The 56,761-nt window shown below is 61.7% G+C and carries 52 protein-coding genes, 2 pseudogenes and 1 riboswitch (1 of these 55 cut by a window edge); of the genes and pseudogenes, 24 read left to right on the forward strand and 30 right to left on the reverse strand.

Features of this window, described 5'->3' with window-relative positions; translation table 11 throughout:
• Positions 1-86: 86 nt before the first annotated feature.
• Both FHX10_RS03490 and FHX10_RS03495 read right to left on the reverse strand, forming a co-directional pair.
• Entirely contained in the window at positions 87-776 is a 690-nt protein-coding gene (locus FHX10_RS03490) for a VOC family protein (protein ID WP_063474706.1), read from the reverse strand.
• 282 nt (positions 777-1,058) lie between these two features.
• Entirely contained in the window at positions 1,059-1,493 is a 435-nt protein-coding gene (locus tag FHX10_RS03495; protein ID WP_063474681.1) for a 6,7-dimethyl-8-ribityllumazine synthase, read from the reverse strand.
• 78 nt (positions 1,494-1,571) lie between these two features.
• Positions 1,572-1,714: riboswitch (FMN riboswitch) on the reverse strand.
• A 259-nt stretch (positions 1,715-1,973) separates the two neighbouring features.
• Between FHX10_RS03495 and FHX10_RS03500 the strand changes: the two genes are divergently transcribed.
• Entirely contained in the window at positions 1,974-2,420 is a 447-nt protein-coding gene (locus FHX10_RS03500; RefSeq protein WP_063474682.1) for an SRPBCC domain-containing protein, read from the forward strand.
• A gap of 185 nt (positions 2,421-2,605) precedes the next feature.
• Entirely contained in the window at positions 2,606-2,914 is a 309-nt protein-coding gene (locus FHX10_RS03505; RefSeq protein ID WP_018485640.1) for a GCG_CRPN prefix-to-repeats domain-containing protein, read from the forward strand.
• A 218-nt stretch (positions 2,915-3,132) separates the two neighbouring features.
• On the opposite strand, the gene FHX10_RS03510 is transcribed toward FHX10_RS03505, so the two are convergent.
• Complete coding sequence (locus FHX10_RS03510) at positions 3,133-3,357, reverse strand: hypothetical protein (RefSeq protein WP_047610691.1); 225 nt, start codon at positions 3,355-3,357, stop codon at positions 3,133-3,135.
• Positions 3,358-3,574: 217 nt separating this feature from the next.
• Between FHX10_RS03510 and FHX10_RS03515 the strand changes: the two genes are divergently transcribed.
• From FHX10_RS03515 to FHX10_RS03525, 3 genes are all read left to right on the forward strand, one after another.
• Positions 3,575-4,693: an adenylate/guanylate cyclase domain-containing protein gene (locus FHX10_RS03515; RefSeq protein ID WP_047610688.1), complete on the forward strand. Its 1,119-nt coding sequence runs from the start codon at positions 3,575-3,577 to the stop codon at positions 4,691-4,693.
• Between the two features lie 71 nt (positions 4,694-4,764).
• Positions 4,765-5,409 (forward strand): winged helix-turn-helix domain-containing protein, encoded by a 645-nt coding sequence (locus tag FHX10_RS03520; RefSeq protein ID WP_184389090.1) that lies wholly within the window; start codon positions 4,765-4,767, stop codon positions 5,407-5,409.
• On the forward strand, positions 5,406-6,686 hold the full coding sequence (locus tag FHX10_RS03525) for an MFS transporter (protein WP_097594227.1): 1,281 nt from the start codon (positions 5,406-5,408) through the stop codon (positions 6,684-6,686). Before FHX10_RS03520 ends, FHX10_RS03525 begins: the two co-directional genes overlap by 4 nt.
• Here the strand turns inward: FHX10_RS03525 and FHX10_RS03530 are convergent.
• Both FHX10_RS03530 and FHX10_RS03535 read right to left on the reverse strand, forming a co-directional pair.
• Positions 6,673-7,599: a LysR family transcriptional regulator gene (locus FHX10_RS03530; RefSeq protein ID WP_063473340.1), complete on the reverse strand. Its 927-nt coding sequence runs from the start codon at positions 7,597-7,599 to the stop codon at positions 6,673-6,675. The two genes, FHX10_RS03525 and FHX10_RS03530, sit on opposite strands and share 14 nt — an antisense overlap.
• A gap of 298 nt (positions 7,600-7,897) precedes the next feature.
• The gene (locus FHX10_RS03535) at positions 7,898-8,821 is read right to left on the reverse strand and encodes a phytanoyl-CoA dioxygenase family protein (protein WP_063473339.1); all 924 of its coding nucleotides are present in this window, start codon (positions 8,819-8,821) and stop codon (positions 7,898-7,900) included.
• Between the two features lie 97 nt (positions 8,822-8,918).
• On the opposite strand from FHX10_RS03535, the gene FHX10_RS03540 reads away from it, so the two are divergent.
• Complete coding sequence (locus FHX10_RS03540) at positions 8,919-9,746, forward strand: helix-turn-helix transcriptional regulator (protein WP_047610678.1); 828 nt, start codon at positions 8,919-8,921, stop codon at positions 9,744-9,746.
• Positions 9,747-9,749: 3 nt separating this feature from the next.
• Here FHX10_RS03540 and FHX10_RS03545 read toward each other — a convergent pair whose 3' ends face one another.
• Positions 9,750-10,772, reverse strand: coding sequence for an LLM class flavin-dependent oxidoreductase (locus tag FHX10_RS03545; RefSeq protein WP_063473338.1), 1,023 nt, complete (start codon positions 10,770-10,772; stop codon positions 9,750-9,752).
• A gap of 235 nt (positions 10,773-11,007) precedes the next feature.
• The gene (locus tag FHX10_RS03550) at positions 11,008-11,157 is read right to left on the reverse strand and encodes a hypothetical protein (protein WP_245294514.1); all 150 of its coding nucleotides are present in this window, start codon (positions 11,155-11,157) and stop codon (positions 11,008-11,010) included.
• Positions 11,158-11,291: 134 nt separating this feature from the next.
• Here FHX10_RS03550 and FHX10_RS03555 point away from each other — a divergent pair, with 134 nt between their 5' ends.
• From FHX10_RS03555 to FHX10_RS03565, 3 genes are all read left to right on the forward strand, one after another.
• Entirely contained in the window at positions 11,292-12,161 is an 870-nt protein-coding gene (locus FHX10_RS03555) for a FecR domain-containing protein (protein ID WP_245294513.1), read from the forward strand.
• A gap of 72 nt (positions 12,162-12,233) precedes the next feature.
• Positions 12,234-14,981 carry an EAL domain-containing protein gene (locus tag FHX10_RS03560; RefSeq protein ID WP_246781213.1) on the forward strand — a complete coding sequence of 916 codons (2,748 nt, stop codon included), beginning with the start codon at positions 12,234-12,236 and terminating at the stop codon, positions 14,979-14,981.
• A gap of 133 nt (positions 14,982-15,114) precedes the next feature.
• Complete coding sequence (locus FHX10_RS03565) at positions 15,115-15,756, forward strand: metallophosphoesterase family protein (protein WP_063473335.1); 642 nt, start codon at positions 15,115-15,117, stop codon at positions 15,754-15,756.
• A gap of 168 nt (positions 15,757-15,924) precedes the next feature.
• Here FHX10_RS03565 and FHX10_RS03570 read toward each other — a convergent pair whose 3' ends face one another.
• Positions 15,925-16,266 (reverse strand): hypothetical protein, encoded by a 342-nt coding sequence (locus FHX10_RS03570; RefSeq protein ID WP_063473334.1) that lies wholly within the window; start codon positions 16,264-16,266, stop codon positions 15,925-15,927.
• Positions 16,267-16,271: 5 nt separating this feature from the next.
• Positions 16,272-17,069, reverse strand: coding sequence for a DUF899 domain-containing protein (locus FHX10_RS03575; RefSeq protein ID WP_063473333.1), 798 nt, complete (start codon positions 17,067-17,069; stop codon positions 16,272-16,274).
• Between the two features lie 117 nt (positions 17,070-17,186).
• Between FHX10_RS03575 and FHX10_RS03580 the strand changes: the two genes are divergently transcribed.
• The 3 genes from FHX10_RS03580 to FHX10_RS03590 all read left to right on the forward strand — a co-directional run bounded on the left by FHX10_RS03580 (position 17,187) and on the right by FHX10_RS03590 (position 20,127).
• Entirely contained in the window at positions 17,187-18,407 is a 1,221-nt protein-coding gene (locus tag FHX10_RS03580) for a helix-turn-helix domain-containing protein (protein ID WP_097622366.1), read from the forward strand.
• 45 nt (positions 18,408-18,452) lie between these two features.
• Positions 18,453-19,085, forward strand: coding sequence for a PQQ-binding-like beta-propeller repeat protein (locus FHX10_RS03585; RefSeq protein ID WP_028758212.1), 633 nt, complete (start codon positions 18,453-18,455; stop codon positions 19,083-19,085).
• Positions 19,086-19,212: 127 nt separating this feature from the next.
• On the forward strand, positions 19,213-20,127 hold the full coding sequence (locus FHX10_RS03590) for a phosphotriesterase (protein WP_063475196.1): 915 nt from the start codon (positions 19,213-19,215) through the stop codon (positions 20,125-20,127).
• A gap of 104 nt (positions 20,128-20,231) precedes the next feature.
• On the opposite strand, the gene FHX10_RS03595 is transcribed toward FHX10_RS03590, so the two are convergent.
• Positions 20,232-20,768, reverse strand: coding sequence for a GNAT family N-acetyltransferase (locus tag FHX10_RS03595; protein ID WP_184389187.1), 537 nt, complete (start codon positions 20,766-20,768; stop codon positions 20,232-20,234).
• Between the two features lie 87 nt (positions 20,769-20,855).
• Between FHX10_RS03595 and FHX10_RS03600 the strand changes: the two genes are divergently transcribed.
• Entirely contained in the window at positions 20,856-22,601 is a 1,746-nt protein-coding gene (locus FHX10_RS03600) for a sensor histidine kinase (protein WP_063475194.1), read from the forward strand.
• A gap of 10 nt (positions 22,602-22,611) precedes the next feature.
• Positions 22,612-23,013, forward strand: a complete 402-nt coding sequence (locus FHX10_RS03605) for a PleD family two-component system response regulator (RefSeq protein ID WP_003560657.1) — start codon at positions 22,612-22,614, stop codon at positions 23,011-23,013.
• A 129-nt stretch (positions 23,014-23,142) separates the two neighbouring features.
• Here FHX10_RS03605 and FHX10_RS03610 read toward each other — a convergent pair whose 3' ends face one another.
• Entirely contained in the window at positions 23,143-24,612 is a 1,470-nt protein-coding gene (locus FHX10_RS03610; protein ID WP_245294582.1) for a PLP-dependent aminotransferase family protein, read from the reverse strand.
• A gap of 90 nt (positions 24,613-24,702) precedes the next feature.
• On the opposite strand from FHX10_RS03610, the gene FHX10_RS03615 reads away from it, so the two are divergent.
• Both FHX10_RS03615 and FHX10_RS03620 read left to right on the forward strand, forming a co-directional pair.
• On the forward strand, positions 24,703-25,566 hold the full coding sequence (locus FHX10_RS03615) for a DMT family transporter (protein WP_028758216.1): 864 nt from the start codon (positions 24,703-24,705) through the stop codon (positions 25,564-25,566).
• A gap of 228 nt (positions 25,567-25,794) precedes the next feature.
• Positions 25,795-26,253 carry a DUF4168 domain-containing protein gene (locus FHX10_RS03620; protein ID WP_063475193.1) on the forward strand — a complete coding sequence of 153 codons (459 nt, stop codon included), beginning with the start codon at positions 25,795-25,797 and terminating at the stop codon, positions 26,251-26,253.
• 72 nt (positions 26,254-26,325) lie between these two features.
• Here FHX10_RS03620 and FHX10_RS03625 read toward each other — a convergent pair whose 3' ends face one another.
• A complete protein-coding gene (locus FHX10_RS03625) occupies positions 26,326-26,940 on the reverse strand; it encodes a 3'-5' exonuclease (RefSeq protein ID WP_028756802.1) in 615 nt (204 codons plus the stop codon).
• A gap of 543 nt (positions 26,941-27,483) precedes the next feature.
• On the opposite strand from FHX10_RS03625, the gene FHX10_RS03635 reads away from it, so the two are divergent.
• Positions 27,484-29,160 carry a globin-coupled sensor protein gene (locus FHX10_RS03635; protein ID WP_082849724.1) on the forward strand — a complete coding sequence of 559 codons (1,677 nt, stop codon included), beginning with the start codon at positions 27,484-27,486 and terminating at the stop codon, positions 29,158-29,160.
• An 80-nt stretch (positions 29,161-29,240) separates the two neighbouring features.
• Here the strand turns inward: FHX10_RS03635 and FHX10_RS03640 are convergent, their stop codons facing one another.
• From FHX10_RS03640 to FHX10_RS03650, 3 genes are all read right to left on the reverse strand, one after another.
• Positions 29,241-29,627, reverse strand: coding sequence for a cupin domain-containing protein (locus tag FHX10_RS03640; RefSeq protein WP_063475218.1), 387 nt, complete (start codon positions 29,625-29,627; stop codon positions 29,241-29,243).
• A gap of 148 nt (positions 29,628-29,775) precedes the next feature.
• Positions 29,776-30,042: a DUF2277 domain-containing protein gene (locus FHX10_RS03645; RefSeq protein ID WP_028756799.1), complete on the reverse strand. Its 267-nt coding sequence runs from the start codon at positions 30,040-30,042 to the stop codon at positions 29,776-29,778.
• 172 nt (positions 30,043-30,214) lie between these two features.
• Positions 30,215-31,438: an ROK family transcriptional regulator gene (locus FHX10_RS03650; RefSeq protein WP_028758222.1), complete on the reverse strand. Its 1,224-nt coding sequence runs from the start codon at positions 31,436-31,438 to the stop codon at positions 30,215-30,217.
• 193 nt (positions 31,439-31,631) lie between these two features.
• On the opposite strand from FHX10_RS03650, the gene FHX10_RS03655 reads away from it, so the two are divergent.
• From FHX10_RS03655 to FHX10_RS03675, 5 genes are all read left to right on the forward strand, one after another.
• Complete coding sequence (locus FHX10_RS03655; RefSeq protein ID WP_063475191.1) at positions 31,632-32,906, forward strand: ABC transporter substrate-binding protein; 1,275 nt, start codon at positions 31,632-31,634, stop codon at positions 32,904-32,906.
• Positions 32,907-33,170: 264 nt separating this feature from the next.
• Positions 33,171-34,055 (forward strand): carbohydrate ABC transporter permease, encoded by an 885-nt coding sequence (locus FHX10_RS03660; RefSeq protein ID WP_028756796.1) that lies wholly within the window; start codon positions 33,171-33,173, stop codon positions 34,053-34,055.
• Positions 34,055-34,906 (forward strand): carbohydrate ABC transporter permease, encoded by an 852-nt coding sequence (locus tag FHX10_RS03665; protein WP_063475190.1) that lies wholly within the window; start codon positions 34,055-34,057, stop codon positions 34,904-34,906. The genes FHX10_RS03660 and FHX10_RS03665 overlap by 1 nt, the downstream gene beginning before the upstream one ends.
• Positions 34,907-34,952: 46 nt before the next feature.
• Entirely contained in the window at positions 34,953-36,098 is a 1,146-nt protein-coding gene (locus tag FHX10_RS03670; protein ID WP_097622368.1) for an ABC transporter ATP-binding protein, read from the forward strand.
• 16 nt (positions 36,099-36,114) lie between these two features.
• Positions 36,115-38,247 (forward strand): beta-galactosidase, encoded by a 2,133-nt coding sequence (locus FHX10_RS03675; protein WP_063475188.1) that lies wholly within the window; start codon positions 36,115-36,117, stop codon positions 38,245-38,247.
• Between the two features lie 329 nt (positions 38,248-38,576).
• Here FHX10_RS03675 and FHX10_RS03680 read toward each other — a convergent pair whose 3' ends face one another.
• Positions 38,577-39,179 carry a hypothetical protein gene (locus FHX10_RS03680; protein WP_063475217.1) on the reverse strand — a complete coding sequence of 201 codons (603 nt, stop codon included), beginning with the start codon at positions 39,177-39,179 and terminating at the stop codon, positions 38,577-38,579.
• Between the two features lie 50 nt (positions 39,180-39,229).
• Here FHX10_RS03680 and FHX10_RS03685 point away from each other — a divergent pair.
• Both FHX10_RS03685 and FHX10_RS03690 read left to right on the forward strand, forming a co-directional pair.
• Positions 39,230-39,413 (forward strand): annotated as a pseudogene (locus FHX10_RS03685) (dihydrofolate reductase family protein); the annotation flags it as partial.
• 122 nt (positions 39,414-39,535) lie between these two features.
• A complete protein-coding gene (locus FHX10_RS03690) occupies positions 39,536-42,319 on the forward strand; it encodes an EAL domain-containing protein (RefSeq protein WP_184389094.1) in 2,784 nt (927 codons plus the stop codon).
• Between the two features lie 132 nt (positions 42,320-42,451).
• On the opposite strand, the gene FHX10_RS03695 is transcribed toward FHX10_RS03690, so the two are convergent.
• The 14 genes and pseudogenes from FHX10_RS03695 to FHX10_RS03755 all read right to left on the reverse strand — a co-directional run.
• Positions 42,452-43,099: a hypothetical protein gene (locus FHX10_RS03695; protein WP_028756790.1), complete on the reverse strand. Its 648-nt coding sequence runs from the start codon at positions 43,097-43,099 to the stop codon at positions 42,452-42,454.
• Between the two features lie 326 nt (positions 43,100-43,425).
• A pseudogene (locus FHX10_RS34905) lies at positions 43,426-43,536 on the reverse strand (GFA family protein); the annotation flags it as partial.
• Positions 43,536-43,874, reverse strand: a complete 339-nt coding sequence (locus FHX10_RS03700; RefSeq protein ID WP_028756789.1) for a slr1659 superfamily regulator — start codon at positions 43,872-43,874, stop codon at positions 43,536-43,538. The gene FHX10_RS03700 and the pseudogene FHX10_RS34905, both read right to left, overlap by 1 nt.
• Before the next feature lie 7 nt (positions 43,875-43,881).
• Positions 43,882-44,442, reverse strand: a complete 561-nt coding sequence (locus FHX10_RS03705) for a slr1658 superfamily regulator (RefSeq protein WP_028758184.1) — start codon at positions 44,440-44,442, stop codon at positions 43,882-43,884.
• A gap of 4 nt (positions 44,443-44,446) precedes the next feature.
• Positions 44,447-46,804 carry a SpoIIE family protein phosphatase gene (locus FHX10_RS03710; protein WP_168333974.1) on the reverse strand — a complete coding sequence of 786 codons (2,358 nt, stop codon included), beginning with the start codon at positions 46,802-46,804 and terminating at the stop codon, positions 44,447-44,449.
• Complete coding sequence (locus FHX10_RS03715; RefSeq protein WP_028758186.1) at positions 46,804-47,976, reverse strand: class I SAM-dependent methyltransferase; 1,173 nt, start codon at positions 47,974-47,976, stop codon at positions 46,804-46,806. The genes FHX10_RS03710 and FHX10_RS03715 overlap by 1 nt, the downstream gene beginning before the upstream one ends.
• A complete protein-coding gene (locus FHX10_RS03720) occupies positions 47,973-48,482 on the reverse strand; it encodes a hypothetical protein (protein WP_028758187.1) in 510 nt (169 codons plus the stop codon). The genes FHX10_RS03715 and FHX10_RS03720 overlap by 4 nt, the downstream gene beginning before the upstream one ends.
• A gap of 57 nt (positions 48,483-48,539) precedes the next feature.
• Positions 48,540-50,192: a putative bifunctional diguanylate cyclase/phosphodiesterase gene (locus FHX10_RS03725; protein WP_028758188.1), complete on the reverse strand. Its 1,653-nt coding sequence runs from the start codon at positions 50,190-50,192 to the stop codon at positions 48,540-48,542.
• 213 nt (positions 50,193-50,405) lie between these two features.
• Positions 50,406-51,410, reverse strand: a complete 1,005-nt coding sequence (locus FHX10_RS03730; RefSeq protein WP_183844636.1) for a C-terminal binding protein — start codon at positions 51,408-51,410, stop codon at positions 50,406-50,408.
• Between the two features lie 37 nt (positions 51,411-51,447).
• Positions 51,448-52,425, reverse strand: a complete 978-nt coding sequence (locus tag FHX10_RS03735) for a ketopantoate reductase family protein (protein WP_028758190.1) — start codon at positions 52,423-52,425, stop codon at positions 51,448-51,450.
• Positions 52,426-52,502: 77 nt separating this feature from the next.
• Complete coding sequence (locus FHX10_RS03740; protein WP_028758191.1) at positions 52,503-53,684, reverse strand: acyl-CoA dehydrogenase family protein; 1,182 nt, start codon at positions 53,682-53,684, stop codon at positions 52,503-52,505.
• A 114-nt stretch (positions 53,685-53,798) separates the two neighbouring features.
• The gene (locus FHX10_RS03745; RefSeq protein WP_168333977.1) at positions 53,799-54,902 is read right to left on the reverse strand and encodes an LLM class flavin-dependent oxidoreductase; all 1,104 of its coding nucleotides are present in this window, start codon (positions 54,900-54,902) and stop codon (positions 53,799-53,801) included.
• 211 nt (positions 54,903-55,113) lie between these two features.
• Positions 55,114-56,205 (reverse strand): LLM class flavin-dependent oxidoreductase, encoded by a 1,092-nt coding sequence (locus FHX10_RS03750; protein WP_183844637.1) that lies wholly within the window; start codon positions 56,203-56,205, stop codon positions 55,114-55,116.
• Positions 56,202-56,761, reverse strand: the final stretch of a protein-coding gene (locus tag FHX10_RS03755; RefSeq protein ID WP_184389097.1) for an ABC transporter ATP-binding protein. The gene runs 1,171 nt beyond the window's last position; only the last 560 of its 1,731 coding nucleotides appear in the window; its start codon lies off the right edge, out of view; it ends in the stop codon at positions 56,202-56,204. Before FHX10_RS03755 ends, FHX10_RS03750 begins: the two co-directional genes overlap by 4 nt.

Raw genomic sequence — 56,761 nt, forward strand, 5'->3', positions numbered from 1 at the left:
CAGACACGATAAAACGTCTCGGCGCGATGCGTGCCGAGACGCTTGTCAAACGATGTTGCCGTCTGCGATGACGCTGGAGCCCGTGCCTATAGCGGCAACTGCTTGCCGGCCTGTTCGCTGACCATGTATTCGGCGTACCAGTCCGGCCAGCCTTCGTCGTGCTTGCCGCCGTTTCGCTTCTCGTGTTCGCCGTGGGCGGTTGCCGCGCGGCGCAGTGCTGCCGCAAGCTCGGTGGAAGTCGTGAATTTCGTTTCGTCGGCGTCGATGCGTCCGGGCAGCCGCGTGGTGACTTCCTGGAACAGCCAGCCGTTGCCGTCCGGATCCTTGAACGAGGCGAAGGAGCGGTAGCTGCGATGTTCGGGATCGCGGCCGGCGATGCGCAGCCGCCCGAACAGATAGGGCTCGTCCCTGCCGGCATAGACGCCGGCAGCGTCATGAAACACGTCGCTGACCTCGACGCCGCGGGCGATCAGATCGCGACGGGCAGCCTCGATATCGGAGACGACCAGGTAGAGTCCCTGGGCGGAACCCGGGGCTGCGGCAGTGACATTCTTGCCGAAGATGATCGCGCAGCCGGAGCCGGGCGGGGTAAACTGGATCACACGGAAATCGGCGTCATTTGCAAAGTCGGCGTCGAGCCGCCAACCCAAGCCGTCGTAAAAACGTTTGGCGCGGTCGACATCGGAAACGGGGATGACGACCACCTCGAGCTTGGTGTCGACAGGCTGTGATTTTGGGGTTTGCATGGGGGTTTCGCTGCGCAGTGCATTGCTCATCTTCAGCTCCATGGGGTTTGGGATGCGTTAAGAATGGCGATACATGTCAGCGGTCAGTGGACCACAGCGCGGTCGGGCCGTCGAATCAATTATTCTGTCGGATTTGGCCGGTATTGGCGGATTCCGCTGCGACACAAGGCCTGTTGCTCCGATCCGCGGACGTGTCGTTTCCGACCCGCGGGGTGGCAAGGTCAGTCGATCCGGTGAGGCGGCGGGTTTGTTCCCGCCGTCTTCGCTCTTGTGTTGCGGCTCATCGAGCCGCGTTCGGGAAGATGGATCCCACTACGCGGCGAGAGCTGCGCGGGTTTTGCCGATCGTCAGGGCTGCCTTTGCTGCCTCGCGCCCTTTTTCGATGAAGTGCGCACGGTAGATCTGCTTGTGGTGTTCGGTTTCCTGATACTGATGCGGCGTCAGCGAAACCGACAGCACCGGCACGCCGGTATCCATGCCGGCGCGCATCAGCCCATCGACGACGGCCTGCGCGACGAATTCGTGGCGGTAAATGCCGCCGTCGACGACGAAGGCGGCGGCAATGACGGCGCCATAGCGCCCGGTTGCGGCGAGATCGCGCGACAGCAGCGGCATCTCGAATGCGCCGGGAACATCGAACACATCGACCTGCTCGGCCGGAACGAGCTGATAGAAGCCATCAAGGGCGCGGTCGACGATGTCGGCGTGCCAGCTGGCTTTGACGAAGGCGTAGCGGGTGGGTGTCATGGTAATCTCCTTTGGCGAACAGACACATCACCCAAGGCGATCACGAACGTTCCCGACAGCCGCAAGGGCGGCAGGAACGTACGTTCTCTTTCATCCGGACTATGACCGTCGGCTCAGGCATCTCACCTGATCTGCTGACCCTTCCTAAGAAGGCGCTCGCGGGCTCGCAATCGAAACTGCATACCGCCGGTAGGGACTTTCACCCCGCCCTGAGAACGGCGGCGACAATAGGGGGAAGGCGGCGGGCTGGCAATAGGTCGGAAATGCTTTCGTGATCGATGAATCTGTCGATGCGGATCAAGGCTCGCAAAGTGGCGGTTTCGTTTCTCCGTCGATGGCGAACAGCCGATGCCTCTTGCTGAGGATGGGCTTGCGCCTACATGCTCGGGTGAGGACATCCACGTCGGAACAACATGACGGAACAGGATACGCCGTCTTCGCCCGAGGCGGGGCAGGCGACAGCCACCATGGGAGGGAGTGATGCCAGAATCTTTCGTCGTTCACCGCGAGGCGCATATCGCGGCGCCGCCGGCTGCGGTGTTCGCGCTGATGACCGATCCGGAGAAGATCCTGCGCTGGATGGGAACGGAGGCGCAGGTCGAGCCGCAACCGGGCGGGCTCTATCTCGTCAATGTCACCGGCGCCCGCTTTGCGCGCGGCTCGTTTCGCGAGGTGGTACCGGTTCATCGCCTTGCCTACAGTTTCGGCTGGGACGGCAGCGAAGTGGTGCCGCCGGGATCGAGCCTGGTCGAGATCGACCTCATCGAGCAGGGCGGCGGAACGCTGCTGCGGCTCACCCATAGCGGCCTGCCCAGCGCCGACCAATGCGCCGGCCATGAGGAAGGCTGGGCCCACTATCTCGGACGGCTGACCGATGTTGCCGCCGGGCGTGATCCGGGTCCCGATCCTTTTTACGGCAGGACATGAACGGTTTTGCGCCGGCAGCAGGGTGCCCGGAAGCGTTTGCCGCATCGGGGAATACTGCCGGCCGGCGCTGCGATCGGCTGTCCGAAAGCGCTTCTTTTGCTCCCGCAAACATGAACGCGCAGTTCATCTCCAGTTCAATTTGGCGCTCCTAAAGTGATTGCGGCTGGATTGAAATGGAGTTCTCGATGAAGGCACTTTCTATCGCGGCTGCCTTGCTTGCCGGCAGCCTCTCTATCGGTACAGCTGAGGCGATGCCGATTGGAACAATCAATGTGCAGAGCAATGTGACGAAGGTCGACTATGCCTGCGGTCGCGGCTGGCACCTGACCCGCTGGGGCGAATGCCGGCGAAACTGGCGCCGCCCGCCGCCGGTCGCTTTCTACGGTGGTCCGCCCCGCTGGGGCTGGGAGCGGCGTCACCGGGATTGGGATGGCCCGCGCTGGCGCCATGAGAGGCGCTGGGATCGCGACCGTCGTTGGCGGGATGATGACTAAACGTCTCGCTTAAAGCGCGTCGCGTCAAACCGGAATCATGCGACGCGCTTTAAGTCTTTGATTTATGCATGTCGTTGTCCCAAAACCGCTGCGCACTTTTGGGCGACATGCATGAGATCGAGATGGACGAAGGCCGGAGCGATTTTCGCCCGGCCTTTTCTGATGAAACGGCTTCGCCGACGCTGACAGGCAGCGTTCTCTGCATTTGTCCGATATGGTCAAATACTGCTGACGAGCCAGTACTTGCCGTCGATCAGTTCTTCAAGCTCGACAGGATCCTTGACGCCGAATTCGAACCATTCGACGAGTTCCTTCGCCTTACGGCTGCTCTCCTCCGCCGTCAGCTCGACCTGATATCTTTCGCACCATCGCCGGAGGATCGACGTCAGCAGCGTCATGTCATCCCCATCCAGCGGATCTTTCGGCCAGAATATCGTGCCCATCGTACCCCTCAATCACACGATGACGAACGATCCTATAATGGAATCAAAGTCGCGCAAGTTTAAAGTGTTTATTTTTTGTTTTCCACCGCGCTGGACGGTTTTCGACAGGCGATGCCGACGCCTTTTACAGGCGTCGGACTGGGTCGCTGAAAAACGTCTCCACGATCACCCCGGCGATATCCTTGCGGACGTCCACGTCGGCATGCGATGTTGAGCGATGGATCTGCCGTCTCCCCTTGCCTGGCTGGTTGACGAGGCCGGGGCCTCGCCTGGTCCCGAACGGTTTCTGGCCGAGCTCGGGCGACGGTTGCTGGCCGATGGCCTGCCGCTTTCCGGCGGGGCGCTGACGCTTTCGGTGCCGCATCCGATCATCGCGCGGCGCACCTGGCTGTGGCGGGCCGAGACCGGCGCCGTCATCGAGGCATTGGCCTTCGCCGCGGCCCCGCAAAGTGAGGCCGGGCGCGAGTGGCTCGCCGGGTTGGGGCCGGTATGGGAGGCAAGGATCGGGCCGCCGCGGGACAAACAGGCATCGGACAGCCCGCTACTCGGCTGGGCAGGGATTGCCGACGGGGCAGGGGGCGGTGCATTCGCTCCGGCCGAAGCCAGCCTGCTCTGCGAGGTCGCGCGTTTTGCCGCAGCGCCGCTCGCCGCTTTGGCGGCGCGGGAGGCGCGGGCCGCGCTGCTCGAAGCCTATCTCGGCCGGCGCAGTGCCGCCCGGGTGCAGGCCGGCGCGCTTGCCCGCGGCACCGGCGAGACCATCCGCGCGGCGCTTCTCTGCGCCGATCTGCGCGACTTCACCGCGCTCTCCGAGGTAACCGAACCTCACGTGATGATATCAGCGCTGGATGCCTGGTTCGACCGCGTCGCCGGCGCAGTGCATGCCTTCGGCGGCGAGGTGCTGAAGTTCATCGGCGACGGCGTGCTGGCGATCTTTCCGGTCACTGTTGCGTCGGGCGAAGGCGATGCAGCCCAAGGGGATCGCGAAGCCTGCGAGGCCGCCCTTCGCGCGGTCGCCGCCAGCCGGGCGGGCATGGCCCATCTCGACCAACTGCGGCAGGCGCAGGGGCTGGCGCCGCTGCCCTTCGGCGCGGCGCTGCATTTCGGCGAGATCCTGTGGGGCAATATCGGCGCGGCCGACCGGCTGGACTTCACCGCCATCGGCCCCGCCGTCAATCTGGTCAGTCGATTGGAGGGGCTGTGCAAGCCGCTCGGCCGAAGCGTGCTGATCTCGGGTGCCGTGGCAGCGAATACGACGACCGCGCTGATGCCGCTGGGAGAGCATACCTTGCGGGGCATTGCCGACCCTTGTGCGGTGTTCACGCTGCCGACGGATTGAGCCACGCGCAAGGCATCTATTATTGCAAAGAAAGCTTTGCAAAGATGTCTTTGCAATAGTAGGCTTCGCGCATGAAAAAACCGCGCCCACAGCCTGTTCAATCCGTCACCGCACCGCGCACCGTCAGTCGCGTCGTGCCGGATCCGACCGCCTTGAAGGCGCTGGCGCATCCGGTTCGGCTGCGCATGCTCGGCATGCTGCGGATCGACGGGCCTGCCACGGCGACACAGCTTGCAGCGCGGCTTGGGCTGAACAGCGGCGCGACCAGCTATCACCTGCGCCAGCTCGCCCAATACGGCTTCATCGAGGAAGCGCCGCATGCTTCGCGGCGCGACCGCTGGTGGCGCGCCAGCCACGAACTCACCTCGGTGCCGGCAAGCGAGGCCGAGGGCGAAGCGCTTGACCTCGACCTCACCTTCAACCAGGCGGTACTCTCCCTGCAGGTCGGCCAGATGCAGCAGGCGCTGGAGGAGTATGCCGAACTGCCGGCGGAATGGCGCAAGGCGAGCGCTGCCAACGACGTCATCATCCCGATGACGGCGGAACAGGCCGAGGTCCTGACCAGGCAGCTGACCGACATCATCCTCGAAGCAATGCGGGTGGCTCCGCCTTTGGGCGAGGCGACCGCTCCGGGCATGGTGCCTTTCTCGATCATGCTACACGCCTTTCCCTATCCGGGCCGGCTCCCGCATAGCGAGGAGGATGGCGGGTCATGAGAAGGGGTGGGCCTTTCCTGGCGCTTGCCGCCGCCGAGACGCTTTCGCTGTCCGGCACACGGCTGTCGACCATCGCCATTCCCTGGCTGGTGCTGGTCGCTACGGGCAACCCGATTCTAACGGGGCTGACGGCGATGATGGAAATGCTGCCCTATGTCGCTGCCAAGGCGCTCAGTGGGCCGCTGATCGACCGCGTCGGCGCGAAGCGCATCGCTGTCGTCTGCGACGCCGCCTCGGTGGCCGTGGTGATGCTGGTGCCGCTGCTCGACCGGCTCGGGCTGCTTGGTATGCCGGTACTGCTACCGATCGTTTTTGCCATGGGTGTGCTACGCGGTCCGTCCGATGCCGCCAAGCAGGCGATGGTGCCCGATATCGCCGAATTGGCGGCCGTGCCGCTTGAGCGGGTGACCGGTGTCGTTGGCGCCATCGAGCGGCTGGCCTCGACAGTGGGTGCGGCCGGTGCCGGTGCGGTGATCAGCCTGATCGGCCCGGGCCAGGCGCTGGTCGTCAATGCCGTCACCTTCGCCGCCGCCGCGCTGATTGTGGGGGTAGGCATCCCCGGGCTGAAAAGCATGCCCAGGCTGCAATGCATGCCCGGGCTGCAATGCATGCCCGCGCCGCGCGGCGCGCCCGAGGCTCGGCCGGGCGGAATGTCCTCCTATCTCGGCGATCTCAGGGAAGGCTGGTGCTTTCTGCGCGGCGATGCGGTGCTCGTCAGCATCGTCATCATGGTGGCGACCACCAATCTGCTGGACCAGGCCTATGGGGCGGTGCTGCTGCCCGTCTGGACGCAGAGTTCGGGCCATGGCCCGGAATTGCTGGGGGCGATGTTTGCGGCCTTCACCGGCGCTTCGATCGCCGGCGCGGCGATTGCCGCTGCGATCGGCGAGCGGATGCCGCGCCTGATGATCTATACGGTGGCCTTCCTGCTGACCGGATTTCCGCGTTTTCTCGTTCTTGCGCTGGACGCGCCGCTCCCCATTATTTTTCTCACTTTGGCAATCGCTGGATTTGCCTCGGGCTTCCTCAATCCGATCCTGTCGGCGGTGATCTTCGAGCGCATCCCCAAGCCGCTGATCGGCCGCGTCACCGCAATGAACGCCGCCCTTTGCTTTGCCCTCATCCCGTTCGGCGGCCTCTTCGGCGGCGCCCTGATCAGCATGATCGGCCTTGCCGCAGCGCTCTCGCTCACCGGGTTCGCCTATCTCGCCGCAACCCTCTTTCCTCTGGCGCTGAAAAGTTTCCGCGGCTTCGACAAGCCTCTCACCGAGAGCTAGCGTCATGGTCGCGTACCTGGCCCCCAAGCTCCTCGACCATCAGATCGATGAAGCGGCGGACACGCGGTTCCAGCAGGCGTTTGTCGGGATAGAGCGTAACGATTTTTGCGTCGTCGGTTTCGAGGTCGGGCAGGATCTGCCGGAGGCGACCGGCGGTAAGATCGTCGGCGACGAGAAAATCGGGAAGCAGCGCGATGCCCAGCCCCGCGAGCGCGGCGTCGCGGATCGCCTCTCCGCTGTCGAGCCTCAGGCGACTGCGGCCCTGCGCCTTGACCCAGGAGCCGCCTTCGCCGCGAAAGCGCCAGCCCTGCCTTTGATGGCGGCTGGCGAAGATCAGGCAATCGTGGGCCGCGAGGTCGTCGATATTGCGCGGTTCCCCGCGCTCAGTCAGGTAGGATGGCGACGCGCAGAGCCGCGCCTTATAGGTGGCGATCACACGCGAGACCAGGCGGGTATCCGACGCCGTCGCGTCGATCCGGATCGCCAGATCGGAGCCTTCTTCGACGATGTCGGCCGGGCGATCGGTGAAGCTCACTTCGACCTGGATGTCGGGCCAGGCCCGAAGATATTTTTCAAGCAGGGGCAGCACGACGAGCCGCCCCAGGGTATCGGGAACGGTGAGCCTGAGAACGCCTTGCGGCGTGCCGCTCTGCCCCGCCACGCTCGCCTCCGCCTCGTCGACCGATGCGAGGATCTGCAGCCCGCGCTGGTAAAACATCCGGCCTTCATCGGTCAGGCCCAGCGTTCTCGTCGTACGGTTGAGCAGGCGCGCGCCAAGCCGGTCTTCCAGGCGGATGACGGCCTTTCCTGCCGCCGAACGGGAGAGGCCCATGGCCTGGCCGCCGGCGATAAAGCTTCCGGCATCGACGACTGCCATGAAGATCAGGATATCGTTCAGGTTCGTACGTGGCATCAGGGCACTCGAGCGGTTCGGCTACAGCATACCTCGGTCAGTCATGCGACAGATTCAAGGTTCGCAGCATCAACGTCCGACGCGGCAGTAAGGTCCGGGCGCTTCGCTTCTGTGTCGACGTCCGTTCGTCAATCAACCTGCCATAGCGGCCATCACACCGGATTGCCGGTCAACAACGGCCGCCGCGACCACGCTGACGGGCGTTTTTGGCCTCGCCTTTCCGCAGCAGCGCCGTCGCCTATACCGGATGATGCGCCGGCAGAGCCGGGGCTGTGCCCAATGAGGCCGTCGAACCGCGCTACAGCATGTCGCCGAGACTCCAATGGTTGTTCCATCGGACGTCGATCTCGTCGTCGACATTCTGATATCTTATGTCGGTGGAGAGGCGCAGCCGTCGGCTGCAGTCCTGGTTGGTGGTCGAGGCATGGATCATGTAGGGCGAGTGGAGCACCACATCACCGGCCTCATAATCGGCGGCGAGCCAGCGAGTATCGAAGCGCTCCGCCATATCAGGGAGATCCTTCGAGACCCAGCCGCCTTCGGCCATGTGGCGGTTATAGGCGCTGATCCGCTCTTCCGGAGAAAGATCGCCGCTTGCGGCCTGGAACTCGGCCTCCATCCTGACACCAACCGCGTGCGAGCGCTCGAGGTAGACCAGCCCCCCCATCTCGGCGGGGATATCGCCGATCGGAATCCAGGCCGTCACCAGGCGTCTGGTGCCGCCGCGGAGATAGACGAGATCATAGTGAGCCGGTGTGGCCGTTGGCGATCCCGGCTGAACGAAACGCATGATCTTGCGCTTGTGCAGATAAGAGATGCCCTGCAGGAAATCGTCCATGAAACGGGCAAGCGGCGGCTGCGCGCAGAAGCCTTCATAGGCGGCAGAGCGGACCAGCGACATCAAGCGCCGGTCCGCCAGGCTCCTGTCGAAGCCGGCGGCAGACGCGATGCCCAGCGAAAAATCGCTGCCGGGCTCGACCAGCCCGGTTTCGGCAAGGCGTTCGAAGACCCAGCGGCGAAAATCGAGAACATCGGTCCGCGGCAGAAGGCGTTTCAGCCAGACATAACCATCGTCCTGGTAGCGGCGGCGGATGGCGTCGACGCCGATGGCGGGATCGGTCGGCGCGAGCCAGCCCGTCCGCTCCGCAGGCAAGGTCTTGCCGTGGGCGGCAAGGGGAAATTCCGGCTTTCGGGCTTGCATCGTTTTGGCGGTAATTGACATTTCAGCCTTCCATCGCTTGAGTTGGCTCGCCATTCGTTAGCTGATCTGTTGGGACAACCGACATAGAGGAAAATCATAGCTGGACTTTTCGCTCACCATGAAAGACGTCGAGGCCATCTATCGGTCACCGCTCGGCGCGGCCGGCGGACTTGCGGTCACCGGCAGTGGCCGGCAGCATGCCCATCATGCGGTGAGGGATCGGAAACTGCCGAGTTTCGCCGTCGTGCTGGTGGAGCGCGGGCAGGGCTGGCTGGAAACCGCCGCCAGCGGCCGCTTGAGCTTGGCGGGACCGGCCCTCTTCTGGCTGTTTCCCAACCGCGCCCATTCCTATGGCCCCGATGAAGCAGGCTGGGACGAGCGCTGGGCGCTTTTCGAAGGGTCCTTCACGCGGGACTTCGTGCGGCTGAGGCTCATCGCCGAGCGGCACCCGGTCGTCGCCTTGCATCATCTCGATGACGTCGCGCGGCTCTTCGCCAAGCTTCATACCGATCTGCTTGACGATACCAACCTCGGACAGGCGTCGGCGGCAGTGATGCTGCATCGCATCGTCATCTCAGCCGCCAGACAGGCGGCAAGTGTCGCGGGCGATCGACGACAGGAAAGGCCCGACATGGCCGCAATCGTGGAAACGCTGCGGCAGCGAGCGATGCAGCCGTTGGATCTCGCTGCCTTCGCCGCCGAGCACGGCATCTCGCCGGCCACCCTGCGCCGGCGGTTCACGCTCGAGACGGGGCTGCCTCCCAAGGCATTTCAGCTTCGGGCGCGCATGGATCACGCCAAACAGCTACTGGCAACTACCGACGAGAAGATCGAAACGGTTGCTGCCATGATCGGCCTGGATGACCCGTTTTATTTTTCGCGTGTCTTTCACGAACGCGAGGGCTGCAGTCCTCGTGAATTCCGCACGAGATACAGGCGGGTTTGAACGTCAGCGCCAGCCGAGCGCCGGGGCAACATGGGTGAGGATCGCTTCGATGACATGGGTGTTGTAGGCGACGCCGAGCTGGTTGGGGACGGTCAGCAGCAGCGTGTCGGCTTCGGCGATTGCCTCGTCCTCGGCGAGCTGCTTGATCAGGGCGTCAGGCTCGGCAGCATAGCTGCGGCCGAAGATCGCCCGGGTCTTCTCGTCGATGAAGCCGATCTTGTCACCCTCGTCGTTGCCGTAGCCGAAATAGGCGCGGTCGCGGTCATCGACCAGCGCGAAGATGCTGCGGCTGACCGAGACGCGCGGCTGGCGTGTGTGGCCGGCTTCTTTCCAGGCCGCGCGATAGGCGCGGATCTGGTCGGCCTGCTGGACGTGGAACGGCTCTCCCGTTTCGTCGTCCTTCAGCGTCGAGCTCTGCAGGTTCATGCCGAGCTTGGCTGCCCAGACGGCAGTGGCGTTGGAACTCGCGCCCCACCAGATGCGTTCGCGCAGGCCCTCGGAATGCGGCTCGAGGCGCAGCTGGCCGGGCGGGTTCGGAAACATCGGCCGCGGATTCGGTTTGGCAAAACCTTCGCCGCGCAGCACTTCGAGGAAGACTTCGGCATGGTGCCGGGCCATGTCGGCCTCGCTCTGGCCTTCCGGCGGGGCATAGCCGAAATGGCGCCAGCCATCGATCACCTGCTCGGGCGAACCGCGGCTGATGCCGAGCTGCAGACGGCCGCCGGCAATGAGGTCGGCCGCACCGGCATCTTCGGCCATATAGAGCGGGTTCTCGTAGCGCATGTCGATGACGGCGGTGCCAATCTCGATCCGGTTGGTTCTGGCGCCGACGGCCGATAGCAGCGGGAAGGGCGCGGCCAGCTGGCGGGCGAAATGATGCACGCGAAAATACGCCCCGTCCGCCCCGAGCTCTTCGGCCGCTACGGCAAGATCGATCGACTGCAGCAGCGCGTCGCCTGCCGAGCGCGTCTGCGATTGGGGCGAGGGCGTCCAGTGCCCGAACGAGAGGAAACCGATCTTCTTCATGCCGCGCCTTTTCCGTTGCATCTCATGGTGGATGGGTCATGGCATAGTTTCGGGCCGGAAGACAATCGGAAGCGGGGGGATGTGGCGTATCACTTATCCGGCATTTGACGCGCTATCTTCCGCTATCTCTGGAGAGTGTCGCGTGCCCTTTCCTCCGTCATTCCTGTGGCGAGCACAGGAATGGGGGAGAGGAGATGCTCGTGTGCTAAAATTTCCATTGAATCTCCACAGGCTTTCACACCGCGCCGACATCCTCCAGCTGCGTGTGCACGGCGTTGAACACCTGCGATGGCACGCGCAGGCTGGCATCGTCTTGATAGAGCGCCCGCACTTCGCCGGCAAAGGTCGGGAATCGCCGGATTCGCGAGAGTTTTTCTGGAATCATTCAAATGAAATTAAGGAGATAGTGGTTTTATCAGTTGGTATTTGGGAGATTATATGTTTCGCGCTTTTTCGTTTTTTCTGGTGCTTTTCTTTTTTTCGATAGTGTCCGCGAATGCCGCTGAGGGTGACTGGCAAGTGGCCAAGGCCAGCCAGCAGGTGAATTTCACCGTCGACAAGCGGAACTGGGTAGCGGTTCGAGCGGGAGACATCATCCCCAACACCGCCTGGATCGCGACCGGGCCGAGGGGACGCGTTCAGCTGGTGCGCGGCGTCGAAAGCATTTCGTTTCAACCCAACACCGTCGCCGGCATCTTCACATCGGGCTTTGGCGAGAGGAAGACGGAGGTCGTCGAGCAGGCGGGTGTGCTCGATCTGGAGATCGAGAAACGCAGCAAGCCGCATACAACAGTCCAGACGCCTTTCCTGGCGGCCGTTGTGAAGGGGACGAATTTCCGCGTTTCCGTCTCGAAATCCGCGGCTGAGGTTACGGTCAACCGCGGCCTGGTGCAGGTGACATCGTTTGCGAGCGGTCAAAGGGCGAATGTCGGGCCGGGGCAGGGCGCATCCGTCGACGGTGTGAAAGGGATGACGGTTTCCGGCGACGTTTCGACGCCTGTGGTGACCGCGGTCTCCCCGTCGGTGGCGCGAGTGCCTGCCGTCGGCGCGACGACCCTCAACGGGCAGGCGGAGACAGAGAGTTCGAAGGCATCTGGCGCATCTTCATCCGTTTCCAATAGCGCCGGCTCTGGCGACCGAGATAGCGCTTCCCACTCCTTCGGCAATGAAGGCCGCAATGGCAATCGCTACGGCGCCGATAATGGCTCCAGCAATGGCAATGAGAATGCAGCCGGCAACGATGACGGCCAAGGAAACGCTGTCGGGAATGACAGCGACAACGGCGACAACAATGGAATCGGGAGCGGCAAGGATAAGGACAAGAAAGATAAGAAAGACAAAAGCGACAAAAAGGACAAGAACAAAGGCAAGGGAAACGATGACGACTGAAGTTTCCCCGTCGGCCGGTGTGAGAGGTTTCCATCGTTGATGAAGGGCGGTCGTGGCTTTCGGCTGTCGCGCTTGCGCCCAGTCAGGCTGTTATTCATCCTGATGATGATCGGCCTGCCGCTCTCGGGGCAAGTCCTGCCCTTTGTGAATTATCTCGACAATGCCCTGGTGAGCTGGCGCTTCAGCGCGGCACCACGGGCGGCGTCCGGAAATATTGTTTATGTCGCGATCGATAAGCGCAGCATCGATGCGGTCGGCACCTGGCCGTGGCCCCGCAGCCTCTATGCCGAGCTCATTGACAAGCTGATTGCGGTAGGCGCAGGCGACATCTTTATCGACGTCGATTTCAGCACGCCGTCGAACTCTGCCGAGGATGACCGGCTGGCCAAGGCTCTGACTGAAGCCGGAGGCGGCGTGATCCTGCCGGTCTTCAAGCAATATCTCGGCGCCGAGGCCGGATCGCAGACGGTGGTGACGCGGCCGATTCCGGATCTCGCCGACAATGCCTGGCTTTCCCTCGCCAATGTCGGCCTCGACGGCGACGGCACGGTCAGGCGGTTCGCACTTGGCGATACTCTCGACAATCAGCCGACGCAAAGCGTTGCCGCAGTGCTGGCGAAATTCGACAGGGCGGCAGGCTCCTATCCGATCGACTATTCGATCGCCCCGGCGAGCGTCCCGACATTCTCGCTGTCGGATGTTCTTGCCGGGAAGGTCGGCAGGCCCGATCTGGAAGGGCGTTCGGTGGTTGTCGGCGCCTATGCGACCGAGCTGAAGGATATCTTCCCCGTCCCGGTCTATGGCGCACTGCCCGGCGCAATGCTGCATATTCTCGCTTCCGAAACGATCCTGCAGAAGCGGCTGCTCGAGGACATCGACCAGATGCCGCTGGAGCTTCTCTTTGCCGCAGCCATTATTGCGCTCGCCCTTGGCATGCGCAGCCGGTCCGCAGCCCATGCCGTCGCGTTTGCTCTTGCCATTGCCGCCGCCGGTGAAGTGACGGCCTTCTTTCTCCAGAAGGATCACGCTCTCATCCTTCACACGGTGCGGCCGTGGATCATTCTTCTTGCCGGTCTCGTGCTGTTGTTGAACGAGAAGGTCGATTTCGGCCGGTTTCTGGTCGAGCTTGCCAAGGCCGAGCAGCGCAACACGCGCCGGCTGCTCGAGAGGATCGTGGCTGACAGCGCCGACGCCGTCATCGCCTTCGACGATCAGTTCCGCATTCTGAACGAAAGCGCCTCGGCTGCGGCGATGCTGGCTTTGGAGCCACAGGCGGACAGGCGCAGAACGCTTGATGCGATGATCCCGCCCCCTCTCGTTCATCGCATCATCAAGCTTGCTTCGGATTATATGGCGCAGCCGGGCACGATCCACGCCTGCAACGCGCGTTTTTCGCTTCAAACCGAGAGAGGGACAAAGCATCTCGAGGCAGCGATCACCATTTCGCCTGTCGAACGGCCTGGCGAATCCGGCATCGTCGCCGCGAAATCCTTCATCGGCAGCCTGATCGTCAGGGACATGACGGCCCGCCGGCGGTACGAAGACAAACTTCAGCGCCTGTCCGAATTCGACGAGTTGACCGGTCTGATGAACAGGCGCGAATTCCGCCGTCGCCTCGATCGGCTCGAGGGTGAATGCCATGTGATCGCGCTGGGGCTACACCGTTTCTCCGTCCTGAATACGGCGATGGGACGGGATGTCGGGGATGAGCTTTTGAGGGCCGTCGCCGTGCGGATGGAGGCGGAGGGTGCAATCAGCCTCGTCGGGCGGTTGGGGGGCGATGTCTTCACGGCCGTCATCCCGGCGTCCGAGGAGTGCGGTCAGGAGCGGTGCGCGCAGCTCATCCTTGATCTTTTCAGAGAGCCGTTCGCGCTTGGCGGTTCGATGATCCATGTCGCCGCCCGGCTCGGGATCTGCACCAGCGAGGCGCGCAACGGTGACGCCGACATTTGGATTCAGAATGCCGAGATTGCGCTCGACGACGCCAAGCGGGTGGCTGGCAGCGGATGGCGCGCTCATGATCCGGTGACCGCCCTGCGGCAGCATCAATCGCGATTGCTCGAGCGGCAGATGCGCGCTGCTCTCGATCGTCGCGAATTCTTCCTGTTGTATCAGCCGCAGGTGGACCTCAAGACGGGCAAACTGGTCGGTGCTGAGGCCCTTTTGCGGTGGAAGCATCCGGAGTTCGGGCTGGTTTCGCCGGCAGATTTCATTCCGGTCGCCGAAGCCAGCGGTTTCATCTGCGATCTCGGCTGCTGGGCGCTTGCCGAAGCATGCCGGGCGGCGACCGAATGGCCGGATCGACTCAATCTCGCCGTCAACGTATCGCCGATCCAGTTTTCCCGGCCGGAGCTGGTTGCAGAGGTCAAGGCTCCATTGGCGACAAGCGGCCTGGCGGCCTCGCGCCTGCATCTCGAAATTACCGAATCCGCCTTTGTCGACGGCAGCGAGCAGATCATGTCGGTCATCTCGGAGCTCAGAGCGCTCGGCATTGCCGTCGCGCTCGACGATTTCGGAACCGGCTATTCGTCGCTGAGCTATATGGCCGGCTTTCCCCTCGACAAGCTCAAGATCGACCAGTCCTTCGTCAGGAAGATCGCGGACGATCCCAAGATCCTGGCGATCGTCGCGACGGTCGGCTCGCTTGCCCACGGGCTGGGGCTCAAGGTCGTGGCAGAGGGGATAGAGACCGAGACGGAATGGCAGATGCTGGCGCAGATGGGCTGTGAGGAGGGCCAGGGCTACTTCTTCGGTAAGCCGCAATCGTCCGCCGCTCTGATGACGCTTTCGCGCCAGCCGGGCTGGACGCGTGCTGCATGACCGATCTCGCCGGCCGCTTTCTTCAAGCGGAAGCAGAAGGAATTGCGGTAAGCGGCTGAGAGGGAGTCGGATTTTCTGTCGGCATCGGTGGTGCGGACTTCACCTGGCTCTCGACAGGCGTTAAGAATGCGACATGCGCTACACATTCGCCATAGGCGATATCCATGGCTGCATCGATCCGCTGAACAGGATGATCGATCGGGTCGAAACCTATGCGCCTGAAGGGACAGTCGTCTTCCTTGGCGACTATATCGATCGCGGGTTTGACAGCAAAAACGTCCTCGACCGCATCATTGCCGGCACGGCCGACCCATGGCGATGGATATGCCTGAAAGGCAATCATGAGGACATGATGGTCGCTGCCTATGCCGACAGCGGCAGCCGAGCCGTATGGCTCGGCAATGGCGGGCTCGAGACCGAAATATCCTATGGCGGCAGAGTTCCGCCCCAGCATCTGCAATGGGCGGCTGATCGTCCGCTCATGCATGTCGACCGGCATCGCATCTTCGTCCATGCCGGCGTCGATCCGGCGTTTCCGCTGGAACGGCAGAGCGAGGACGATCTTCTGTGGTTGCGGTTCCCTCCCGGTGAATCCAGCGACTATTGGGGCAAGCACCTGGTCCACGGCCATACGCCGTCACTGTCCAACCCGGTGACGACAGGAAACCGCACCAACATCGACAGCGGCTGTGTCTTCGGCGGCAAGCTTTCCTGCGCGGTCTTCGACGACGAGGTTGCCGGCGGGCCGATCGACTTTATCGAGGTGAGGGCATGAACTTGGGCGCGTCGGTAAGGGTGTAAAGCTGGAGACGGCGGAATGGGAGCCGCGCGGAGCGAGGAAGCCTTTCGCTCCGCCGCGCTCCGTCAGCAGAAGTTTGACGAGGGCGCTACCCCATCTCTCTTTTCCCAGCGGCGAGAAGAGAGATGGGGTGCGGCAGAATCCTCACTTCCGGCCCTGCCGGCCGGCGAAGAGCCGCAGCCAGGGCGCTAGATGGAAACCGCCCATCAGCAGGTACATCGGCACCATTCCCCCGATCGGGAAGGCATCAGGCGTTGTCATACACATCATGTCGGTGCTGCCGGTTGCTGCCGTCAGCAGCGCCATGATCGCGAATGTTGGGGCGGCGGCGAATGCCAGCCAGTCGGCGGCGTGGGCGGCGAGCCGGCCGCCGGCGCTAGCCACACTGCTGCTCGGCTTATCAGTTGATCCGACTGCGGCGGCGGCCAGCGAGAGCCATTCGGCGTTGCCGTCGCCTCTCTCCGGGGTGGGGGTGGAAAGCAGCATCGCAGTCACTCCTTGCCGTAGCGGTCGTGATGGCGCCACCAGATGCCGGTTTCGTTGCGGCCCTTGGGCGCGCGGTCGAGCCATTGGTACATGCCCCAGAGCCCATCCAGCCCGCGGGCATAGCTGGAATAGCTGTGGTAGACCGTGCCATCGATGAGTTCGAAGGCGCTGACACCCGGCCGGTCGCGGGTGTAGGTCGCGACATCGGTGCCGGTCATGGCGGCAATCTGCGCGACCGGGCCCTCGCTGCCGGGCGACTGCCATTCTTGCACGGTCTTGCCGGCGAGCGGTTCGGGAGCGGGGAACTCGCGGCGGTAGTTGTATTCTATGCCGCCCTGGTGCTGCTGCTCGGCAGAGAACCAGACGCTGAAATCGCCGTTGAAATCGCTGCCGAAGGAGGAGGCCCAGGGAAAACTCCAGTCCATGCGTTGCTTGAAGGCCTGAAGTTTGGGCAGTCGCGCACGCGAAACCGCCCAGAAGGCGAGGTCGTGGTTTTCGAGGTGGACGAAGAAGCCGTTGAAACCGTCGGCGATCGAGGAGCAGGAGGGGCATCCCGCGCTATAATCGGGCCCGAACATGAAGTGATAGACGAGAAGCTGCGAGCGGCCGCCGAAGAGGTCCTTCAGTGAGACGTTGCCGTCGTCCGTATCGAAGCGGTATTCCTTATCGATTCTCACACGCGGCAATTGCTGGCGCTTGAGCGCCAGCGCGTCGCTTTGCCGGGTCAGCGCCTTTTCCTCTTCGAGCAGGTCGAGCCTTGCCGCCAGCCATTGCTGCCGTGTTGCGTTCAGCTCTGTCGTCATGGGTCTTCTCCTTTGCCTGTCTGTCGTCGTAGCATCCGGCGCGGATTGGTTGCCGGGTCCAGAGCAGATTACGGCCGGGCGGAAGGAGGCGGGAGTGACAAGTGTGACGGGATTTGAATGGACTCGCTGATCACAGCCGCGGCGCAGGCGCTGGCATCGGGCGATGCGCTCGGCGCACTGAAGCGGGTGGCGCTGCGTGACGACGCGCCGGCGCTGGCGTTGCGCGGCATCGCGATGGCGCAGCTCGGCGATCTCGTCCGCGCCAAGGCGCTGCTGAAGAGTGCTGCGCGCGCCTTCGGCCCGCGCGAGGCGGTGGCGCGGGCGCGTTGCGTGGTTGCCGAGGCCGAGATCGCGCTCGTCTCGCGTGATCTTCTCTGGCCGCCGAAGGCGCTGGAAGCGGCGCGCAAAGTGCTGGAAGCGCATGGCGACAGGGTCAATGCCGCGCATGCGGGCAATGTCGCCATTCGCAGGCTGGTGTTGATCGGGCGTCTCGACGAGGCCGAACGCGCGCTTGCAGCACTCGATCCGACGCCGCTGCCGCCGGCTCTGCGGACTGCCCACGAGCTGGTGGCCGCCGGCATCGCCGTCCGGCGCCTGCAGACGCAGGCGGCGCGTGCGGCGCTCGCCCGGGCAAGGGTTGCGGCGCGCGCGGCCGATATTCAGGCTTTGACGGCGGAGGTCGAAACTGCGGCCCTCGTGCTCGACACGCCAGCGGCGCGGCTGATGTCGCGCGGCCAGGAGCGCTTGCTGCTGCTCGGCGAGGTGGAAGCGCTGCTCGGTTCGGGCACGCTCGTCGTCGATGCCTGCCGCCATGTGGTGTGGAATGCGGGCGCCGCCGTCTCGCTGGCGACGCGGCCGGTGCTGTTTGCGCTTGCCCGTACGCTGGCCGAAGCCTGGCCGGGCGATGTGACACGGGGAGCGCTCATCGCGCGCGCCTTCCGCGGCAAACACGCCGATGAATCGCATCGCGCCAGGCTGCGGGTCGAGATTGGCCGGCTGCGGGCCGAACTGCGAGGACTGGCGGAGGTGTCAGCGACGAAGCGCGGCTTTGCGCTTTCGCCGCGTGGCGCCCGGGATATCGCGGTGCTGGCGCCGCTCGTCGAAGGTCAGCATGGGGCAGTGCTCGCATTCCTCTCCGATGGCGAGGCGTGGTCGAGCTCGGCCTTGGCGATCGCGCTCGCCGCCAGCCCCCGCACCGTGCAGCGGGCGCTGGATTCCCTTGCGGGCGAAGGCAAGGTGCAATCGCTGGGGCGCGGGCGGGCGCGGCGCTGGATGAGCCCGCCGCTGCCGGGTTTCCCGACGATCTTGTTACTCCCCGGACCGCTGCCCAGCGATTAGTGTGGGCTGACTGATTGTGATGCCCGAACCATAGGGATGGAAGAGATGAAGAAATCGGCTGCGAATATCCTGCGTGAATATGGACCTTTTCCCGGCGCTGAGCGCGTCAATGGCGTCACCTTCGACGGCGAGCACGTCTGGTTTGCCTCGGGCGACCGCCTGAACGCGCTCGATCCCGAAAGCGGCGAGGTGGTGCGCTCGATCGAGGTTGCATCCCATGCCGGGACGGCCTTCGACGGCGAGTTCCTCTATCAGATCGCCGAGGATGTCATTCACAAGATCGAGCCGAAGACTGGCCGTATCCTCGCCACCATCCCGGCGCCTGGCAATGGCGGCGATTCCGGCCTTGCCTGGGCCGAGGGCACGCTCTGGGTCGGCCAGCATCGCGGCCGCAGGATCCACCAGATCGATCCCGAGACCGGCAAGATCCTCCGCACCATCGAATCCAACCGCGTCGTGACAGGCGTCACCTGGGTCGACGGCCAGCTCTGGCACGGCACCTGGGAGGGCGACGACAGCGACGTCAGGCGCATCGACCCGGAAACGGGAGAGGTGCTGGAACGGCTCGACATGCCCGAAGGCACCGGCGTCTCCGGCCTCGAATCCGACGGTGCCGACCGCTTCTTCTGTGGCGGAGGCGGCAGTGGCAAGATCCGCGCGGTGCGCCGGCCGGCGTGAAGCCCGGAAGAATTTCGGTCGAGTGAGCGATTGATTTCGTCATGGGACGATCTACTTTCGCGGCAGTGTCGAAGCTTCGGGGGCGGTCGAGGGCTCGACGCAAGCGGCATGACCGCGGGGAGAGACTTTGAAATATCTGCGCACGACACTTGGGCCTAAGAGCAAATCCGAACTTGGGATGATCCTCCCGCACGAGCACGTCTTCGTCGACCTCAGGACGCCGGACCAGCCCGGTTATGCCGAAGCAGACATTGAAGACGTCGTTCGGCTGATGGCCCCCGAAATCGAACGGATCAAGAAACTCGGGGTGACGGCACTGGTCGAATGCTCGACGGGCGGCGTCGGACGCCGTGCGGATATCGATCTTGCCGTGTCGCTCGCGACGGATTTTCCGATTGTCGTTCCCACCGGCAATTACCGTGAACCCTGGATTCCCGAATGGGTCCGCCATGCTTCCGAGAAGGAACTGGAGGTATGGATGCTTCGCGAGCTGACAGAGCAGATCGACGAGACCGGGTTCCAGGCAGGCTGGATCAAGCTCAGTGCCGGCGATGACGGCATGACGGCGCTCGAGACAAAAATCCTGCGGGCGGCCGCGCGCGCCGCGGCGCAGACAGACGCCGTCATCGGCAGTCATACGATCAGGGGACGGGTCGTCATGGATCAACTCGATGTCATCGAGGCGGAGGGCTACAGGGCCGACAGATTCATCTCGATCCATACGCAGGAAGAAAAGGACTTCGCCTATAACGTCGCCGTGGCCGAGCGAGGCGCCTGGATCGAGTATGACCATGTCGGCCGGGCCGAAGATAACGAGGTGGCGGATCTGGTCATCAAGGCGCTGGAGGCCGGCTGCGGCGACCGCCTGTTGTTGAGCCATGACCGGGGCTGGTTCGATCCGGCACTGCCGATGGGCGGGACACCCAAGCCGTACACCCATCTTTCCACGGTCTTGCTGCCCGAGTTGAAACGGCGCGGCATAGACGACGGGACGCTGATGCGCCTGACTCACGACAATCCGTTCGAGGCTTTCGCCCGATAGGGGATGGCTGGGCTCATTGCGTGCAAGGGCATTTGTTCCAAGTTCAGGCCGAAATGATGATCAGCCGGACTCGCCCCGTTCAAAAATCGACGCGATACCAGGATCTATGAGAAGCCGCGCTCGTCGAACAAAAGCGCCATGCTGATCGCATCGATGAACCGGCCGTCGATGCGTGCCGCCCGTCGGACGATGCCTTCGCGGGCAAATCCGACCTTTTCGTAGAGAGCGATCGCACGGGCATTGTCCTCGTAAACATCGAGTTCAACCCTGGCAAAACCGCTTTTCTGTGCGGCGCTCAATGTCGTCTCGATAAGCCTTCGTCCCAGACCCTTGCCCCGATAGGCAGGAAGGATACCCATTCCCAGGTTTCCACGATGGGCATGCGACGGGAAAAAATGACGGCTGATGTCGCACCAACCGACGACTTGGGTTTGAGCGGTGGCAACGAATTGAGGATTGCCTTTTGCAATCATGCCGATCACGAACTCCCGCGTCTGCGGCAGAGGAGTCGCTTCCAGCATAGACAGGTATCTTTTCTCCCGCGCGACCAGGTCGAGTGCGTGATGAAAACTATCGATGTGGGCGGCAGCGATCGGTTCGATCCTGATATCCGACGTTTCCGGCGATGCGGGAGCATCCATACGCTTCTCCTTCGGAGATTGTGAAATGCCTATAGGAGACAAGTTGTGGACCTGCACGGGAGCGCATAATTCACGGTCCGTCAACCTTTGCGTGTCAATTTCTCGGTGGCAGTCGCCATCAAAAGGTTGCAGGTATTGAAGGTCAGACTCACATCCCACATTACGTTTGTCCTGGTAACGCTCACCTGTGCTGCGGCCGTGTTGCTGTGCGGTTTTGCGTGGCTCGCCGCAATCAAGGTCGATGATCTCTATTTGCGCCGACAGGCCGATTTCGTCCGACAGGGACTGGAAGAGCAGATCGCAGCACTTCCCCGTGAGCAGGAAAGCGTCACCAAATGGGACGATGCCTTCCTCTATGCCAAGCAGCGGAACCATGAATGGCTGCTCGACAATGTCGGGCGGTGGACGAGCCAGTATTTCGCGCACGACAGAACCTATATCTTCGACGATGCCAATCGCCTGATGTTTGCGTTCCGTGACGGCGCGGATGCGATGCCGCCGCGGCTCGATGACGACGACGGCAAAGAAATGACCGCTCTTGCCGGAGAGATGCGTGCCGCTCTCGTCGAGCGGGCTGCAGAGCCCGGCGCCGAACCGATTGGTCAACTGGCCACGGTTCGGACGATCATGATCGGCAAAAGGCCGGCGATAGCAAGCGCGCGTCCCATTCTGCCGAGTTCGACCAGGATGCAGATCGAGGCGGGCCAGGAGTTCATCGCCATCTCGGTCAAGTTCATCGATGGAAAAACTGCCGAAAGCATCGCCCATCATGCGCTGCTCGAAGGATTGCATTTCGCGTCTTCGAAAGGTGAGGACGAGCGGGCGCAAGTGCCTGTGTCATCGCATGACGGCGGCACGATCGGCTATTTCGTGTGGCCTCCCATCCGGCCCGGATACATGCTGCTTCAGCAGATCGCGCCGGCGGGGCTCGGTTGTCTGGCGCTGCTGATCACCGTCGTGTTCTGGCTGGGACGAGGTCTGCATCGCACCTCGCTGACCCTGCTGGACAGCCAGGCGCAACTCACCCATCACCGCAACCATCTGGAAGAGATGGTGGCCGATCGAACGGCCGAGATCGAAAGGCAGAGAGAGGAACTGGATCGCCTGCTGGTGCACGAACGCCAGGTGAATGCGCTCCAGCGCCAGTTCGTCGCCATGGCCTCGCACGAGTTTCGCACACCGCTCGCAATCATCGACGCCGCTGCCCAGCGGCTCTGCCGCTCGACGACCAACGTCAGTGGCGATTACGTTCACGAAAAAGCAGGCGTGATCCGCAGCGCGGTGGTGCGCATGGTCGATCTGATGGAGAGCATTCTCGCCAGCGGCCGGCTCGAAACCGGACAGATCACGCTGAAGCGCAGCGAAGGCGATCTGAAAGCCCTGCTCGTCACCTGCTGCGACAGGCAGCGCCATCTCAGCCGCTCGCATGTGTTTCATCTCGATCTCCAGCCGATACCCGATGTATTGACATTCGACCGCAGCGCCATGGAACAGGTCTTCACCAACCTGATTTCGAACGCCGTCAAATATTCGCCCAACGCGCCCGACATTCATGTCCGCGCCCGGGCTGACGAGAAGACGGTGGAGATCGCCATCTCCGACAGCGGCATCGGCATGGATGCGGAGGATCTGCCGAAGCTGTTCCAGCCCTATTACCGCGCCCGCAGCGCCACGGGCATTGCCGGAACCGGCATCGGCCTCAACGTCGTCAAGCAGGTCGTCGAACTGCATGGCGGCACCGTCGAGGTAAGCAGCGAGCTCGGCAAGGGCACAACATTCACCATTCTTCTGCCAATAGCGTTCCTATTGTCGGATCAACAAGTCGCAGCTTAAGGAAGAGCTCATGGTTACAGTCCTGTGCATAGAAGACGAAGTCGAGATCCGGAACCTCCTCGTCGAAGAGTTGAGCGAAGCCGGCTACAAGACGCTCGAGGCTTCGAACGGCGCCGAGGGGCTGGAAATGATCCTGTCGAAATGGCCCGACATCGTCATCAGCGACATTTCGATGCCTGTCATGGATGGGCACCAGCTACTGGCGGAAATTCAGATCAACCACCCCGAGCTCTCCAACATCCCCTTCATCCTGCTGACGGCGCTGACCGACCGGGAAAACACGCTTGCCGGCTTACGCGGCGGAGCGGCGGACTATCTGACGAAGCCGCTCGACTTCGATCTGCTGCTCGCCAAGCTCGAAGGCTGCGTGACGCGTCTTGCCAATGACAAGGCGGTTCACCGGTCGTTTTGATCGTTGCGGGCGGAGACCGAGACAGCCTCACTCAGAGGTGCTGCGCAGGAGGCTCCGCCCTGCGGGCTGCGCGCCTCAATGATGAGGGCGTTGGTGAATGCCACTCCGGAAGCGTTGGGGGTGCCGCCCTCATGAGAGGGCCTGGACGCAGTGAGAAGAAGGCGCTTGAGCCTGTGCCTCCGACCTCCATTGTCCTCGTCCTGCCAGTGCATCGCCCAACACCTCGAACACCCGCGCATCGAGTGTTTGAGACACGTTGAAGCGCATGAAATTGGTCGCCGATTGCGACAGGCTGAATGCGTTTCCGGGAGCCAAAACGATCCTCCTTTCCAGTGCAGCGCGCGCCACATCGGCCGCATCGATGCCCTCGGGCAGCTGGCACCAGAGGAACATCCCGGCCTGTGGCTCCAGCCACGGCGTTATCCCTAAGCCCTTCAGTCTGGCCGAGACCTCGCTCATCGCCCGAGAGAGCCGGTGTCTCAGCGTCTCCATGTGTTTGCGATAGCTGCCGTCGCTCAGGACGTTCAGCACCAGTTCCGCCGTCAGCCGGCCGCCGCCGAAGGAGGTGGCGATCTTGAGATCTGTCAGTCCGTCGATCCATTCCGGTTTTGCCACGACGAAACCGCAGCGGGCCGAGGCCGACAGGGTCTTCGAGAAGCTGCCGATGTGAATGACCCGCTCGAGCCCGTCGAAGGCGGCAAGGCGGGGCGCCGGCGAATATTCGAAATCGGCGAAGATATCGTCCTCGATGATGGTCAGATCGAACTGCTCGGCGAGTTTTAGAAGCCGGTGGGCCGTCACGGGGGAAAGCGTTGCGCCTGTGGGATTGTGGATGGCGGAGTTGGTGATGTAGAGCCGCGGCCGCTTTTCGGCGACGACTTGCGCGAACAGTTCGATATCGGGACCGGACGGGGTATAGGGGACGCCGACGATCTTTGCCCTATGGGCGCGCAGCAGCGCATGGAAGTTGAAATAGCAGGGATCGTCGACCAGCACCGTGTCGCCGGGTTCCAGCAGGAAACGGCAGAGCAGATCGATTGCCTGCGTGCCGGAATCTGCCAGCATGATTTGCTCAGGGGAGGCTTCGATCCCCCGTTCACCCATGCGCCGCGAAATCAGCTGGCGCAGTTGCGGCAAGCCGAGCGGCGAGCCGTAGTCGGCGAGGGCCGGCCCGTCGGCGCGGGCAAGCGTCCTCAGCCCGCGGCGCATCCCTTCCCCCGGCAGCCAGGAGGGTGGCAGCCAGCCGCAGCCGGGCTTCAGGTCTGTTTCATCAGCCTCCAGCGATTGCCGCGATATCCAGAACGGATCGACGGCGCGGTCGAGCTTCGGTCCGCTCTGCGCAAGCGCAAACGGGGCTGCCTGGTTGGCGACATAGAACCCCGAACCCGGTCTTGCCAGGATCGCGCCTTCGGCGACCAACCGCTCATAGGCGTCGACGACCGTCGATGTCGACAGCTTCAACGTCGCCGCCAGCCCCCGGACGGACGGCAGTCTTGCGCCCGGCGTCAGGCTGCGCCCGGCAATGCGTTGCCTGATCGTCGCGACGACCATCTCTACGCGTGTGCGTCCTTCATTCATCTGTATTGCTTTCTGCATCATTACAGTTTCACGAAATCGTATCAGACTGTTACTGTCATGACCATCGCCGTTGGCCGATAAGAGCTGGGAAAAGAAGGAGTGCAGCGCATCATGGACCGCATGGCATCGGGATGGATCAATGGTTTTATCGGGGTGGTGATCTTCAGCGGATCGCTGCCGGCGACGCGCGTGGCGGTGATGCAGTTCGATCCCGTCTTTCTCACCGTGGCGCGCGCGGCGATCGCCGGCATTCTCGCCCTCGGCCTGCTGATCGCTTTCAGAGAGAAACGGCCGAGCGGGCGCGATACCCTCTCCCTTGCTGTCGTCGCGCTCGGCGTCGTGGTCGGCTTTCCCTTGCTGACGGCGCTGGCGCTGCAGCACGTCACATCAGCTCATTCGATCGTTTTCGTCGGCCTGCTGCCGCTGGCGACGGCGATCTTCGGCGTGATCCGCGGCGGAGAACGCCCGAAGCCGGCATTCTGGCTGTTTTCCATCCTGGGCAGCGCGCTGGTGGCGGGCTTCGCGCTGGCGCAAGGGCTGACTGCGTCACCGATCGGTGACCTATTGATGCTGGCGGCGATCATCGTCTGCGGCCTCGGCTATGCCGAAGGCGGCAGGCTTTCGCGCACGCTCGGCGGCTGGCAGGTGATTTCCTGGGCGCTGGTGCTGTCGCTGCCGGTGATGGTCGCGGTCGCGCTTTTGCATCGGCCGGCAAGCTTTTCCGGCATTGAAACGCCGGCGCTGCTGGGTCTTGCCTATGTCTCGCTGTTTTCCATGCTGATCGGCTTCATCTTCTGGTATCGCGGCCTGTCGCAGGGCGGCATTGCCGCCGTCGGCCAGCTGCAGCTGCTCCAGCCGTTTTTCGGCCTGGCGCTTGCTGCCACCCTGCTGCACGAGCCCGTGACCTGGGCCATGCTCGCCGTCACGGTCGCCGTCATTCTGTGCGTGGCCGGCGCCCGCAGGTTTGCGCGGTAGCGGTTGCTCCGGTCACGGCAAGTGGTTGGAAGTGACGGTGCGGTGACCACCAGCCGACATGTCGACGGTCACAAAGCCGCCGCTCAATCGTCAGCAAATCGCCCCGTTGCCGCCGCACCGTGCCCTCTTAAAGGTTCCATCGTCGCGACCTCGCCAGCCCCAACGGCTGAGCGATCGACCGAGCCGGTTCTGCTGCCGCTCAAATCATGCACGTGAAAAGGAACGAATATGATCACTCGTTACACACCCGTCGCAACGATGACCGCTGCGGTCTTCAGCCTGCTTGCTTTCAGCCCGGCATTCGCTGTTGATATGGCCCAGGCGCAACAGCAGCCGCCGGCACAAGGCCAGGCGCCGATGCAGGGACAGACCGGTGGCAACGGCGCGGCCGCACCCGTCAGCGATAAGAAAATCGAGGCCTTTGCCGTTGCTTATCTGCAGGTCGACAAGGTCCGCCAGGAATATTCGGCCAAGATCGGCGCGACGAAGGACGAGGCTGCCAAGCAAAAGCTACAGGATGAAGCCAAGAAGCAGATGGTCGATACCGTCGAAGCCTCCAACGGCATCTCCGTCGAGGAATATTCCTCGATCCTGACCGCCGCGCAGAGCGACCCGGCCCTGGCCAAGAAGGTTCTGGAAAAGATCGGTACGCCGCCGCCGGCAGCGCCAGCGCAACAGCAGCAATAAGCTGCCCGCCCTAAGAAAGCAGTGCCCGCCGTTTGGCCGGGCGCTGCTTCAAGCCCTTGGTGTCTCGTGCCTTCAGAGCCGATCGAAAACCTCGGGCTGCAATTTCCGGATCTTCATCAGATGCTGCAGCGTGTACGATAGCGACAGAGCGTCGTCGAGCCCGTCATGCGCCTGCAAGGCAGGATGGTCGACGTTGTAGTAGTCGGCCAGCTTGTTGCTGGGCGTCTTTGCCAAATCCTCGATCGGCATGCCCGCTGCGATGAGAAGCTTGACGGCGTTGTCGAACCGGCGGGCCGGGATGGAAGGCTGGATGCCTGCGACATAGCAGCTGATGGCCACCATGTTCATCTCATCCTTACCCCAGGACCAGAACCGGGCGCCGCCCGAGAAGCTGTCGACACCGGAAAGCGCATCCTCCAGCGCCACGCCATGGGCGTCGATATCCTCTTCGGTGATGCCGGTCAGATGGGTGAAGTATGGATCGAGCGGATACCGCTTGCCGAAGCGGTCGACGGGCCGGACGTAGGACTTGTACGTGCCAAGGATCGGAAACTCGCCTTCGAGTCCGAGCTTGACGGCTCCGATCTGCGCAATGACAGGATCGGGATCGTGGGCCGCGCACCAAAATCTGCGCTGCGAGCCTTCGAGGCAAAGAAATTCACAGTCGAATATGATGGCAGTCTTCATGGCCGACGTTCCCCTCGTAGTTGGAGCTTCGGACTGAATACCCTCCGTCGTGGCCCGACAAGTTCTCGATAACAGGCATCAGCGATCCGTTCGTCCTATGCGTGTTTCGACAATTTCGCTCACCTGTTTTCGTCCACCGTGGCCGAGGTGGAGGTCGGTGCCATCCTGGCCTGGCTTCCCGTGATTGCCGCTGCCCGCCTGACGGAAGGCGTCGCAGACGAAAATGACGCGCTGCTGCGGCTGGCCGAGGCGAACGGGTATCATTGAAAGGCTTGGCATCCACAGTCTGTGCGGACCGTCGGTCCCCGTTCCTCTCGATAATGCCGGCTTTGCGCAAGAACATCCAAAATCCGCGCGTGTATCCAAAGGGCGTTGAATAATTGTGTTTTATCAAGGGAATTTACTCTTTGCAAACCATGCCGGCCGTCAATTCGCGGTTGTCCGATGGGCGGGGTCTGCACGACAAGCTGCTATGAATACGGGTTTCGGAGACGGATTCCCGCGCCACATCGGTTACCGAAGTTCTGTCTCTAAGAGGTGCCAATGTCGAACTATTCCCATGCCCCCACTGGTCATCAGGCTCATGGGCACCCGACACCCGGACAGGTCGATGCCGGGTCGCAAAACCGGAATATCGAACGTCGCCTCGAATTCATGGGGCTCGACCAGCAAGGGCGTGCCGGGATCCGTTCGCTGAAAGCGCTGATCGAGCGGGAATTGCCGCATGGTCTCGACAAATTCTATGCGCAGTTGCGCAACAGCCCCGAGGTCAAGCGCTTCTTTTCGTCGGATGAGCATATTGCCAGAGCCAAGGGCGCCCAGGTGGGGCATTGGGCGAATATATCCGATGGCAACTTCAATGAGGACTACGTCGCCAAGGTCCGTACCATCGGCACCGTTCACGCGCGTATCGGCTTGGAACCCAGATGGTATATCGGCGGCTACGCCATCCTTGTCGACCACCTGATCAAGAGCGCTGTCGAGGAGATGTTTCCAAAAGGCGGAATGTTTTCCAAGAAAACCATGAAGCCGGCGGACTTCGCAAAGGCGTTGGCAAGTCTGGTCAAGGCCGTGATGCTCGATATGGATCTGGCCATTTCGGTCTATATCGACGAAGCGGAAATCGCCAAGCAGAAGGCTCAGGCGGAAGCGATTGCGAGCGAGCAGAAGCTTGTGAGTGACTGTTTCGGCAAGGCGATGTCCGCCATCGTCGCCAAGGATGTCAGCTATCGCATCACCGATGACCTGCCCGCCGCCTATCACCAACTGCGTGACGATTTCAACCACGCGCTGGATCAATTGACGAGCACGATCAGCGAGATCGATTCCGCCGCGTCGCAGATCCATGCCGGATCGCAGGAGATTCGCTCCGCCGCCGACGCGCTTGCCAAGCGCACCGAGCAACAGGCCGCTTCCATCGAGGAGACTGCGGCTGCGCTCGAAGAGATCACCACGACCGTCAAGGATTCCAGCAGGCGCGCGGAAGAGGCGGGGCAGCTGGTTTCAAAGGCGCGCGCCGGTGCGGAAAAATCCGGCCAGATCGTCCAACGGGCGGTTACCGCGATGGGCGCGATTGACAGTTCATCGCGTGAGATTTCCAGCATCATCGGCGTGATCGACGAGATTGCTTTCCAGACGAACCTGCTGGCGCTGAACGCCGGCGTCGAGGCCGCGCGCGCCGGTGAGGCCGGCAAGGGATTTGCCGTCGTCGCCCAGGAAGTCCGCGAGCTGGCCCAGCGTTCGGCCAAGGCGGCAAAAGAGATCAAGGAATTGATCAATACCTCCGGCGAGCAGGTCAAGACAGGCGTTTCGCTGGTCGGGGAAACGGGAGAAGCGCTGGCTGTCATCGTCGATGAGGTCAAGGAGATCGACCATCATATCGGCTCGATCGTCGAGGCGGCGCGCGAACAGGCGACCGCGCTTGCCGAGATCAACATGGCCGTCAATGCCATGGATCAGGGCACGCAGCAAAATGCCGCCATGGTGGAGGAATCCACGGCCGCAAGCCATGCTCTTGTCCGGGAGATCGGACGGATCGCGGAAATGCTCAGCCAATTCCATATCGGCAAGAGGTCCGCATCTGCCGCTCCCCCAAGGCCGGCGCCGGCGAAGCCGACGGATGCGGGGTCTCCCGCGCGCGAACTCAAGGCCAGGGTCGCCAAGGCGTATCAGACACAGGGCAACGCGGCGCTGGCGAGCGGCCAGTGGGACGAGTTCTGAGATCGTCACCTAGCGGGCGCTCGGACCAAAGGTCCGAGCGTGAGCGCTTTACGTGCCGGCGGTTCAATGCTGATGTGGTCTCACTTCGCAGGCACGACGAGGGTCTCTCCCTTGCGCACGACGTAGGTCGCCAATTCCGACGCCTTGCCGCTGCCGATGTTCTTCGCCGAGTGAACGACGCCTGATGGAATGAACAAGGATTGGCCGGCTTTCAGGGTCACCGGCTCTGCGCCTTCGAGCTGGTATTCCAATGTTCCTTCGATGACGAATGCGATCTCTTCGCCGGGATGCGAGTGCTTGGGGGCGAGAACGCCGGGAGCAAAATCGACGCGGACCTGAATAGCCTCGTGGCCGGGCACGTCAATATCGTTCCTGATGAGATCAGTGCGCTGCAGCGGCTGTTCTGCCTGTGCTGCTGCTGCGCCGCCGAGAACAAGGGCGAGTGCGATAGCCTGGATCATTTTCATCGTTGCATCCTTCTGAATTGACCATTTTCGGCTCATCGGCCGCATCGGTATTTCAGTCGATGATTGAACCAGGGATGTGTCTGGAAACCCCCATTTTTGTAAGACAGTGTATCTGCAGGCCTACGCTCCTGCGAGGACGGGATTTTTCTTACGCGAAGCGGATCGCGGTTCTCGCGCGCGCCTTCGCCGCTACTTCCTCGCGGTCGCGAGGCGGTTGAGACGTCTCCAGTGAATCGAGCAGTTCGCGGGCGCAAGCAGCGATCGAACCGACCGCGCGTTCGAACGCAACCTCGTTGCGCTTCGACGGCTTGGTCGCTCCGCTCAGCTTGCGTACGAACTGCAGCGCGGCATCATGAATCTCCTCGTCCGTCGCTGGCGGATCGAAATTGAACAGTGGTTTTATATTTCGGCACATGGCTTGCTCACGGTCATTTCTCTTTGCCACCGAGGGAGCGTGGCGCGGTATAAAAACTAATCGCGCGAGCGCGAATTGCAACCGACCACGGGAACTTCCCACCCAGTGATCCCTTCGCGGTGCTCGCAAGCTGCCGAAACCACACGTCCGCCAGCAGCAATGAGCTCATCGCTCAAGCCGCCGACGAAGACCCCGGCGCTTTCAACCTAACCCCTCCCAGCGTCGCAATATCAGTCACCCCACCCGACGATTCAAAGTCGAAGATCTTCTGCGTCACCAGGGCGGCGGCACCCCTTGCCCAGGAATTGTCTTCCCAGTCGGGCAAAAGCGGTGGCGCGGTCCTGAAGGTTCGGGCGGCCAGCGCCTCGCGCAGCGGCACCAGGAAAGGATCGCCGAGGGAGACGGCTTCGCCGCCGGCGACGATGACTTCGGGATCGGTGATATTGACGAGATTGGCAAGGGCGGTGCCGATGCCGCGGCCGGAATCGGCGACGAGGGCGAGGGCGGTGGGGTCGCCTGATGTGAGCGCCTTGCAGAGTTCTGGCAGATCGAGCTCGTCTCGGCCAGTTGCTTCCCGCCAGCGCCTTAGCATCGAAGCTTCGGAGTGATAGGCCATCAGGCAGCCGCGCTTGCCGCATTCGCAGAGCCGGCCGTTCTCTTCGAAGAGGGTATGGCCGAACTTGCCGGCCGCTCCATTTGCGCCGCGATAGAGCTTGCCGTCGATGACGAGCGCGCAGCTGATGCCGACGCCGACGGCGAGGACAGCCATGTTGCGATGTTGGCGGCCGAGCCCGAAGAGTTGCTGGGCGATGGCATAGGCGTTGGTATCGTCTTCCAGCCAGACCGGGACATGCACGCGGTTTGCGACCAGCGAGGCGAGGGGGACGTTGTCCCAGCTGAAGCGGTGGCTGCGCACGCAGGCGGTCTGTTCGTGGTTGAAGACGCCCGGCATGGAGATGCCGATGCCGGCGAGCTTGGCGTTGGGACGGCCGGCGAGCTTCACCAGTTCCGGCACGGTACCCGCCAACAGGTCGGCGACCTTCTCGGGCTCATGGCCGTCGAGGTTTACCCGCATGGCGGCGATGGGGTTGGTGGCGAGGTCGGTCGCCACGCATTCCACCGAATCCACCATCAGCTTGAAGCCGACGGCAAGCGCGTGTTCGTAGTTGATATCCACGGGGATCGGTCGGCGGCCGGTGAGGCCGGGCACGGTCTTGCCTTCGACGACGATGCCTTCCTCCAGCAGGTCTGAAACAACGAAGGTCACGGCCGCCGGGCTCAAGCCGATGACGGTGGCGATGTCGGCGCGACTCCTCGGTCCCTCGCGCCTGAGGAGGTTGAGGATGAGGCGTCGGTTCATGGCTCTCGCCGTGGTCTGGTCGCCTTTGAGCTTCACTTTGCATTCCTTAATTTTGTAAATTAATTATTGCGGGCTGCCAAGATCTATGCATAAGTTCGGCCGCGGATCAACTCAGCCAGGCGGATTATCGCTGGAATCGGGGTGGATCGCAGCGTTGAAAGCCTGGTCGGTCGTTTCATGGAGGAGGCGGCGGTCGGGAGATGTCGATCGATCAACTGGGAGGAATTCAATGGCATTTTCGAAGCAATTTCCGTCAGCCACCCGCAGGAGCTTCCTGAAGGGTGCGGGCATCGTGTCTGCCGCTGCGGTCACCGGCAGTTTTCCAATTCCCGCGATCGCGCAGGCCCAAGAGGTCACGATGATCTCGGCCGAAAACAATGGGGCCGCGCTCGATGCGCTGAAGGCAATCGCCGCGGGCTTCAGCAAGGAAGCCGGCGTCAACGTCGTCATCAACAATATGGATCACGAGGCCCACAAAACGGCCATCCGCAACTATCTCGTCGCCGGCGCGCCTGATGTCTGCTCCTGGTTTTCGGGCAACCGCATGCGCGCCTTCGTCAAGCGCGGCCTGTTCGACGACATCTCCGATCTTTTCGAGAAAGAGAAGTACAAGGGCGTGCTCGGCGCGACGGCGGGGGCCGTTACCGAAGACGGCAAGCAGTACGGCCTTCCCACAGGCGGCACGCTCTGGGGCATGTTCTATCGGAAGGATGTGTTCGAGCAGCATGGGCTGACCGTGCCGAAGACCGCCGAGGAATTCATGGCCTATGGCGACAAGTGCAAGGCGGTGGGCATTACGCCGGTTGCGATCGGCACCAAGGAATTGTGGCCGGCTGCCGGCTGGTTCGATCAGATGAACCTGCGCATCAACGGCCTCGACAAGCACATGGCGCTGATGAATGGCGAGATGAGCTATCTCGATCCGTCGCTGACGGCCGTGTTCGACCAGTGGGAAGCGATGATATCAAAGGACTTCTTCACGGCCAACCACACGTCCTTCGGCTGGCAGGAGGCCGCGGCGCTGCTGGCGCAGAAGAAGGCCGGCATGATGAACTTGGGCGCCTTCCTGCGCTCGGCCTTCACCGCCGACGATCTGCCGCAGCTCTCCTATGCGACCTTCCCGGTGCTCGACGCCAAGGTCGGCCACTTCGAAGAGTTTTCGGTCAATTCGATCCATATTCCGGCGAAGGCCAAGAACAAGCAGGGCGCGCGCGAATTCCTCGCCTATTTCTACAAGCCTGAGAATCTGGCGGCCTATCTGGAGCCGGGCGGCAACGTGCCGCCGCGCCACGACCTGCCGCCCAGCAAGGACCCGCTGGTCAACATTGCCGTCGAGACGATGAAAACGGTAGAGGGCACGTCGCAATATTACGACCGCGACAGCGACCCCGACATGGCGCAGGCCGGCCTCGTCGGCTTCCAGGAATTCATGGCCAAACCCGAACGGCGCAAGGCGATCCTGACGCGCCTCGAGGGCACGCGTAAGCGGATTTACAAGATCTGACGTCGGCCGCTCGTCCTGGCGTTCATGGTTGCCCCTCACCCTCTCCCCGTTTTGACGGGGAGGGGGACGTGCCCTGCGAGACGTGTGCGGGCGGAGAGGTTGCGGCTTCGTCTCTTCGCCCCGCGAGCGTGGGTCCGAAGGACGGGTCGAGACCCGTGGCTCGACCCCGGTCGGTGGCGGCAGCCGGATGAGGGGCAGCCCGACCAGCGCAGCCCGATGAGGGGCAGTTCGCCGCTTGCTTTTGTCGTAAACGAGGCTCCTGAAATGCAGACATTATGGCGCCGCCAGCGTTGGTGGCTTACCCCGACCTTGCTCATCGCGCCGGCGATATTGCTGTTTTTCACCGTCATCCTGCTGTCGGCCGTCCGGAGCCTTTGGATCAGCCTGCACGACTGGGACGGCTTCGGCCCGATGGTGTGGATCGGCTTTGGCAATTACGTCGAGCTCTACGACGATCCGCAATTCTACGTGTCGCTGAAGAACAACCTGATCTGGCTTGTCATGTTCATGGCGGCACCGCCGCTCGGCCTCGCCATCGCGCTGCTGGTCAATCAGAAAATCCGCGGCATGCGCTTTCTGAAATCGCTGTTCTTCATCCCGCTGGTGCTCGCCTCGGTCACCGTCGGCGTCGTCTTCACCTGGGTCTATACGCCGGAATTCGGGCTGCTCGCGCTGATCTTCAAGGCCTTTGGAGCGACGGCGCCGGCGGTTCTCTCCGACGAGCATTTCGTCACCTTCGCCATCGTGATTGCAGCACTCTGGCCGCAGATCACCTTCTGCATGGTGCTTTATCTCGCAGGTCTCAACAATCTCAGCGAAGAGCTGATCGGGGCCGGCCGTGTCGACGGGGCGAGGGGCTGGAACATGCTGTGGCACATCGTGCTGCCGCAACTGACCCAGGTCACCTTCATCGCCATTGCCGTCACCGTCGTCGGCGCGCTCAGATCCTTCGACATGGTGTCGGTGATGACAAACGGTGGTCCGTTCGGCTCGTCGTCGGTTCTCGCCTACCAGATGTTCGAGCAGTCGATCTTCTCCTATCGTTTCGGCTACGGCGCCGCGATCGCCTCCGTGCTCTTCGTGATCATGGCCGCCTTCATCGCCTGGTACCTCAGCCGCATCATCCGCACCGAAGAAAGGGGAGGCTGATGTATCCTCGTCCTATTCCCGAAGCCGCCGTCTGGCAGCGACGCCTTTATGTGATCGCCGTCGTCATCGTGCTGCTGCTCTGGCTCTGCCCGCTGTTTGCGATCATCCTGACCTCCTTCCGCACGACCGAGGATGTCATGGGCGGCAATCTGTGGGGATGGCCGACCGGCATCGGCGTGATCGACAATTATACTGATGTCTTCACGCAGACGCCGATGGCCCGCTACTTCCTCAACAGCCTGATCATCACCGTTCCCTCGGTGATCGGCGTGCTGGCGCTCAGCACGCTCGCCGGCTACGTGCTGTCGCGGTACCGCTTTCCCGGCAACATGCTGATCTTTGCGCTGTTCGTCGGCGGCAATTTCCTGCCGCATCAGATCATGATGATCCCGGTGCGCGACCTGATGGTGCAGCTCGATCTGATCGACACGACCGCGGCGCTGATCATCTTCCACGTCGCCTTCCAGACAGGCTTTGCGACACTCTTCATGCGCAATTTCATCGCGGCACTTCCCGACGAACTGTTCCAGGCGGCCCGCGCCGAAGGCGCCTCTCCCTTCCAGACGCTCGTGCACGTGGCGATCCCGCTGGTGCGGCCGGCACTGGCAGCGCTTGCCATCCTGATCTTCACCTTCATCTGGAACGACTATTTCTGGGCCGTGGTGCTGACCGTCAGCGACAGCGTCAAGCCGGTCACGGCAGGCCTTGCCAATCTGCGTGGCGAATGGGTCTCGGCCTGGAACCTGATTTCGGCCGGCACGATCGTCGTCGCCGTGCCGCCGGTCATCATGTTCTTCCTGATGCAGCGGCACTTCATCGCCGGCCTGACCATGGGAGCGGTGAAGGGATGATCCAGCACCTCGATTTTCCAGTTTCAACAGCAGAGAGCCAGGACGCATGACCAGTCTCGAACTCCGTGAGATCAACAAGAATTACGGCGCTTATCATGCGTTGCGCGGCATCGATCTTTCCGTCGCGCAAGGCGAGTTCATCGTCATGGTCGGCCCCTCCGGCTGCGGCAAATCCACGCTTTTGAAATCGATCGCCGGCCTGGAGGCGATTTCCTCCGGCCAGATCCTGATCAACGGCCGCGACGTCACCAAGCAGGAACCGGGCGACCGCGGCATCGCCATGGTCTTCCAGTCCTACGCGCTCTATCCGCACATGACGGTAGCGGAGAACATGGGCTTCGGCCTGCGCATGGCCAAACGGCCGAAGGCCGAGATCGAGGCGGCGGTGGCACGCGCCGCCCAGATCCTGAGGATCACCGACCAGCTGGAGAAGCGGCCGAAGCAGCTTTCCGGCGGACAGCGGCAGCGCGTAGCGATCGGCCGGGCGATCACTCGCTCCCCCGACGTCTTCCTGTTCGACGAACCGCTGTCGAACCTCGATGCGGCGCTCAGAACCCAGATGCGTGTCGAGCTCAGCAGCCTGCATGCGGAACTCGGCGCCACCATGGTCTATGTCACCCACGACCAAGTGGAGGCCATGACCATGGCAAGCCGGATCGTCGTCTTGAACCAGGGGGTGATCGAGCAGGTCGGCTCGCCGCTGCAGCTCTACCGCAACCCCGACAACCTCTTTGTCGCGGGCTTCCTCGGCGCGCCCAGAATGAATTTCCTCGGTGTCACCGTCGACGAGGTGTCCGGCCGCAATATCACGGTTTCGGCGTCCGGCCTTGTGCCGGTGACGGTGGAACTGGCGGAGGCGACAGCGCTGGCGAAAGGCGCCAGCCTGACGCTGGGTGTGCGGCCGGAGAACATCTCGGTGGTCGCCGACGGCAGCCAAGGCGGGGCAATCAACGGTCAGGTCCGGCTCGTAGAGCATCTCGGCCGCGAGACCATTCTCTATATCGACGCCGGCAATCTCAGGACCGTCGCCTCGGAGAGCGGCACCGGCAACATCACGGTGCAGCTCAGCTATGTCGCACCTTTTGCCGCCGACCAGAACGTCGCGCTGAAGCTCGACGCCAGCGAACTCTATCTTTTCTCGCCCGACGGCGGACGCACGATCAGCGCCCGCAAAACCATCCTCGACAGATAATCACAGGAAACCCACCGTGTCCGACAAGACCCTCTCCGCATGGAACCCCGTCAAGACCGACCGCTTCCTCGTCGGTGCGCCGCACTATCCCGAGCATGTCGACGAAAGTTATTGGGAACGCGACGCCGAGCGCATGGCGAAAGCCGGCTTCAACGTGGTCAGAATGGCCGAATTCGCCTGGCACATTCTCGAGCCGAAGCTCGGCACATACAATTTCGATCTCTTCGACCGCGCCATATCAATGCTCGGGCGCTACGGCATCGACACGATCATGTGCACGCCGACGGCGACCCCTCCGCGCTGGCTGACGGCGGCACACCCTGAAATTCTAAGGGTCGACGGCAAGGGCCGGCCGATGAGCCATGGCTCGCGCCAGCACTGCGACACGGCAAGCCCGGTTTTCCGCGAACACAGCAAGCGCATCACCAGGGCGATGGCCGAGCACTATCGCGACAATCCCTTTGTTGTCGGCTGGCAGACCGATAACGAGCTGAACACCAGCATGCCGGAGAGCTTTTCCCAAGCGACGCTCACCGAATTCCAGGCCTTCCTTGCCGGCAAATATGGCGAGATTGCCAAGCTCAATACGGCCTGGGGCGGTGATTTCTGGGCGACGGCCTATGACAGTTTCGACCAGGTGGTGCTGCCGATCGAGTTCGGCCCGACCTTCCCGAGCCCTGGCCACCTGCAGGATTATCACCGCTTCCTCGCCTTCTCGACGGCGCGCTTCCAGCATGACCAGGTGGAGATCCTGCGTGCCGTCAAACCCTCCTGGTTCGTCTTCCACAATCTCGGCGGCTTGCGGGATATCGACTTTCGCGGCCAGTTCTCGACCGATCTCGATTTCGTCGGCTACGACATCTATCCGATGCTCTATGACGAGTTCCAGCGGCTCGGCAATCACGCCAAGGTTCAGGCGCTGCACCTCGATATCTGCCGAGGCTTCTCCGGCAATTACATCGTGCCCGAGCAGCAGTCGGGTTTCGGCAGCCAGCCGGGCTTCTGCACGCTGACGCCGGAGCCGGGCGAGCTTCGCCGCATGGCGCTCTCCTCGGTTGCCCATGGCGCCGATGGCCTAATGTTCTTCCGCTGGCGGCCCGCCCATTTCGGCGCCGAGATCTACTGGATGGGCATCATCGACCATGACGATATCGGCCGCCATCGCTATGAGGAGGCCAAGCGCTTCGCGACCGAGATGACCGCGCTGGCGCCCAAGATCCTCGGCACCTATGTGCGCATGGATGTCGGCATCGCCGGCTCCGATTTCGACAATCAGGAGGCCCACAAGACCTATCCGATCGGCCTGCCGAGCCCGCAGGACGATGCGATCCTGCTGCATCAGCACTGCTATGACAGGGGCATCGCCTGCGGCTTCATCCATCCCGAGGACGATCTTTCCAAGCTGAAGCTCTTCTATGTCCCCCACTGGGTGATGTGGAAGGACGAATGGACGGGCAAGCTCGAAGCCTTCGCTGAAGCAGGCGGCACTGTCGTCATCGGCGCGCGCACCGGCACCCGCAACGAGGACAATCACGTCATCCGCGAGACCGCGCCCGGGACCGCGCTTTCGAAGCTGACCGGCGTGCGCGTGGAAGATTTCGGCCGTCTCGCCGCCCCCGGCGCCAACGGGCTCTTCGACGTGATGGAACGCTCCGGCGGCCTCGTCATTCCGCCGAACAAGCCGGCCGAAAGCAACCGCCGCCAGCGCCGCTTCAAGATCGGCAACCGCGAAATGGCGGCCGGCCATTTCTACGAAAACCTCGCCATCGACCCCGACGTCGAGGTGATCGCCGCCTGGTCCAACCGCTATGCCGAGGGCCAGCCGATGGCGACCTCCCGCAAACTCGGCAAGGGGCAGGTCGTCTATCTCGGCACCTATCTCACGCCCGACCTGACCGAGGCGCTGACCGAACGCTTGTTCGCACCCGCCGGCATCGAACCGCTGGTCGGTGGGCTGCCCGAGGGCGTGGAGGTGACGATGCGGATGAATGACGAGCGGCGGCTGCTGTTTGTGCAGAATTATACGGATCAGGCTGTGACGGTCGGTGGCGTGCCGGCCGGGCGGGATTTGCTGGATGGGGAGAAGAGGGTGACGGGGGCGCTGGAGCTTGAGGGGTATGGGTGTGCGATTGTGGAGTTGGAGGGGTGAGGTTGCGGCATATTGAATGGCGGTGAGGGAAAGTGGACCGCGCGTGTTCAACAGGCGGTGTACCTGACCGCACCTGGGCACAAGTGCAGAATCTCGTTCGAAAGACCAGTTGCCTTGAAAACTAAGGCAACTGACCATCGATCGTGGTCAATCCGCAAAATTACAGGCTATCTATAAAGGCACGTTGGATAGCTACCCATTCGTCAGGATATGGTTCTTGATCTTGCTGATGCTCCGCCTGGTACTCACTTCAGCCCTGAAGTTTCCAGTGTTTCGTCATCACCTCAACCCAGGCGTGCGGGGTTTTGGCAGCTTTACCTCACGATCAATCAGTTGCCCCAGCCAATTTGGAACCGATCAAATCGAACCTCGCTCAACGGCTGGTTGGAGGGGCCCAGCCTTACTGAACGAAGAACGAGATGAAGCTCGGGGGAATAGTATTGTTCGAAAATAATCGGAGGCAATCCCGTCAGTTCCAGACGGCTGTTGGTGGCCCAAACTTTGTAGGAGCAAGATGCAATCGTTTCCTCTCCCAAGCCGTCGAACCTAATAAAAGTAGTGCCCGAAACGGATTTTTTGCCATTGATGAAAAGCGTAGTGTCGGATTGCCAGTTCTTCTTCTGTGGTAGATCGTCCAACGCAACCGCATTCGCGTATTTCAGCTCATGCGTCCCATTGGGACCAACTCTCTTTTCGACGAGCAGGGGGTGTAAATATACGGCCGACACCGGCTGCAGTGAACGGTTACGCTCCACCAGCTTTTGTTCGGTGAGACCTGGACCGTTCGGCTTGTAGAATACGGAAAGGAAAGGCACTTCTCTGGTTAGCAGTACGCCCTGTTTGGTCTGATTGGCGGTTAAGCAATTGCCAAAGGCTGGTGCCGCCAATATTATTCCAACCAGTAGCGACAAACTTCTTAGCAAGATCGACATCCCAGATTCCAACTCATCCAAGTCCGCTACCATGGTGCTTGGGTGAAATTGGGGAGATCGAAGTCGCCGGCCCGGACCTTGCCCACAACCTGACCGAACTTGGCCTGATCGACGAATATCATCTACCTGCACCCGGTCGTGGTGGGGCAGGGCAAGACCAATTTCGCGGGGCCTCGCCCTCCGCGCCAGTCGAAAATCCATTCACCATGCCAAGACACCCGCGATAAACCCTAATGCCACAACCCCACCTCCAACCCGCCCAAACACCCGTCTTTTCCGCCAGCTGCCCCCTCCACTTCAACCTTCCTTAAACGCCCGCCCCATAGCGTAACCCCTCAAATCGAGGGTCCTTTTCCATGTTCACCGTTCTGACGTGCGTCACCGAGCAGCATAATCTCACGCTGGTCGGTCTCGCGGGTTTGATCTGCTTTCTTGCCAGCCTTTGCGCGATGGTTCTGCTCGATCGGGCGATGTCTTCCGATGGCGCTGCCCGGTGGGTGTGGATCGGGACGGCGGGGGCGGCTGGGGGTTTCGGGATCTGGGCGACGCATTTCGTTGCGATGCTGGCCTATGATCCAGGTGTCGTCGTCGGCTATCATGCCGGCTTGACGCTGGTTTCACTGCTGGTCGCGATCGTCGCGACGACGGGCGCGATCGCGGCCAAGATCGCCTATACCAGGTGGACGGCGAATATTCTGGCGGGCGTGCTCTTCGGCGCCGGCATCGGGTCGATGCATTTTTCTGGAATGCTCGCCATCGAATTCCCGGGAGCGATCTCATGGGATAGCGGGTTCGTGACGGCCTCGTTCACCCTCGGCATCGTCTTTTCGGTCGCGGCCTTTCGGTTTGCGGTCAGGGACGAGCGGTCGCTTCTCGGCGGGCTCGCGCCGACGCTTTTGTTGACATCAGGTGTCGTCGCGCTGCATTTCACCGCGATGGCGGGTGTCACCGTCACGCCTGGCATTGTGGCGCTCGATCCCGCGACGCTGCTTTCGCCCGCGATCATGGTGGTGACGATCGCCGCCGTCACCTTTTCGCTGCTGGCGGCGGGTTTTGCGGCGGCCATTTTCGCCGTGCGCTCGGAGGCCAAGACCGCCAAGGCGGAGCGCAATTTCAAGCTGCTGGTGCAGGGCGTCACCGACTACGCCATCTATATGCTCGATCCCGACGGCAAGGTCAGCAACTGGAATGCCGGGGCCGAGCGCGCCAAGGGCTATCGCGCCGAGGAGATCGTCGGCAAGGATTTCTCGCTGTTCTATTCGGCGGAAGATCGCCGGAACGGCCTGCCGCAGCGGGCGCTCGCGACCGCCCGCACCGAGGGCAAGTTCGAGGCGCAGGGCTGGCGCTATCGCAAGGACGGCTCCTCCTTCTGGGCTTATGTCGTCATCGACCCGATCTACGACGAGACCGGAGCGCTGATCGGCTATGCGAAGATCACCAAGGACAACAGCAAGCAGAAGGCGGATGCCGACCGGATGGAGGAGGTCAGCCGCAATCTCGATGTCGCGCTCGAAAACATGGGGCAGGGCATCTGCATGTTCGCCGCGGATGAGCGCCTGGTGCTGTGCAACAAGCGCTATCTCGAAATCTTCAAATTTCCCGAAGGGTCGGTGCGTCCGGGAATGTACTACAGGGAGATCGTCGAGGTCGGCTATGCCGCCCACGCCGAGACCCCGGCGGAAGCGGCGGCGCGGGCCGAGGCCCATTACATCAGGAACATGGCGCTGATCCGGGGCGGGGCCGGCAGTGCGGTTCACAAATATCCAAGCGGCATCTCTATCCAGCAGAATGTCAACATCCTGCCAAACGGCGGCTGGGTCGTGACCTTCGAGGATATCAGCGATCGCGTGAAATCCGAGGAGCAGGTCGCCTTCCTGGCCAAGCACGACGCGCTGACGGGCCTGCCGAACCGGCTGGAGTTCGGCGAGTGCGTCTCCGAGGAAATGATGGTCGCCGACCGGATGAGGGGCAGGGTTGCGGTCATCGGTATCGATCTCGACAAGTTCAAGGAGGTCAACGACCAGCATGGGCACGGCACCGGCGACTTGGTGCTTGTCGAATTGACGCGCCGTCTCGGCGAGGCACAGCAGGAGGGCGAATTCATCGCCCGCTTCGGCGGCGACGAGTTCGCCGCAACCAAGCGCTTCGACGATCTGAGCGCGCTCCACGATTTCATCGGCCGCCTGGAAGGCGCGCTGACCGGAATGGTTTCCGTCGACGGCTTCGAGATCAAGACCGGCGCCAGCCTCGGCGTCGCCATCTATCCCGGCGATGCGGAGAGCGTGGACGGGCTTCTCGCCAATGCCGACCTAGCCATGTACCGGGCCAAGCAATCGCTGCTGCAGAAAGTCTGCTTCTACGAGGCTGCCATGGACGAGACCGCGCGCCGCCGTCGCGCGCTCGCCAACGATCTCTGGGCCTGCATCGACCGCAACGAACTTCATCTGCATTATCAGGTGCAGAAATCGGTGCGGACGGGAGAGATCACCGGCTATGAAGTGCTGCTGCGCTGGCGCCATCACGAACGCGGCAACATCCCGCCCATGGATTTCATTGGCCTTGCCGAGGAATGCGGCGCGATCCTGCCGATCGGCGAATGGGTGTTGCGGGAAGCCTGCCGCGAGGCCGCGGGCTGGAGCAGCGGCCACAAGATCGCCGTCAACCTCTCGCCGATCCAGCTCGGCCATGCCGACATGGCGGCCGTCATCGCCAGCATCCTCCTGGAGACCGGCCTCGATCCGCGACGCCTCGAAATCGAGATCACCGAAAGCTCTATCATCATCGACAAGGACAAGGCCCTGCGCACCATGCGGGAGATCAAGGCGCTCGGCGTCTCGATCGCGATCGACGATTTCGGCACCGGCTACTCGTCGCTGGAGACGCTGCGCGCCTTCCCCTTCGACAAGATCAAGCTTGACAAGAGCTTCATGGCCGAGGTCGAGAGCAACGCGCAATCCAAGGCGATTGTCCGGGCCATCCTGGCGCTCGGCCGCAGCCTGGAGGTTCCGGTGCTCGCCGAAGGCGTGGAGACGCAGGCGCAGCTCGATACGCTTTTCGAAGAGCAATGCGACGAGGCGCAGGGTTACCTGCTCGGAAGGCCGCAGGCGATGCGCGAGGCGGTGGCTGAGAAGGCGGCTTGAGGCATCGCCACGGCGTAGTGTTTCATGAGAAAAAAAGAGCATCTCCGTACTGAAACAAAACGGAAATGCTCTCTCGTAGTTTAGTGCGGAGCCATACTTGTCAGCTCCACACTGCTCGCACCTGTTTATAGGCTATTCCTCGGATGTCTCCGGCGCGGCGTTCTCCAGCGAGGCGCGGATTTGATCGATCTTCCCGTTCGCCTCGCCAACCCCGAGGATTGACTTGGCTTCGGCCAAAACCGCCGGGCTGACCTGGCCGGTTTTCGTTGCGGAAGCCAATGCGTCCTCCAGCGCCTCGTCCCCCAATAGAGGGTCATCGGCGGCGGGCTCGATGCCATTGTCGAGTTCATACTGGGCATAAGCCATGGCATAGGCCGCGATGGCGGTCATGCGCGGGTCCGACGTATGCATCAGCGCCCGGTAATTTCGCTTCAGGGAGTTCAGGCCTGCCATCTGCGCCGACAGGTTCTTTTCTTTCGTGACGGTTTTGGTCCCATCAGCCTTCGCGGATTTGGACTTGCTTCCTGCTTCGGTGGATTTGCCTTTCACGCCTGAGGATTTAGAGCTGCCATGGGTTGAACCGCTACCCTGGTTGCCGTTGCCGTGACTGCCGCTATTTCCGTTGCCGCCGCCATGACCGCCCCCGTTGCCACCACCATTGCCCCCGCCGTTCCCACCGTCTTTTGCCAGCGCGGCAATGTCGATCCCGGCAATCGTAGCCGGGCTTGCTGCAAGAGCCAGCGAGAGCACGGCCAAGGACGCTAAGGTTGCTATCCGCATCATTTTCCTCCGAGTCAGATCATCAAGTGCGGTGCAACTGCACTGCATAGGGAGATGTGAGAGGTTAGACGCTGATTGCGTATCGCACATCGGCACGAGGTCCGACGTCGGTCGGGACTATGGTCCTAAACAAGTTGAAATATTTGATAAATCCACATCGTCAGCCAGGTTGGGCTGATGTGGCGACACGCCGTGAAAAGGGAGTAGGTGCTCGGCGCGGCTGAGGCAGCTGAACACCGGACGATCTTTTACCGGAACCTTGGAGCCGGCGATCCGCCGCCGGTGGATTTTTCTCAGTCGGCCGGAAGCTGAGACATCGCAGATTGTCAGAACCAAGGATTGCGTACGCAGCGTCCTTTGGATGGAGGGTCTTCAAACGTGTCCGCGCCGTCGAAATGATCGACATGCAGATCGCGCACGAGAGGCGGCGGCGCAATCACCCCAGACGTAAATCAATAAGCGGATGTAACTTCTTCAGGTTCGGCAGAGACTTAGCTTGCCAGGGATATTGATTGGTGCCTTTGATGACGAGCAGGAGATCGCCCATCTTTCTGGCTTCGATCGTCAGCTTGGCCAACAGATTTATGCCGGAGGAATTGAGGAACTCGAGACCCGTCAGGTTGAACGTCACCTGTTTGTGTCCCTCATGGAGCAGACCCGAAATCAATGAATAAATGGGTGCATAGGCGTCCGGTCCGGCCAGCCGGAATACGCCGTCGAAATATACCTGGTTTCTTTCCGCCCATACGCGGAAGTTTTCGTCGCTGATTTCCATTCTTCGCTCACAGATTGGAGGAGGGCGGCATCGCCACAGCTGCAGTCGTCGTCAGTATGATACGCTGGTCATTGTTCTCTTCGAATGCCCAAGCCATTTTTGCGTCGTAGTCGCTCAGAAGGGTGAGCAATCCCAAGCCCGAACCGCTCGTTGCCGATATGGCGTTGGTTTCGATTTGCTCAAGAAGAAGTTCCCCGGGATCTTTCGATTGGAGGCGATGCAGCAATTGCTGGAAGCGGGACGATGTCACGCCATCGATCGTGTTCTTGACCCTTATCAAAAAGGCTCCGTCGAATATGCCGGCTTCAATGAGGATCTCCCCAGGTTGTCGAAACTTGACGGCATTTTCAATCAGCTCATTGCTGAGATATCCGATGTCATGATGCGCCTGCGTGTAATCTTTCCTTGAACGTGAATAGGGCAGAGCCATGACTTCCGCTATGAAGTCCGCCGTCATTCCCGAGTGCTTCCATCCAAGCTGAAGAGGTCCATCGCTTAACGTGAGGCGAGTGGCCGAACCTAAGCTTATGCCCGCCAGAGATTCCTTGCCGTATACCGTTGGCGTCATTGTCTCACCTATGCCGCACTGCGAGAAGCGTGATGTCGTCGTAAATCTTCTGCGATCCGACAAAGCGCATCAATGCCGCTACAATTCCGGAAACGACTTTCTCAGCACTCTGATCCTTCAAACGACGTGCTTCGCGGCAGAGACGTTCAATGCCAAAGAGTTCTCCCCCGTCGTTTGCTGCTTCTGTTACGCCGTCCGTATGCAAGAGTATGAGATCCCCCGTCGCGAACGCTATCTCACGGGTTTTGATGAACGCAGAAATATCGGCTTCCAGCCCGATCGGCATGCCCAGATCCATGGTGTCTATGCGCTCGACATCGCCGTTCGCCCGCACAATCACAACTTCCTCGTGTTGTCCTGATAGAATCATCTCTTTACCGTCGTAGTCAAGAAACGCCAGAGTGAGATGCTTGTCGATTTTGGTCCTGACGATATTTTTAAACAGGGCGCTGTTCAGGTCTGTGAGAAATTTGACGGCATCGGTGTTTCCGGCTTCCTGCAGGGCGCGGGCAACGGACTGAACCATCAGCATCAGCACGCCGCTTTCGAGCCCGTGTCCGGTGACGTCGCCGATGCCGATCTTCAACCGATTTCCGTTCTTCAATACGTCGTAATAATCGCCGCCGACTTCTTCGGCCGGCCTCATATAGGCGGCGATCTCGAGGGCTTGAAACTCCTCGAGCTCCTGATGCAGCGGAAGGACCATGAGCTGGATTCTCTCGGCGACGGCGAGCTCGGTTCCAAGACGTCGATTTTCTCGCTCGAGCTGTGCGTTCAGCGTCGAAATCTCTTCCTTTGCATCTTCGATTTGAGCAGTTCGCTCTTCGACGAGTTGCTCGAGATTTTCGGTGTGATAGCTGATCTGCTCAGCCATCCGATTGAATGCTTCGCCAGCCTCACCGACCTCGTCTTTGCTCGATATGGCCACCCTGACCGAATAGTCCTTCGCCTGAATCCGCTTGGCTGCATCTGCAAGTGCACTGATCCCGCCCGTTATTCGTTTCGAAGCCGCAAATACCGCGATCGTCACAACCAGCAGCGACAGTAAGATCGCGAGAATTTGGTAGAGCACGATCCGGTTCGTAGCCTCTGAAATCTTGGCCTGGGCCGCATAGAGCGAGGCTTCGATTTCTCGTTCGGGCACAACGACTCCAAGAGACATCGCCTCTTGCCGCACCGGGCCGCTGACCCAGAGATTGGTCGCAGGGAGTCTTTTGACGATAACGATATAGGGGACCTCGTTACCGTCCTGCTGCAACATCAAATGTTGGATGCCCTGTTCGCGGTCAAGGGCCAGTTTTGCGATCGCAGGCTGGGCGCTTCCCTTGAGGGAGCGCTCCAGTCCAGTCACTCCGGCTCCGCTCGCATCGCTCGCAGAACGCAGACCGAGAGTTTTTTCGCCCGTGCTGTTGATCGCCACAACATTTCCGTCGGACATTGCGAGAAATCCAAAGCCGGACTGGGCCACTTTCACATTTTCAACAGTCTGCGCGAGCTGGTCGAGTGTGATGTCCGCACCGGCCGTCCCGGCGACATCCTTCCTGTCGGCGGTCCACAGTGGCTGAAAGAAAGAAACGATCAGTTTCCCGGTAATGGCGTCCGTATATGGCGCAGTCTGTGTTATATCGTCCGCGACCGGCCGCGTTTTCATGTCCTTGGCCCAGCCCTGCCAGGACTCGTAAAGTCCGGGAAAAAAGAAGTCCCAGAAATTGGCCTCGTTGTGTCCGGGATAAAGGCGGTCGAAGGTCTGAGCCTGGTCGGTGTAAGGCGCCGTCCTGAAGATTGGTCGTTCTTTCGAGCCGATGAAATACATCTGCAGCTTCGAAGCACCGCGCTGCAGCAGGCTCGGCGCAACAAGGTCGAGAACCGCACTGGTCTGGATATCGCTCTGGACGTCGGGCCTTGGCTGATGGTCTTGTCCGAGCAAGTAACCCCAAACGCTCACAACCGAGGCGGAGCCCGGAGCGTTCTGAGACCAGTTCGTCTTTTGATCGTAGGACAGGCTGACGCTGCCGGGAGATGTGCGAGCGATCGCCGCGCCGACGTCGGAATTGCGCTCGGGATCATCGATCTGCGCCTGGAGCACCCCTGCCAAGGTGCCGACGTCGTTATGAACCTGCCGCAGGAGCAAACTTACCTGCGCCGCGGTCGAATCAGCATATGTGCGAATGTATTCCTGGCTTGCCGCTTCAAGACCTTGGCCGACTTCGAGGGTTGCGTCGCGCGACAGTCTCTGAACGTTCCAAAGCGCCAGTCCACCGCTGACCAGCAAGTCGAAGAGAACGGCTCCACCGACGACCAGGATGAACTTTGCCCGAAATGAGCCCAATCTTGCCGGTCTTTTCGATGAGCGTGCGTCCATCACAGCGGCTTTCGCCCGGAGGCCGCCCAGATGGGCCAGCCCGCATAACCCTTGGGGTGAAGAGCGGCAAAGACATGGTCCTTGAATCCCTGCCGGAACCGGCGAATGAAATCTATTGAGTCGCCCCGCCGGACGGCCATCTCACCGGCGTAGACATTTTCCCAAGCTTCGATGACGTCTGCGAAGTCTTGGGGATCGCCGTCGAGGTTCGTTACCATAAAACAATCCACCTTGATGTTGTCGAAGCCTGCATCGGCAAGGAGATGGCGGCTTTTCGGCCCCATCTCGACATCCATGTCGAAGTGGCTGAACAGTTTGGCGACCTCCTCGTAAGTCCATTTTATCGTGTCAGCATGTGGCTCCCCAAGGCAATGAGAATTTTTTTCGTTGGTGATGTAGACGCGGCCGCCGGGCTTGCAGATGCGGTAAAGCTCCCGCAGGAGCATCTCGGGACGGTTGAAAATCTGCAGCGAATGACGGCAGGTCACAAAGTCGAATTGATTGTCTCGCAGCAACATTTGCGAGGCGTCGCCATAGGTGTACTCGATTCCCTGTAGATCGAAGTCGGTAGCGACCCTGCGCGCATATTCGAGGCTGCGCACCGAATGATCCAGCGCGACAAGGCGTGCCGGTTTGAATTCCCGTTGAACCAAGGCCGCGAAATCACCTATTCCACAGCAGATATCGGCGATGGCAAGACCGTTGCGCAGGCCGTGGCGCGGCAGCAGTTCGCGTTCATGTCGCCATGTCATTTTCGTCTGGGTGCGGAGGATGGGAATGAAAGTCTCATCCTCGACAAAGCTCTGGCCCGGATAGAATGCCGAATCGTAGACCTCGACCGACAAGTTTGGTTGTGATGCCGCAAGCGTTTGGAATAACGAGGTCGACCATGCCACCACGCTTGACGTAACGATGACGATCTTCCGTTCCGGCCTGGCCCGGCAGGTTGCCGCGAGGACATCCGACAGGGCAGAGAAGGCAGTCATGTTGATATGCGTCAGACGTTTGACGTTGAGGTAAACGACCCCGCCGTATTTTTCCAAACTTTGCTGCACCAGTTCGAGAGCATCGCCAATCTCAGCGGCACTTTCGGGCCGCATCTTGCCAGACAGCACCAGCTCCTGATTTGTCGGATCAAAATAAACCGTGAAAGGTCGCAGCAGCAGGTTCATCGGAAGTCCTCGGCCGAGGGGAAATCCGCAATGATTTGAATCCCTTGTCCGCCGTCTTTCTCAATTCGGATAGCGGCGCGGAATATTGTTGCCAAATCGCTGAGCAAAACCGTCCCATCGGATTTCATGACCAAGTATCCAGACTCGGTATCGGGGACAGGCAGATATTCGCCTGATCTCGCACTCGTTTGTTTGCGGCCAAATGCTTCCTCGCCGGGAAACGCAATTCTCAGCCGATTGAATGCTGCGCTCCGATAGAGACTGAAACGTATCCTTCCCAACTCACCCGTTGAACGGAAAGCGAGTTCAATGAGCTCGTTGGCTGCGACGGAAAGAAAGTTCGAATATCGAGCGGGATCGTTGTGACCCTGGCCGAGAATGTCGGAGAGATATTCCGTGATCCTGTCGCAAAACTGCCATCGCGATTTGAACATGGCGGTATTCATTTCCAGCGATACCATCGGCGCAAATGCATGGTCATCGAAGCGAGATGCTTCCTTTTCCACTACACCCTCCATTCGTTTGTCCGGGGCGTCAGGTTGATTCCGAAAATCGATTGTTCACTATGATAGCGCGGGGCTCAGGGATGTTTCGGCTCTGGCGAGGAACTCGCCAATTGCCTCGATCGGAAGCGGCCTGCTGACCAAGTAGCCTTGAAGCCTGTCGCAGCCCACGCCGCGCAACCATTCGGCCTGACCTGGCGTCTCGACTCCTTCGGCGGTCACCTGCATGTCGAGGTCATGGGCGAGGTTCACGATGCAGCGGACGATTGCCTGGCTTTTCAGATCGCTTTCGAGATCGGTGATGAAGTATTTGTCGATTTTGATCGTGTCGAAAGGGAATGTCTTCAGATAGCTGAGCGAAGAATATTCGGTGCCGAAGTCATCAAGCGAGATTCGTATCCCCAGCACGTTGAGCGTATTCAGGGTGTCGATGTTGTTGACGGTCCGCTCGAGCAGCACGCTTTCGGTTATCTCAAGCTCCAGACGGTCGGGCGGCAAGCCGACCAGGTCGAGCGTCTGGGAGACCCGATCGGTGAGGCCACTGGTCAGGAATTCGGCCGCCGATAAATTGACGGCAACGATGTAGTTCTGCGGCCACTTCATCGCCTCGCGGCATGCCTGCTCTAAAACCCACGCTCCTATTTCCGGCATCATTCCATCGGCCTCGGCCATCGGAATAAATGCCGCCGGTGAAATTTTTCCAAGCAGGGGATGGTGCCATCTCAGCAATGCTTCGAAGCCGACAACGCAGCCGCCCTCTGAGATGGGTTGGTATTCGACAGAGAACTGCTGCTGGGCCAAGGCCATGCGAAGGCTGCGGCGCAGCAGTTCGCGTTGCTCCAGCGATTCAAGCATCGAGGGATCAAATGCTTTTGCCCGGCCGCGCCCGTCTTTCTTCGCGGCATAGAGCGCGAGATCGGACGCCTTCATCAGTTGCTCCGGACTTGCACCGTCCGATGGCGCGGTGGAAATGCCGATGCTGGTACCAACAAATACGGCAATGCCATCTATCGTGAAGGGCTTTTTGAATTCGGCAACCAGAATTTCTGCTAGCCACTGCCCCTTGGCCGGATGTCCCGAGCCCATGGAAATAACGGTGAATTCGTCACCCGCCAGTCGATAGGCTCTGTCATCGCTGGTCAGGCAGCCTTGAATACGCCTTGCCGCAAATTGAAGGACCTTGTCGCCGGCCGGATGCCCAAGCGTGTCGTTCACGGGCTTGAAATCGTCGAGGTCGAGCTGCATCAAAGACAGGGTCTCGTTCGCGCCTGCGGCCTCCTGCAGCAATACTGTGAGGTCCTCGCTGAACTGTCGTCGGTTCGGCAGTCCGGTCAGGGGATCATGGGTCGCCAGGTGCAGAAGGGTTGCACGCTCATCATCGAGACTTTCCTCGGAGCGCACCACGGCAAACAGATCTCCGATCCGATAGATCGTCAGTCCGCGCGATCCAGGCTCGCCAAGGTCGCCCGATATTCGCAAAGGCTGGGCACTGTCACCCAGTGAACGTAGCGCAAGCGTAATCGCCGATTGGTCCAGTTCTGGAAAATGCTCCCAAAAGGACGCTGCTGGTTTGACAGAAGCAGGCAGCTCATTGCCCAGCAAATTCTCGACGGGATTGAGATCGCGGTCAAAGAACAAAAGTCGGTCGATCGAACTCGAAGCCTCTGCCTCTGTTTTTCCGAGGGCCGAGTGGGCCGCACGAATTTTCCGCATGTCCGAGGCTCTCCCTTGCTGAATGTCCTAACCAGATATTGTAGCAGTTTGACTCCCACACAACTTGTGCACGCTAAGATTTACATTAGGCATTTCTGATTAACAATCCCCAACCGCAGCATTGAGATACACTTATGTCACGGATAAAAAGAAGCAATCGATCACCTGTCTTGCCCGCGCCTGCACTGGGATAGGCAGGACCACAGGAGGCCGTCAGGCGGTGATCCGATTTCGGAGCCTGCCTTCATCGAGCAATATTCTGACCGTCCGCGCTGCGTTTTGGCGCATCTCGACCGCGGCGTGATCGGAGTAAAAGGCATTGTGCGGGGTTATCACCAACCGTCCCGCGAGCCAGTCTTCACGTTTGCGCCAGGCCGAAAGCAGCGGATGGTCGCCCGGCGGTTCCTGCATCAGCATGTCAATCGCGGCCGCTGCCAGGTGGCCGCTTCTGAGGGACGTTTCAAGCGCATCGAGATCGTCAATAAGTTCGCCGCGCGCCGTATTGACCAAAATGGCTCCGGGTTTCATCCGGGCAAGTCCGTTGGCGTCGAGCATGCCGCGTGTCTCCTCCGTGGCTGGACAGTGGAGCGTGAGGATATCCGAGCGCGCGAAAAGATCGCCCGCATTGTCGACACGCTCGTATCCCACCGCCTTTTCGTGACCAGGCGGTTGGCCGGGATCATAGCCGAGGATGCGAAAGCCGAAGGGCTTCAGGCGGTTGATGACCGCCGTTCCGATCCGTCCGACACCGACGACGCCCACAGTGGCCCGGTTTGAACGGGAAAGCGGCTTGAGGCTGTGGACTTGCCATCCGGACCGATAGCCACGGGCGCGGGCATCATGTTCCCAGAGCCGTCTTTGCAGGGACAGGATCATCGCGACCGCGTGGTCGGCAACTTCCTCGGTGCCATAATCCGGGTTGTTGGCGAAGGGGATGCCGGCGGCCGCCAAGGCCTCGATATCGATCTTCTCGTAACCGACGCCGTAACGCACGACGCCCCGGCAGCGGGTCAAATGCGCGATGCTTCGCGGCCCGAGCCGTGCGCCCCAGACCATCAGGGCATCGAGCCGGGCGAGGCGATCGGCAGCGAAAAGCGTTTCATCCGTGGTGGCGAAGAAGTCGATCTCGACCTCCCGGCCGAGCATCTCGGCCTCGAGGTCCGGAGAGCCGATCATGTGGTCGGTGATTCCGACCACATATTTTCTCTGTTCTGTCATTCGGAGGAAGAGCCGCCTTGAATTGTTGGTCCCTCGGTCACGCCAACCGTCCTACCTCTTCAATGCCCAGCGAACCCGGCTTGCCTCCATCGCGTGCAAGCTTTGCCGCCGCTCGTTGGAAGGCCGCGTTGAGGGGTGCGGCTACGCCATGAAGACGTCCGAGCCGCACGATCTCACCGTTCAGGTAGTCAACCTCACTTGACGTGCCGCGCACGAAGCTCTGCCATGTCGATTGCTGGCCGCGTTCGATGCCGCTGTCTTCGGCGACGCGCCAGCCTGATATGTCGATCGCCCGTTCCGAAGGGGCCGCCAGATCGTATCCCGCCGCCTTCAGGACGGTGCGGGCTTCTTCTGCCAATTCGGCGGCGGCTTTTGCGCGCACCTCCGGTGTGCCGGCGAAAAGCTCGACTGCGTTAGTCGCATTGTGCTGCAGTTTGGCGGCCTTCCAGCGGCGAATGTCTGCACGCGCTTCGGCCAGATATCCCGCCTTCGTCAGGTCGGAGACAACAGCCGATGCGGTATCGTCCAGTCCGTGCGGATAGCGTCCGAGCGTGACGATGCCGAGATTCGGTTCACCGCCGACGACGACCTCACCGGTCACGGTATAGCGCGCGGGAATGAGAATGCTGGCCGCGTAAACACGATGGAAGCGTCGCAGCGCGATATCCTCGGCCGCCAGCCCGTTTTGGAGCGTGACCAGCGGCAGATCGGATGCGAGACCTGCGCCATCCACATCGCGCCAGGCCCAGAAATCGGTTGCCGCTTCGACATCCTGCGCCTTGACCGTGAGGATCAGGATATCGTCCGGCTTCAGAACGGGCGGCGTTGCGGTGTCGACCGCATTGAGCTGAACCACCCGGGTTTCCCTCGGGCGGCGATAGGAAAGGCCATGGGCGGCGATATGAGCGATCTGAGCGCCGCGTCCCACCAGAACGTAAGGAATGTCGTGGGTTTCGAACTCGGCGGCAAGGCTTGCGCCGACCGCGCCGGCGCCGATGATGATGTAGCGTGTCATGTTCGTCCACTGCGAGTTGGCCGGAGGGCTGAAGGGGAAGGTGGGAAGGTCATGAGGTGAGGTCCGTCCCCGTCGCGTCAGGCTGTTTTAAGGACGGGGACGCCTGTCGAATAGCTCGATAGGGCGGTCTCATCCCGGTTCCACCGGTCGAAGGCGGCGCGCCCCAGAATGGAAATCGATACGTCTTCCTGCGGAGCATGGACGAGCACGGACTGGATGTCCCGGAAATGCCGTTCAAGCCCCAGGTCGGCGCTCAGGCCCGGATTGCCGATGCCGCGCACCGCGATCTGGACTGCCTCGCGCAACTGCCGGCCGGCAATGAGCCGGGCTCTTATGAATTTTTCCGCGTCAGTTTGGCCAGCTTCGAGCGCGCCAAAAATGATCTGGCGGGCGCCGGAGACAAGCAGGTCGATTTCGCCCGAAAGCGTCACGAAACGCTCCGTGCGGGCAATGGGATGGCCGAGATTGGTCGGCACCCGCTCATGCGCGAAGCGGATGAACGCGGCCTGCGCGGCTTCCGCCACGCCGAGATAGAGCGCGGTCAGCGCCAGCGTGAGCGCCGCATGGGCGCGATTGTCCTGTTGGGCAACTGTGGCGTCGGTGAGATCAAGCACGTCCTCTGCCGGGATCTCGACGTCGGTATATTCGACGTCGTGCGAACCTGTGGCGCGCATGCCGAGGCTGCTCCAGTTTTCGATCACGCGAATGCCAGGCAGTCCATTCGGCACGACGAAGGTTCCAACCCGCGTTGGGGTTTCATCGGTATGCGCCCAGACGAGGAAATGCGTGAGACCATGCGCGCCGGTCACGAAGCGCTTGCGACCGGTGATCGACCAGCCGTTGGCCGTGCGGCGGGCGCGCGTTGCCGGCAGACCGCCGCGCGCCGGCGACCCCAGTTCCGGCTCGACGCGGGCGGCGTTGAGCAGCAGCGGACGCTGCTTTCCCTCCGCCAGCAGCCTGATGTAGAGATCTTCCGGCCAATGGTTTTTTCCGGCCTGGCCGAGATGGTTGAAAATTGTCATGGCGCTGATGAGCGCGACCGACGGATCGCCTCGCCCGAGGGCGGCTAGGATGTGAGCCGTGTCGGCAAGGTTGGCACCTCCTCCGCCGTAGCGGACGGCGACAGTGCTTTCCAGAAGGCCGCTTTCATGAACGGCACGAATGCCCGTCCATGGAAACTGACCGGTACGATCCGCTTCCGGAGCGGCCTCGGCTAGAACCCGCGCGGTTGCGTTCAGGACGGTTGTGTCATGGGGCATGTCGTTGAAGCCTTCTGATGGAAGCCCGAGCGATATCCTCCGACGCGATGAAGACAGCGTCGCCTGCTCGTTCTGGGATTGAATGCATGGTCCAACCGTACCGGACCGAGATCATCAGGCGGCCGTTTTCTTTTTGGCCTCTTCCCGCTCGCGGATGCCGTCACGCACCAGCGGCAGGATGTAGCGGCCATAATCGACGGCATCGTTGTAATTGTCGTAGCCGCGGATCGAGATCAGGTCGGCGCCAAGATCGATATAATCGAGGATGGAATCGGCGATGGTGCGCGGCGAACCCACCAGCGCGGTGGTGGCGCCGCTGGCATTGGTGGCGGTCACGGTCGGATACCACAGGGCGCGGTCCTGCACATGTCCGCGTGCCGCAATGTCCAGCAGCCGCTGCGAGCCGACATTGGCCGGACGCGGAGCCGAAAGCGGCGCACGGCTCAGGCCCTTCTCGCGGTTCTCGTTCAGCCGGTCCAGAACCTTATGTGCCTTCGCCCAGGCCAATTCGTCGGTCTCGGCCACGATCGGCCGGAAGGTGACCCAGATGCGCGGACGATCTGCGCGGCCAGCCTTGGCGGCTTCGTCGTAAATCCGGTCGATCTGCTGCTTGGTTTCGGCAAGCGGCTCACCCCATAGGCCGAAGATGTCGCACAGCGAACCGCCGATCCGGTAAGCCGCATCCGACGAGCCGCCGAGCGAGATGGGGATGAGGCCCCTGGTGGGACGCACGGCGCTGCGGAACTGCTTGAACTGGTAATATTTCCCATCGAAATCAAAGGGCTCGGTCGACGTCCAGGCCAGACGCAAGATGCGAATATATTCCTCCTGCCGCTCGTAACGCTCTTCCTTATTGAGGAAGTCGCCTTCACGCGCCTGCTCCTCGTCGCTGCCGCCGGCAATGAAGTGAACGACGACGCGCCCGCCGCTCAACTGATCGAGCGTCGCCAGCGATTTCGCCGCAACCGTCGGATAGACCGTGTTCGGACGTAGGGCGACGATGATGCTGAGTTTTTTCGTATGTGCGAGGATCGTCGCTCCAAGCGTGAACGGATCGAAGGAAGACGAGGAATAGGGGATCAGCGTGTAGTTGAAGCCGTAATCGTCGAGCGCGCGCGCGTATCGCTCCAGAAAACGCGCATCCACCGGCGCGTCGGGAATAGGGTTGAGGTCATTGGAGGCATTGGCAAAGCTTGCGCTGATGAATTCCGTGGCCATGTGAGCGTTTCTCCCGGGGTTGCCGAACATGCCCTCACGTTATGGCGTGACAAATCCCATAGGAAGACAGGTCTTTCTTTTTCTACTAAAACTGTAGAAAATATTCGCGCGTCGCAGCCTGGTGGGGAAGAGTTGGTCACCTTCTCCATTGAAAACCCTGATGGCTGCTCTAGCCGCAATGGCGACGCTCGACCGCTGGCATCAGTGTGGTTCAAATGGTAGGCGACCAGCCGAGGTTGGGGGCCACCGTGTCTGCCAGGTCCGTCAGCAGCCGCACGTTTTCGGCAAGGTCGAAGGCGGGGGGAAGGAAGAGCACAAGCTCATCGGCGGAGGCAAGGCCTGGGTCGTCAAGCACGGCCTCAAGCACCTGGTCGGGCCTGCCTTGGAAGACCGGGGAGATCTGGATGCCGGGCGGCTGATTGGCTGGCGCGGCCGGCGTCAGCGCCCCCTTGGGACGGGACGCGGCAATTCCCTGGGTGCGGCGCTCGAGGTCGTAGGCTGCATACTTCTCCCGAAGCTCGGCCGTGGTGCCGACCAGGATTGAGGCGGCAACGGCGACTGGCGGCGGTTGGGTGTTCCACGTCTCGCGCCAGGTCGCACGGAAAGCCGCGATGCAGCGAGCCTGATACTCCCCGAAGGTTTCGCCCTCGTCGTGGTCGTGCTGCACTGTGCCTGAGATGAGCCCGATTCCGAGCTTGGCAGCCTGCACCGCCGAATCCAGACTAGCCGAGCCCTGCCTGATCCGCGAGCGCAGGGTCGGGCTGTGCGGCGTCACCCGCAGTTCAGTACCCTCCGGGGCGCCCTGGCCTTGCCCAGCGACGGTGTGGAGAACCTCACCCGAGATCGCGGCGAGGAAGCGCGCCTGACGGCGTTTGGCTTCCGTCCGGGCATCGGTGTCTGCCGTACCGAAGACGGCGTCGAACGCCGCATTGGCGCCCGTCGAGATGGCCAGCTCCAAGCGGCCGCTGATCAAAAGGTCGGTCGTGCCGGCCGCCTCGGCGAGCAGGATGGGGTCCTGGTAGCGCATCGGGATAACAGCCGAGCCGAGCGTGATATGCCTGGTATGCTGGCCGGCCGCGGCGAAGAACGGAAGCGGTGACGACAGGTAGTGGTCGAAGTGCCGTTGGTAGGCCCAGCCCGACTGATAACCCAGTCGCTCGGCGGCCTTGAACAGCTCGATCCCGTCGCGTAGCCCCTGCGCCGGCCCGGCGTCGTCGTTGAAGGACACCCGGGTGTTGAAGCCGAGCCGCTGCTTCGGACGAAACGGTGCGGGCAGGGGGATGGCAGGGGCGGCGATGGTCATGCGATCTTTTCCTCGTTGACGAACCGCTGCGGTCTGGGGTGTGGCGCGCGGGCGATAGCAGCGGCGCCTGATGGGATCGATTCCAGCAGCGAGCGTGTGTACGGCTCCCTGGGGCGTTCGAAGATGTCGGTGACGGTCCCATGCTCGACGATGCGCCCACGCTGCATCACCGAGACGGTGTGGGCAAGCTGGCGCACCAGAGCCAGGTCGTGGGAGACGAAGACATAGGTGAGGCCGAGCTTGGCTTGCAGCGAGAGCAGCACCTCGACGATGTCGGCCTGGACGCTGACGTCGAGTGCGGAGGTTGGCTCGTCGAGCACGATGACGTCGGGCTTGAGCACCAGTGACCGGGCGATGGCCACGCGCTGGCGCTGGCCACCTGACAAGGCCTCCGGCTTGCGTGAAAGCAGATGTTCGCCGAGCCCGACATTGGCCAGCGCTTCGCGGACCCGCGCGGATCGTTCCTCGCGGGTGCCGATCTTGAACCGGTCGAGCGGTTCGCGCACCAACTGCTCGACTTTCCAGGTCGGGTCCAGCGAGGTGAACGGGTTCTGAT

This window comes from Rhizobium sp. BK591 (assembly GCF_014195045.1).
Taxonomy (GTDB): Bacteria; Pseudomonadota; Alphaproteobacteria; order Rhizobiales; family Rhizobiaceae; genus Rhizobium; species Rhizobium anhuiense.

Coding starts and splice junctions, on each gene's coding strand:
- FHX10_RS03490 (WP_063474706.1), bottom strand. CDS start 776: ATGAGCAATGCACTGCGCAGCGAAACCCCCATGCAAACCCCAAAATCA.
- FHX10_RS03495 (WP_063474681.1), bottom strand. CDS start 1,493: ATGACACCCACCCGCTACGCCTTCGTCAAAGCCAGCTGGCACGCCGAC.
- FHX10_RS03500 (WP_063474682.1), top strand. CDS start 1,974: ATGCCAGAATCTTTCGTCGTTCACCGCGAGGCGCATATCGCGGCGCCG.
- FHX10_RS03505 (WP_018485640.1), top strand. CDS start 2,606: ATGAAGGCACTTTCTATCGCGGCTGCCTTGCTTGCCGGCAGCCTCTCT.
- FHX10_RS03510 (WP_047610691.1), bottom strand. CDS start 3,357: ATGGGCACGATATTCTGGCCGAAAGATCCGCTGGATGGGGATGACATG.
- FHX10_RS03515 (WP_047610688.1), top strand. CDS start 3,575: ATGGATCTGCCGTCTCCCCTTGCCTGGCTGGTTGACGAGGCCGGGGCC.
- FHX10_RS03520 (WP_184389090.1), top strand. CDS start 4,765: ATGAAAAAACCGCGCCCACAGCCTGTTCAATCCGTCACCGCACCGCGC.
- FHX10_RS03525 (WP_097594227.1), top strand. CDS start 5,406: ATGAGAAGGGGTGGGCCTTTCCTGGCGCTTGCCGCCGCCGAGACGCTT.
- FHX10_RS03530 (WP_063473340.1), bottom strand. CDS start 7,599: ATGCCACGTACGAACCTGAACGATATCCTGATCTTCATGGCAGTCGTC.
- FHX10_RS03535 (WP_063473339.1), bottom strand. CDS start 8,821: ATGTCAATTACCGCCAAAACGATGCAAGCCCGAAAGCCGGAATTTCCC.
- FHX10_RS03540 (WP_047610678.1), top strand. CDS start 8,919: ATGAAAGACGTCGAGGCCATCTATCGGTCACCGCTCGGCGCGGCCGGC.
- FHX10_RS03545 (WP_063473338.1), bottom strand. CDS start 10,772: ATGAAGAAGATCGGTTTCCTCTCGTTCGGGCACTGGACGCCCTCGCCC.
- FHX10_RS03550 (WP_245294514.1), bottom strand. CDS start 11,157: ATGATTCCAGAAAAACTCTCGCGAATCCGGCGATTCCCGACCTTTGCC.
- FHX10_RS03565 (WP_063473335.1), top strand. CDS start 15,115: ATGCGCTACACATTCGCCATAGGCGATATCCATGGCTGCATCGATCCG.
- FHX10_RS03570 (WP_063473334.1), bottom strand. CDS start 16,266: ATGCTGCTTTCCACCCCCACCCCGGAGAGAGGCGACGGCAACGCCGAA.
- FHX10_RS03575 (WP_063473333.1), bottom strand. CDS start 17,069: ATGACGACAGAGCTGAACGCAACACGGCAGCAATGGCTGGCGGCAAGG.
- FHX10_RS03580 (WP_097622366.1), top strand. CDS start 17,187: ATGGACTCGCTGATCACAGCCGCGGCGCAGGCGCTGGCATCGGGCGAT.
- FHX10_RS03585 (WP_028758212.1), top strand. CDS start 18,453: ATGAAGAAATCGGCTGCGAATATCCTGCGTGAATATGGACCTTTTCCC.
- FHX10_RS03595 (WP_184389187.1), bottom strand. CDS start 20,768: ATGGATGCTCCCGCATCGCCGGAAACGTCGGATATCAGGATCGAACCG.
- FHX10_RS03605 (WP_003560657.1), top strand. CDS start 22,612: ATGGTTACAGTCCTGTGCATAGAAGACGAAGTCGAGATCCGGAACCTC.
- FHX10_RS03610 (WP_245294582.1), bottom strand. CDS start 24,612: ATGATGCAGAAAGCAATACAGATGAATGAAGGACGCACACGCGTAGAG.
- FHX10_RS03615 (WP_028758216.1), top strand. CDS start 24,703: ATGGACCGCATGGCATCGGGATGGATCAATGGTTTTATCGGGGTGGTG.
- FHX10_RS03620 (WP_063475193.1), top strand. CDS start 25,795: ATGATCACTCGTTACACACCCGTCGCAACGATGACCGCTGCGGTCTTC.
- FHX10_RS03625 (WP_028756802.1), bottom strand. CDS start 26,940: ATGAAGACTGCCATCATATTCGACTGTGAATTTCTTTGCCTCGAAGGC.
- FHX10_RS03635 (WP_082849724.1), top strand. CDS start 27,484: ATGTCGAACTATTCCCATGCCCCCACTGGTCATCAGGCTCATGGGCAC.
- FHX10_RS03640 (WP_063475218.1), bottom strand. CDS start 29,627: ATGAAAATGATCCAGGCTATCGCACTCGCCCTTGTTCTCGGCGGCGCA.
- FHX10_RS03645 (WP_028756799.1), bottom strand. CDS start 30,042: ATGTGCCGAAATATAAAACCACTGTTCAATTTCGATCCGCCAGCGACG.
- FHX10_RS03655 (WP_063475191.1), top strand. CDS start 31,632: ATGGCATTTTCGAAGCAATTTCCGTCAGCCACCCGCAGGAGCTTCCTG.
- FHX10_RS03660 (WP_028756796.1), top strand. CDS start 33,171: ATGCAGACATTATGGCGCCGCCAGCGTTGGTGGCTTACCCCGACCTTG.
- FHX10_RS03665 (WP_063475190.1), top strand. CDS start 34,055: ATGTATCCTCGTCCTATTCCCGAAGCCGCCGTCTGGCAGCGACGCCTT.
- FHX10_RS03670 (WP_097622368.1), top strand. CDS start 34,953: ATGACCAGTCTCGAACTCCGTGAGATCAACAAGAATTACGGCGCTTAT.
- FHX10_RS03680 (WP_063475217.1), bottom strand. CDS start 39,179: ATGTCGATCTTGCTAAGAAGTTTGTCGCTACTGGTTGGAATAATATTG.
- FHX10_RS03690 (WP_184389094.1), top strand. CDS start 39,536: ATGTTCACCGTTCTGACGTGCGTCACCGAGCAGCATAATCTCACGCTG.
- FHX10_RS03695 (WP_028756790.1), bottom strand. CDS start 43,099: ATGCGGATAGCAACCTTAGCGTCCTTGGCCGTGCTCTCGCTGGCTCTT.
- FHX10_RS03700 (WP_028756789.1), bottom strand. CDS start 43,874: ATGGAAATCAGCGACGAAAACTTCCGCGTATGGGCGGAAAGAAACCAG.
- FHX10_RS03705 (WP_028758184.1), bottom strand. CDS start 44,442: ATGACGCCAACGGTATACGGCAAGGAATCTCTGGCGGGCATAAGCTTA.
- FHX10_RS03710 (WP_168333974.1), bottom strand. CDS start 46,804: ATGGACGCACGCTCATCGAAAAGACCGGCAAGATTGGGCTCATTTCGG.
- FHX10_RS03715 (WP_028758186.1), bottom strand. CDS start 47,976: ATGAACCTGCTGCTGCGACCTTTCACGGTTTATTTTGATCCGACAAAT.
- FHX10_RS03725 (WP_028758188.1), bottom strand. CDS start 50,192: ATGCGGAAAATTCGTGCGGCCCACTCGGCCCTCGGAAAAACAGAGGCA.
- FHX10_RS03730 (WP_183844636.1), bottom strand. CDS start 51,410: ATGACAGAACAGAGAAAATATGTGGTCGGAATCACCGACCACATGATC.
- FHX10_RS03735 (WP_028758190.1), bottom strand. CDS start 52,425: ATGACACGCTACATCATCATCGGCGCCGGCGCGGTCGGCGCAAGCCTT.
- FHX10_RS03740 (WP_028758191.1), bottom strand. CDS start 53,684: ATGCCCCATGACACAACCGTCCTGAACGCAACCGCGCGGGTTCTAGCC.
- FHX10_RS03745 (WP_168333977.1), bottom strand. CDS start 54,902: ATGGCCACGGAATTCATCAGCGCAAGCTTTGCCAATGCCTCCAATGAC.
- FHX10_RS03750 (WP_183844637.1), bottom strand. CDS start 56,205: ATGACCATCGCCGCCCCTGCCATCCCCCTGCCCGCACCGTTTCGTCCG.